The sequence below is a fragment of the Arthrobacter sp. TMT4-20 genome (assembly GCF_054510775.1).
In genome coordinates, this window is sequence record NZ_JBTNDW010000012.1 from 55,313 (window position 1) to 102,295 (window position 46,983).

The 46,983-nt window shown below is 64.3% G+C and carries 50 protein-coding genes and 1 pseudogene; 33 read left to right on the top strand and 18 right to left on the bottom strand.

Annotation, left to right across the window (positions count from 1 at the left end; genetic code table 11):
• Nucleotides 1–4: 4 nt before the first annotated feature.
• Nucleotides 5–271: a hypothetical protein gene (locus tag ACX80Z_RS12455; protein WP_133185464.1), complete on the top strand. Its 267-nt coding sequence runs from the start codon at nt 5–7 to the stop codon at nt 269–271.
• A 10-nt stretch (nt 272–281) separates the two neighbouring features.
• Nucleotides 282–515: a DUF6480 family protein gene (locus ACX80Z_RS12460; protein ID WP_019481390.1), complete on the top strand. Its 234-nt coding sequence runs from the start codon at nt 282–284 to the stop codon at nt 513–515.
• A gap of 83 nt (nt 516–598) precedes the next feature.
• Here ACX80Z_RS12460 and ACX80Z_RS12465 read toward each other — a convergent pair whose 3' ends face one another.
• From ACX80Z_RS12465 to ACX80Z_RS12480, 4 genes are all read right to left on the bottom strand, one after another.
• Complete coding sequence (locus ACX80Z_RS12465; RefSeq protein ID WP_019484246.1) at nt 599–904, bottom strand: PRC-barrel domain-containing protein; 306 nt, start codon at nt 902–904, stop codon at nt 599–601.
• A 148-nt stretch (nt 905–1,052) separates the two neighbouring features.
• Nucleotides 1,053–2,117 (bottom strand): ABC transporter substrate-binding protein, encoded by a 1,065-nt coding sequence (locus ACX80Z_RS12470; RefSeq protein ID WP_459316084.1) that lies wholly within the window; start codon nt 2,115–2,117, stop codon nt 1,053–1,055.
• A 133-nt stretch (nt 2,118–2,250) separates the two neighbouring features.
• The gene (locus ACX80Z_RS12475) at nt 2,251–2,478 is read right to left on the bottom strand and encodes a PLDc N-terminal domain-containing protein (protein WP_024476591.1); all 228 of its coding nucleotides are present in this window, start codon (nt 2,476–2,478) and stop codon (nt 2,251–2,253) included.
• Nucleotides 2,479–2,566: 88 nt separating this feature from the next.
• Nucleotides 2,567–3,523, bottom strand: coding sequence for an ATP-grasp domain-containing protein (locus ACX80Z_RS12480; protein WP_459316085.1), 957 nt, complete (start codon nt 3,521–3,523; stop codon nt 2,567–2,569).
• A 1-nt stretch (nt 3,524) separates the two neighbouring features.
• Between ACX80Z_RS12480 and ACX80Z_RS12485 the strand changes: the two genes are divergently transcribed.
• The gene (locus ACX80Z_RS12485) at nt 3,525–3,692 is read left to right on the top strand and encodes a hypothetical protein (protein WP_459316086.1); all 168 of its coding nucleotides are present in this window, start codon (nt 3,525–3,527) and stop codon (nt 3,690–3,692) included.
• 134 nt (nt 3,693–3,826) lie between these two features.
• On the opposite strand, the gene adhP is transcribed toward ACX80Z_RS12485, so the two are convergent.
• Nucleotides 3,827–4,837: an alcohol dehydrogenase AdhP gene (adhP, locus tag ACX80Z_RS12490; RefSeq protein ID WP_459304042.1), complete on the bottom strand. Its 1,011-nt coding sequence runs from the start codon at nt 4,835–4,837 to the stop codon at nt 3,827–3,829.
• A gap of 543 nt (nt 4,838–5,380) precedes the next feature.
• Between adhP and ACX80Z_RS12495 the strand changes: the two genes are divergently transcribed.
• Complete coding sequence (locus ACX80Z_RS12495; RefSeq protein ID WP_459316087.1) at nt 5,381–5,782, top strand: hypothetical protein; 402 nt, start codon at nt 5,381–5,383, stop codon at nt 5,780–5,782.
• A 131-nt stretch (nt 5,783–5,913) separates the two neighbouring features.
• Here the strand turns inward: ACX80Z_RS12495 and ACX80Z_RS12500 are convergent, their stop codons facing one another.
• The gene (locus ACX80Z_RS12500; RefSeq protein ID WP_459316088.1) at nt 5,914–7,233 is read right to left on the bottom strand and encodes a M20 family metallopeptidase; all 1,320 of its coding nucleotides are present in this window, start codon (nt 7,231–7,233) and stop codon (nt 5,914–5,916) included.
• A gap of 197 nt (nt 7,234–7,430) precedes the next feature.
• Here ACX80Z_RS12500 and ACX80Z_RS12505 point away from each other — a divergent pair, with 197 nt between their 5' ends.
• Together ACX80Z_RS12505 and ACX80Z_RS12510 are read left to right on the top strand one after the other, a co-directional pair.
• On the top strand, nt 7,431–7,655 hold the full coding sequence (locus tag ACX80Z_RS12505; protein ID WP_019484238.1) for a hypothetical protein: 225 nt from the start codon (nt 7,431–7,433) through the stop codon (nt 7,653–7,655).
• 178 nt (nt 7,656–7,833) lie between these two features.
• The gene (locus ACX80Z_RS12510; protein WP_019484237.1) at nt 7,834–9,207 is read left to right on the top strand and encodes an MFS transporter; all 1,374 of its coding nucleotides are present in this window, start codon (nt 7,834–7,836) and stop codon (nt 9,205–9,207) included.
• Between the two features lie 127 nt (nt 9,208–9,334).
• Here the strand turns inward: ACX80Z_RS12510 and ACX80Z_RS12515 are convergent, their stop codons facing one another.
• Nucleotides 9,335–10,531: a TerC family protein gene (locus ACX80Z_RS12515; RefSeq protein WP_019484236.1), complete on the bottom strand. Its 1,197-nt coding sequence runs from the start codon at nt 10,529–10,531 to the stop codon at nt 9,335–9,337.
• A gap of 108 nt (nt 10,532–10,639) precedes the next feature.
• Between ACX80Z_RS12515 and ACX80Z_RS12520 the strand changes: the two genes are divergently transcribed.
• On the top strand, nt 10,640–11,758 hold the full coding sequence (locus ACX80Z_RS12520) for a zinc-binding dehydrogenase (RefSeq protein WP_459316112.1): 1,119 nt from the start codon (nt 10,640–10,642) through the stop codon (nt 11,756–11,758).
• Between the two features lie 36 nt (nt 11,759–11,794).
• Here ACX80Z_RS12520 and ACX80Z_RS12525 read toward each other — a convergent pair whose 3' ends face one another.
• Entirely contained in the window at nt 11,795–13,540 is a 1,746-nt protein-coding gene (locus ACX80Z_RS12525) for a choice-of-anchor I family protein (protein WP_459316089.1), read from the bottom strand.
• 291 nt (nt 13,541–13,831) lie between these two features.
• Here ACX80Z_RS12525 and ACX80Z_RS12530 point away from each other — a divergent pair, with 291 nt between their 5' ends.
• The gene (locus tag ACX80Z_RS12530; protein WP_024476599.1) at nt 13,832–14,518 is read left to right on the top strand and encodes an SDR family oxidoreductase; all 687 of its coding nucleotides are present in this window, start codon (nt 13,832–13,834) and stop codon (nt 14,516–14,518) included.
• A 43-nt stretch (nt 14,519–14,561) separates the two neighbouring features.
• Here the strand turns inward: ACX80Z_RS12530 and ACX80Z_RS12535 are convergent, their stop codons facing one another.
• Together ACX80Z_RS12535 and ACX80Z_RS12540 are read right to left on the bottom strand one after the other, a co-directional pair.
• Nucleotides 14,562–15,287 carry a YqjF family protein gene (locus ACX80Z_RS12535; protein WP_459316090.1) on the bottom strand — a complete coding sequence of 242 codons (726 nt, stop codon included), beginning with the start codon at nt 15,285–15,287 and terminating at the stop codon, nt 14,562–14,564.
• Nucleotides 15,280–15,939, bottom strand: coding sequence for a Pr6Pr family membrane protein (locus tag ACX80Z_RS12540; protein ID WP_459316091.1), 660 nt, complete (start codon nt 15,937–15,939; stop codon nt 15,280–15,282). Before ACX80Z_RS12540 ends, ACX80Z_RS12535 begins: the two co-directional genes overlap by 8 nt.
• Before the next feature lie 60 nt (nt 15,940–15,999).
• Between ACX80Z_RS12540 and ACX80Z_RS12545 the strand changes: the two genes are divergently transcribed.
• Nucleotides 16,000–16,599: a class I SAM-dependent methyltransferase gene (locus ACX80Z_RS12545; protein ID WP_459316092.1), complete on the top strand. Its 600-nt coding sequence runs from the start codon at nt 16,000–16,002 to the stop codon at nt 16,597–16,599.
• An 81-nt stretch (nt 16,600–16,680) separates the two neighbouring features.
• Here the strand turns inward: ACX80Z_RS12545 and ACX80Z_RS12550 are convergent, their stop codons facing one another.
• The 3 genes from ACX80Z_RS12550 to ACX80Z_RS12560 all read right to left on the bottom strand — a co-directional run bounded on the left by ACX80Z_RS12550 (nt 16,681) and on the right by ACX80Z_RS12560 (nt 18,451).
• The gene (locus tag ACX80Z_RS12550) at nt 16,681–17,316 is read right to left on the bottom strand and encodes a uracil-DNA glycosylase family protein (protein WP_237715347.1); all 636 of its coding nucleotides are present in this window, start codon (nt 17,314–17,316) and stop codon (nt 16,681–16,683) included.
• A gap of 237 nt (nt 17,317–17,553) precedes the next feature.
• Nucleotides 17,554–17,925 carry a hypothetical protein gene (locus ACX80Z_RS12555; protein ID WP_024476602.1) on the bottom strand — a complete coding sequence of 124 codons (372 nt, stop codon included), beginning with the start codon at nt 17,923–17,925 and terminating at the stop codon, nt 17,554–17,556.
• A gap of 100 nt (nt 17,926–18,025) precedes the next feature.
• Nucleotides 18,026–18,451, bottom strand: coding sequence for an Hsp20/alpha crystallin family protein (locus tag ACX80Z_RS12560; RefSeq protein ID WP_019484227.1), 426 nt, complete (start codon nt 18,449–18,451; stop codon nt 18,026–18,028).
• A gap of 145 nt (nt 18,452–18,596) precedes the next feature.
• On the opposite strand from ACX80Z_RS12560, the gene ACX80Z_RS12565 reads away from it, so the two are divergent.
• Nucleotides 18,597–18,881, top strand: a complete 285-nt coding sequence (locus tag ACX80Z_RS12565; RefSeq protein WP_024476603.1) for a MerR family transcriptional regulator — start codon at nt 18,597–18,599, stop codon at nt 18,879–18,881.
• A 51-nt stretch (nt 18,882–18,932) separates the two neighbouring features.
• Here the strand turns inward: ACX80Z_RS12565 and ACX80Z_RS12570 are convergent, their stop codons facing one another.
• On the bottom strand, nt 18,933–20,165 hold the full coding sequence (locus tag ACX80Z_RS12570; protein WP_459304019.1) for an NAD(P)/FAD-dependent oxidoreductase: 1,233 nt from the start codon (nt 20,163–20,165) through the stop codon (nt 18,933–18,935).
• Nucleotides 20,166–20,168: 3 nt separating this feature from the next.
• A complete protein-coding gene (locus tag ACX80Z_RS12575) occupies nt 20,169–20,378 on the bottom strand; it encodes a hypervirulence associated TUDOR domain-containing protein (protein WP_024476605.1) in 210 nt (69 codons plus the stop codon).
• Between the two features lie 146 nt (nt 20,379–20,524).
• Here ACX80Z_RS12575 and ACX80Z_RS12580 point away from each other — a divergent pair, with 146 nt between their 5' ends.
• The gene (locus tag ACX80Z_RS12580) at nt 20,525–22,648 is read left to right on the top strand and encodes an acyltransferase family protein (protein WP_459316093.1); all 2,124 of its coding nucleotides are present in this window, start codon (nt 20,525–20,527) and stop codon (nt 22,646–22,648) included.
• Nucleotides 22,649–22,771: 123 nt separating this feature from the next.
• Here the strand turns inward: ACX80Z_RS12580 and ACX80Z_RS12585 are convergent, their stop codons facing one another.
• Nucleotides 22,772–23,314, bottom strand: coding sequence for a hypothetical protein (locus ACX80Z_RS12585; protein ID WP_019484222.1), 543 nt, complete (start codon nt 23,312–23,314; stop codon nt 22,772–22,774).
• A gap of 159 nt (nt 23,315–23,473) precedes the next feature.
• Between ACX80Z_RS12585 and ybaK the strand changes: the two genes are divergently transcribed.
• The 20 genes and pseudogenes from ybaK to ACX80Z_RS12685 all read left to right on the top strand — a co-directional run bounded on the left by ybaK (nt 23,474) and on the right by ACX80Z_RS12685 (nt 43,502).
• The gene (gene ybaK / locus ACX80Z_RS12590) at nt 23,474–23,959 is read left to right on the top strand and encodes a Cys-tRNA(Pro) deacylase (protein ID WP_459316094.1); all 486 of its coding nucleotides are present in this window, start codon (nt 23,474–23,476) and stop codon (nt 23,957–23,959) included.
• Between the two features lie 3 nt (nt 23,960–23,962).
• Nucleotides 23,963–24,526 (top strand): annotated as a pseudogene (locus ACX80Z_RS12595) (M14 family metallopeptidase); the annotation flags it as partial.
• A 167-nt stretch (nt 24,527–24,693) separates the two neighbouring features.
• Entirely contained in the window at nt 24,694–25,104 is a 411-nt protein-coding gene (locus tag ACX80Z_RS12600; RefSeq protein ID WP_116778462.1) for a winged helix-turn-helix transcriptional regulator, read from the top strand.
• A 5-nt stretch (nt 25,105–25,109) separates the two neighbouring features.
• Nucleotides 25,110–26,168: an LLM class flavin-dependent oxidoreductase gene (locus ACX80Z_RS12605; RefSeq protein WP_459304025.1), complete on the top strand. Its 1,059-nt coding sequence runs from the start codon at nt 25,110–25,112 to the stop codon at nt 26,166–26,168.
• Nucleotides 26,165–26,713 carry an NAD(P)H-dependent oxidoreductase gene (locus tag ACX80Z_RS12610; RefSeq protein ID WP_019484216.1) on the top strand — a complete coding sequence of 183 codons (549 nt, stop codon included), beginning with the start codon at nt 26,165–26,167 and terminating at the stop codon, nt 26,711–26,713. The genes ACX80Z_RS12605 and ACX80Z_RS12610 overlap by 4 nt, the downstream gene beginning before the upstream one ends.
• 158 nt (nt 26,714–26,871) lie before the next feature.
• Nucleotides 26,872–27,543 (top strand): GntR family transcriptional regulator, encoded by a 672-nt coding sequence (locus tag ACX80Z_RS12615; protein WP_024476612.1) that lies wholly within the window; start codon nt 26,872–26,874, stop codon nt 27,541–27,543.
• A 158-nt stretch (nt 27,544–27,701) separates the two neighbouring features.
• Nucleotides 27,702–28,439, top strand: coding sequence for an SDR family NAD(P)-dependent oxidoreductase (locus tag ACX80Z_RS12620; RefSeq protein ID WP_459316095.1), 738 nt, complete (start codon nt 27,702–27,704; stop codon nt 28,437–28,439).
• The gene (locus ACX80Z_RS12625) at nt 28,432–29,127 is read left to right on the top strand and encodes a carboxymuconolactone decarboxylase family protein (protein WP_459316096.1); all 696 of its coding nucleotides are present in this window, start codon (nt 28,432–28,434) and stop codon (nt 29,125–29,127) included. The genes ACX80Z_RS12620 and ACX80Z_RS12625 overlap by 8 nt, the downstream gene beginning before the upstream one ends.
• The gene (locus ACX80Z_RS12630) at nt 29,124–30,143 is read left to right on the top strand and encodes a TAXI family TRAP transporter solute-binding subunit (protein ID WP_019484212.1); all 1,020 of its coding nucleotides are present in this window, start codon (nt 29,124–29,126) and stop codon (nt 30,141–30,143) included. The genes ACX80Z_RS12625 and ACX80Z_RS12630 overlap by 4 nt, the downstream gene beginning before the upstream one ends.
• Nucleotides 30,144–30,149: 6 nt before the next feature.
• The gene (locus tag ACX80Z_RS12635) at nt 30,150–30,671 is read left to right on the top strand and encodes a hypothetical protein (protein ID WP_459316097.1); all 522 of its coding nucleotides are present in this window, start codon (nt 30,150–30,152) and stop codon (nt 30,669–30,671) included.
• Entirely contained in the window at nt 30,668–32,935 is a 2,268-nt protein-coding gene (locus tag ACX80Z_RS12640) for a TRAP transporter permease (RefSeq protein WP_459316098.1), read from the top strand. The genes ACX80Z_RS12635 and ACX80Z_RS12640 overlap by 4 nt, the downstream gene beginning before the upstream one ends.
• Nucleotides 32,932–34,170, top strand: coding sequence for an MFS transporter (locus ACX80Z_RS12645; RefSeq protein WP_459316099.1), 1,239 nt, complete (start codon nt 32,932–32,934; stop codon nt 34,168–34,170). The genes ACX80Z_RS12640 and ACX80Z_RS12645 overlap by 4 nt, the downstream gene beginning before the upstream one ends.
• A complete protein-coding gene (gene lhgO, locus ACX80Z_RS12650) occupies nt 34,167–35,405 on the top strand; it encodes an L-2-hydroxyglutarate oxidase (RefSeq protein WP_459316100.1) in 1,239 nt (412 codons plus the stop codon). The genes ACX80Z_RS12645 and lhgO overlap by 4 nt, the downstream gene beginning before the upstream one ends.
• On the top strand, nt 35,402–36,334 hold the full coding sequence (locus ACX80Z_RS12655; RefSeq protein WP_459316101.1) for a dihydrodipicolinate synthase family protein: 933 nt from the start codon (nt 35,402–35,404) through the stop codon (nt 36,332–36,334). Before lhgO ends, ACX80Z_RS12655 begins: the two co-directional genes overlap by 4 nt.
• Nucleotides 36,334–37,107, top strand: a complete 774-nt coding sequence (locus ACX80Z_RS12660) for an SDR family oxidoreductase (RefSeq protein WP_459316102.1) — start codon at nt 36,334–36,336, stop codon at nt 37,105–37,107. Before ACX80Z_RS12655 ends, ACX80Z_RS12660 begins: the two co-directional genes overlap by 1 nt.
• A 66-nt stretch (nt 37,108–37,173) precedes the next feature.
• The gene (locus tag ACX80Z_RS12665; protein ID WP_459316103.1) at nt 37,174–38,079 is read left to right on the top strand and encodes a fumarylacetoacetate hydrolase family protein; all 906 of its coding nucleotides are present in this window, start codon (nt 37,174–37,176) and stop codon (nt 38,077–38,079) included.
• On the top strand, nt 38,072–39,265 hold the full coding sequence (locus tag ACX80Z_RS12670; protein ID WP_459316104.1) for a CaiB/BaiF CoA transferase family protein: 1,194 nt from the start codon (nt 38,072–38,074) through the stop codon (nt 39,263–39,265). Before ACX80Z_RS12665 ends, ACX80Z_RS12670 begins: the two co-directional genes overlap by 8 nt.
• A gap of 44 nt (nt 39,266–39,309) precedes the next feature.
• Entirely contained in the window at nt 39,310–40,470 is a 1,161-nt protein-coding gene (locus tag ACX80Z_RS12675) for an acyl-CoA dehydrogenase family protein (RefSeq protein ID WP_459316113.1), read from the top strand.
• A gap of 425 nt (nt 40,471–40,895) precedes the next feature.
• Nucleotides 40,896–42,605 carry an IlvD/Edd family dehydratase gene (locus tag ACX80Z_RS12680; protein ID WP_459316105.1) on the top strand — a complete coding sequence of 570 codons (1,710 nt, stop codon included), beginning with the start codon at nt 40,896–40,898 and terminating at the stop codon, nt 42,603–42,605.
• Nucleotides 42,606–42,737: 132 nt separating this feature from the next.
• Nucleotides 42,738–43,502 (top strand): metallophosphoesterase family protein, encoded by a 765-nt coding sequence (locus tag ACX80Z_RS12685; RefSeq protein WP_459316106.1) that lies wholly within the window; start codon nt 42,738–42,740, stop codon nt 43,500–43,502.
• Between the two features lie 49 nt (nt 43,503–43,551).
• On the opposite strand, the gene ACX80Z_RS12690 is transcribed toward ACX80Z_RS12685, so the two are convergent.
• On the bottom strand, nt 43,552–44,223 hold the full coding sequence (locus ACX80Z_RS12690; RefSeq protein WP_459316107.1) for a nuclease-related domain-containing protein: 672 nt from the start codon (nt 44,221–44,223) through the stop codon (nt 43,552–43,554).
• A gap of 686 nt (nt 44,224–44,909) precedes the next feature.
• On the opposite strand from ACX80Z_RS12690, the gene ACX80Z_RS12695 reads away from it, so the two are divergent.
• Nucleotides 44,910–45,203, top strand: coding sequence for a hypothetical protein (locus ACX80Z_RS12695; RefSeq protein WP_459316108.1), 294 nt, complete (start codon nt 44,910–44,912; stop codon nt 45,201–45,203).
• Nucleotides 45,204–45,408: 205 nt separating this feature from the next.
• Here ACX80Z_RS12695 and ACX80Z_RS12700 read toward each other — a convergent pair whose 3' ends face one another.
• Nucleotides 45,409–45,990: a hypothetical protein gene (locus ACX80Z_RS12700; protein ID WP_459316109.1), complete on the bottom strand. Its 582-nt coding sequence runs from the start codon at nt 45,988–45,990 to the stop codon at nt 45,409–45,411.
• A gap of 261 nt (nt 45,991–46,251) precedes the next feature.
• Here ACX80Z_RS12700 and ACX80Z_RS12705 point away from each other — a divergent pair.
• Nucleotides 46,252–46,983: transposase (locus ACX80Z_RS12705; protein WP_459316110.1), on the top strand; the 732-nt coding region annotated here is incomplete at its 3' end.

A 46,983-nucleotide genomic window follows, 5' to 3' on the forward strand; every position in this document is an offset into this window, starting at 1 on the left:
CACAATGGCAACTATGGACAGAAAGTTCTCTGTAACCGAAGAATCGTCAAGCAAGCATCCACATGACTGGGGCCGGGCCATGGCAGTGGCCATCAGCAGGCTGGTTGAGATGGCGCACGAGGCGGGTGACGTGGTCGAACACGAGAACCTTTATGGGGAAGACCTCCACCTGTTTGTGCGCGAGACCGAAGAGGGAGCCGACATCACCATGTCCTGGACACCCCGTGACACGAAAGACCCATCACCCAAGAGGTCTGATTGGGAAATCTAGGAGGCACCGAATGACAGGACAGAACCCCGATCCACAGGGCGAGAAGATCACCGGGCTGGAGCCGGGCGGCGGAGTCCCCCCAGGCGAAACCCCACCGGGTGAGTCCTCGACCGTGGGACCGCAGGGCCACGACGAGGGCACTTCGAAGGCAAACCACCCGCTGCCGTGGCTCATTGGCATCGGAGTGGTTTTCGTAGCCTGCATCGTTCTGTTTATTGTCGGCCGTCTGGTCGACGTCTTCTAGCGATCACTGTTAACGCCGAACGCGCCCGCAGCTGCGGGCGCGTTCGGCGTTAAAGGGTCCCTGCTCTGGGGTCCGCGGGCGGACTAGTTGTTGTAGTAGTCCCGCAGGGTGGCCGTCTGCTCGTCGGTCAGCTCCGAGTCGGCAGTCAGGTCAGGCGCATCGGTGATTTTGTCTTTGGTGTAGGCGACGTGCAGGTCGCCGCCGTCGAGCCGGGCGCCGTCGAACGGGATGAAATGCTCGCGGGTGTTGAACAGGCCCAGGCCTACGGTGACAAAGGCCGGCTCGCCGGTCCGGGCATCGAGGTGTACCTGGGACACCTCGCCCAGCTTCTCGCCGTCGGCATCCCAGGCGGTGGCTTCCTGCAGGTCGTGAATGTCTGGCTGTGCCATGGTGCATCTCCATCCTTGGTGAAACTAAGTGTGCTGATCCCATTTCAACCCACCCCGGCCCATAGAGCAACCGGTGATGCGGCAAAGGCGCCCCGCTACGTGAACTCCTCACGCGGCGAAACGCCTCTGCCAAACTTCTGGAGCCGGTTTAGCCCTCGGCCTGCTGCGCCGCCTCGTCCAGCATGGGGAGGAAAGTATCCAGCGCCCAGGGGAGGCTCAACGGGGTGGCAGCCGAGATCGACAGCGTGAGGGTGTTGTCCGGGTCGGCAACCAGAGCGCCCGACTCGACGGCGGGGATCTGGCTCAGCAGCGGATCTTCGGCAATCGCCTCGACTGTGGCTTCGTCGGGAACCCAGGTGACGAAGATGTCCGATTCGAGCTCGTTTGCGCGTTCGGCGGACCAGGGGATAAAGAATTCCTCTGAACCCTCGGTGCTCTCTGTGACGACGTCGGCCTGAACCATGCCGATCGACTCAAGGAACCGCGGTCGGTTGTCGTTTGCGGTGTAGATGCTGACGCCTTCAGCACTGGCTGGGTCGAGGTTTCCGTAGATGAAAGTTTTGTCCACAATTGCCGGATAGTCGGCAGCAGCGGTGGCCACTGTCTCTTCGGTTTCGGTGATGAGCTCTTCGGCTTCGTCAGCCAGACCGAGTGCGTCACCGATGATGCGAGTCGATTCCTGCCACGGGGTGCCATAGGCGACCTCGGGGTAGGCAACCACTGGAGCGATCTCGCTCAGGGTGTCGTAATCTTCCTGGGTCAGCCCCGAGTAGGCGGCCAGAATGACATCGGGGTTTGTGGCTGCGACCTCATCGAACGCGTAGCCATCAGCTTCCGAGTACTGCACCGGTGCGTTCTCCGTGCCGATCGCCGCACCGAGCTCTTCCAGCTTGGCGTCCTTCCACGGGGTGGAGGCGTTGTCGTTTCCGCCATACTCGTCGCTCTGCATGCCGACGGGGACGACGCCGAGGGCCAGCACGACGTCCGCGTTGACCCAGTCAACCGTGGCCACCCGTTCGGGCAGCTCTTCGATGACCGTCTCGCCGAACGCGTGCTCGATGGTGACGGGGAACTGGTCGGCAGCACCGGCCGCGACGGGAGCATCGGAGCCCGAGCCGCCATCGGCGGGACCTGTACTGCAAGCGGATAGGGCAAGGATGGTGGCGGCGGCCGTAGCGGCGGCTGCGAAACCGCGCATGCGGGTGGGGGCCATGGGGGCTCCTCGACTTTCGGGAAACTGTGATTCGCGGCCGTTCGGACGCAACGAAGTAAGGGTAGCCTATCCTTGGACCTATTACGAAATGTTTATGTTGCGTAATAGGTCGAGGGCTCCGCCCGCCCCGGTCTCAGCCAGGAATAACAGGATCGCTGGTGCCGGCCTCAGTAGCGCGGTAGATGAACCAGGCGACTGCCCCGAAGAGCGGGACGACGACGGCGAGTGCAATCCAGAGGGCCTTCGCCGTCGAGCTCAAACCAGCACTACGCGCCACCGAGATGATTGCCGCAATAGCGAGAATCATCACGCCAACCCACACCAAACCAACCCACACCATCAACGTTGATACACCGGTCATCGTCTAATCTCCCTTTGGAACTCACCGACGCCGAGCGTCAGTGGAGCCGTCGTCCTTCTTGGTGTCCCCCACCCTATCGAAGCCTCCCCTACGCAGGCACGGCAATTCCGGCCAGGTATTCGACCAGGGCGTCCGGCGCAGAGCGGGGCGCCTGAGCCTCGACAACCGCGTTGTAGTTCGTGTTGGTGTTCACGTCGTAGGTCAGGATGCGGCCGTCAGCGGTCTCAATGAACTCGATTCCGCACACCTCGATGTTGTTCCTCCGGGTGAACTCGAGGTACTTCCCGATGATCGGGTGGTCGAAGCCCTCGCGGAGGCTGAACAGTTGCTGGCCTTCCTCAGGTGCGATGGTCGCGCCGGGCGGCATAATGGGCTTGCCGGTGACGGGGTCAATGGCGCAGGCGTCGGCCGGGCAGAGCTGGAAGCCACCTCGCGCGGTGTCTGCCTGGATGGCGTAGATGAATTCGCCGCCCACAATCTCAACCCGGGTAATGATGGGTTCGGCTGCCTGGATAAACTCCTGGATCAGTGTGATGCCGTCCTGTGGTTCTTCGAATTCGGGCGACTCCACGTATTCGGCCAGTTCCTCGTGGCTTTCGAACTTGCGGACACCCAGGCCTTTGCCACCCTGGTTGTGCTTGGTGATGAAGGGGGCGGGGAAGCCCGCCGCCGCGTCGAGGATCCGGTGCTTGCCGATGGCCGCCACCGTGCGTGGCGTGTCGATGCCAGCAGCCTTCAGGGCGGTCAACTGGTCGACCTTGCTCATCTCTAGCTCGAGGATTCGCCGACCGTTGACCGTGCGGCGCCCGTGGGCCTCCAGCCAGGAGAGCACCGCGCGGGCGTAGTCCTTGGACAGGTGGTGGTCACGGGTGTGCGAGGAGGCACTGATCCGCGACCAGAAGATACCCTCTGGTGGCTCCTGGTCGAGGTCGAGGACGCCGTCGGTGAGGAGCCACTCCTCCACCTCGACGCCTTTGGCCTCGAAGGCCTTGGCGAACGGCGGAAACCACTCAGGGTTCTCATGCAGGGCGAAGATCTTGGTCACGATGTACCTCCAGCTTGGGTTCGTTGGGGACAACGGCTCACCAGGTGGGCGTATTCCTGAGCCGGCGGGGCTGGGACGCCGAGCCTGGCCGCTGACCAGCTTCGCTGCGGCCCGCACCCGGGACGATTCGCTGCCGGCCGCGCGTCAGCGGGCAGCCAAAACCTCGTGAGTCCGGGCAGTTCCTTGCTCTACTCGTTCTTCGCTGGAAATCAGCGCCCGCGGCGGCGATACCAGGAAACATCTGGTGAGACACCGCCGCCGCCGGTTGCTGTTGTCGGACCTAATCAGCGCTTAGATCAGAACTCAGTACTTGATGACGACGCGGCCGTCGATCTTGGCGTGCTTCATTTCGTCGAGGATAACGTTCACATCGGCGAGCTCCCGGGTGGAGACCGTGGGGTGGATCTTGCCCTCGGCGTAGAACTCCAGCGCCTCCTGCAGGTCCTGTCGTGTGCCCACGATGGAGCCGCGAACGGTCAGGCCCTTGAGCACAATCTCGAAGATCGGCGCCGGAAAGTCACCCGGCGGCAGTCCGTTGAACACAATCGTTCCGCCGCGGCGGGCCATCCCGATCGCCTGTCCGAAGGCTGACGGGTGCACCGCCGTGACCAGGACTCCATGGCAGCCTCCGGTTTCGCGCTGAATGACTTCGACGGGGTCTTCGTGCAGGGCATTGACGGTCAATTCCGCACCGTGCTTCTTGGCCAGAGCGAGCTTGTCATCGGCGATGTCCACCGCGGCAACGCGCAGGCCCATGGCCACCGCGTACTGGACGGCGATGTGGCCGAGGCCGCCGATGCCCGAAATGGTGACCCACTGGCCGGGGCGCGCCTCGGTCATTTTGAGGCCCTTGTAAACGGTCACTCCGGCGCAGAGCATTGGTGCGACTTCCACCGGATCCGAGCCGGCCGGAATGCGGGCGGCGAAGCGCGTGTCCACCAGCATGTACTCGCCAAAGGAGCCGTCGACGCTGTAGCCGGCGTTCTGCTGCGCCTCGCACAGGGTTTCCCAGCCGGTGCGGCAGTACTGGCAATCGCCGCAGGCGGACCAGAGCCAGGCATTGCCGACCAGGTCTCCCACAGCCAGGTCGGTGACACCCTCACCCAGGGCTACGACTTCGCCGACGCCTTCGTGGCCGGGAATGAACGGCGGGTTAGGCTTCACGGGCCAGTCACCTTCCGCGGCGTGGAGGTCAGTGTGGCATACGCCGGTGGTGAGTACTTTGACCAGTGCCTGGCCGCGCTCCGGGACGGGAATGGGGAGGGTCTGGATCTGAAGATCCTTGCCGAATTCAGTTACTACAGCTGCTTGCATCGTCGTCATTGTCGATTTTCCTTCGTCGCGGTGAGGGGAACGGATTTGTCAGGGTGCGGATGACCCGTCAGCGTGCCAGTCAGTATCTTGTCGGGAACTGCCGGTCTGGACGTCGTGGTCTGACAGGTGAAACACGAGCATCGTTCACTTGTGGTGAGCTGAGGCGATGGCCGTCGTCCTCACCCTAGAGATGGGAGGGTTGCGACAGAGTTGCAGACCTGTGAGTGAACCCGCGGACGCTGGTGTAGTCAGGGGTTGTTGCTGCACGTCGTATTTTCCGGGCAGACCTCTCTGCCGCGTCAGCTCCCCCTGCCGGGTAAATCACCCCATCGCAGGATAAAGCCTCGATCACAACGAAACCCACGATGCAGTGAGTGCTTCTGTAGATGGAAACAAGAAGGCGCACCCCGGTCTCAAGATATTGAACCCTCACACCATTGGTAGTCCACCAACTGGGACTATTGGCCCTAGCGCACGATGGGTCGGTCCCGGTTTCATGGGTACTACGTGAAGATGCAGCATTAAGGTAGGACACCTGAATCGATGAAGACTCATACAATGTTGCCGGTGAGTGGTATCCCGGGCGCGGCCGAGGCGCCCGCCGGTGCATGGCATGAGACCCCGCGCGAACGCTCCATGGCCGCACACCCTTCCGCCGCTCACCTCAAACTCAAAATACTCGTGATCACGGACGCCCACCTTGATAGCGTACGTATCCGCGTGCACGGCTGCGTTTCGCCGGTCAACATGCATGGTCTCGACCTGCTGGTCAGACGGGCCAGCGCCCTCTCACCGACCGCGAACGTCGTTCTTGATCTGAGCGAAGCACAGGCGTGGGAGTCCCTGCGAACAGAGCTTCAAGGCCCCTCGATCCTCGCCCGGTTGGAGCCGACTCTGGCTGCTCCAGCCAGACTCCGGCTGCGCGTCATCCTCCCACCGGGTTAGCACCCGCCCGGCAGGCGTATTCCGTTTTCGGAAGGGTCCAGCCCGAGGTGCGGGTCGAGGGAACCCAGCAGGACAGACAGCGGCACGCCCAGGTTCCAAAACGCGGGTCGCTCGCTTCGTGAATCTGCCCGTCAATCGAAGTAGGACGGGACGTCGATGGGCCCGCCCTGCTCCTCGAACTCCAGGCGCACCTGCCGCTGGAGCACTGGGTCCATCAGGTAATCCAGGGCTGTCAGCGCAAGACCAGCAGCGCCGTCGTACGCTCCCTGCACTGCCGCCTCGGACGCAGCAGCGGCAGCGAAGTCGGTGGTGTGCAGGGCGGTGCTCTGGTCGGCGATTTTGATGAGCGGGTGGATGCCCGGGATGCGGTAGCTGACGTTGCCGAAGTCGGTGGACGCCGCGAGGGTGTCGGAGACGACGCCAGCGGGGAGCGGGTTGCGTCCGCGCCGCTGCTGGGATTCCACCCAGCGCCCGGTGAGCGCATCGTTGCTCCGGATCGGGAGCGACGGCGGGTGCTGGTCCCAATCAAGTTCCACTGTGGTGCCGGTCATGAGCGCCGCGCCGCGGGCGATGTCCTCCAGACGTTTGCTGAGGTCCTTGAGCGTGTCCGGGTACCTGGAGCGGGCGTAGAGCTTCATGACCGCCCGATCCGGGATGATGTTGGGGCTGCGTCCACCCTCGGTGATGTTGCTGTGGACCCGGTCAGACGGCGGCAGCTGCTGACGGAGCAAGCCAATCCCCTGGTAGGTGAGGCTGGCGGCGTCGAGCGCGTTGCGTCCCATGAACGGCTGCGCGGAGGCGTGGGCGGCGATGCCGGTGAACGTGATGGTGAGCAGCCGGCGCCCCAGCCAGACCTGGTCTGCGAGGTCGTAACCGTAGGGGTGCACCATGATGGCGGCGTCAACGCCGTCGAACGCCCCATTGCGGGCCAGGAGCTCCTTGCCGGAGTGCCCTTCCTCGGCGGGGGTGCCGAGGAAGACGACCGTGCCGTTGAGCCGGTCCTTGATTCCGGCGAGCGCAAGGAAGGCGCCCACTCCGGTCGCGGCGATGACGTTGTGGCCGCAGGCGTGGCCGATTCCCGGGAGTGCGTCATACTCACTGAGCACCGCAATGGTTGGCCCATCACCGGCGCGGCGGATTTCGGCCCTGACGGCGGTGTCCACGCCGTGGGCCCCCAGTTCGGCGTCGACCCCGTGTTCGGTGAGAATGTCGGCGATCAACCGGGCACTGGCATGTTCCTCGAAGGCGGTTTCCGGGTGAGCGTGGAGGGTGTGCACTATCCGCCGCAGGTCGTCGTGGAGGGCTTCGACATTACTGTCGACGGCGGCGCGGAGGTCCTCCGCTGCGCCGTCGAACTGTGACTCAGGCGGCACTGCGGTCAGCAGCCGGCGCTGGGTCTCGGAGTCGAGTTGATTGAGGTACGCCGGGTCAGGCGAAGCTGGTTCGGTCATCCTGGTAGCTTAGGCAACTCTTTGCCGGCGTGGCAGCCCGGCAACGCGATTCCGGGTCATGAGGCGCGGCCTGGCGGGGCAGTACGGGTCAGGACGCAACAAATTCACCGGGCCGAAACACCCCCGCAACACCTTGGGCGAACAATAAAACCATCGGTCGGACCTGCCTGCCCCGGCCACAGAACCAAGGAGTCATTATGTCCCTGCTTACCGCCACCGCCATCACCCGAATCCATGACCTCGGTATGCTGCGCCGAGGGGACGAAATCGAGGCGCATCGCAACCGTGAGGTCCACTACAGCGGCTATGTGGAAGACACCGCGCCGGGCCTGGGCATCGTCTGGATCCGCGACGTGTCCGACGGCCGCCGCGCCATCCTGCATGCGGACGAATACGCCATCTGGCAGATCAGCGCAGACTAGCGAGTCTTTCCTGATCATTACGTCTCCAGATCCGGTCCGACGTCAGCAATCCTGCCGGCGGGAGTCAGGGGTGCGTTAGCCATCGACTAACGGCGTCGCTAGGGTTGATGGCTGACCTAGCCCTGCCGGCCGCCCACCAGGCCGCTGAGCACGGCCCGCACCAGGGACGGAGCCACCAGTGACTGTCGAGAACCAACCACCCCATAGCGGGTTCGACGCTCCGGAGACTGATACTCCGGAAGGCAAGAAGACAATCCGCCGGGCCATTGGCGCATCGGCAGTAGGCAACGCCACCGAGTGGTACGACTACGGGGTGTACGCGGTGGTCCTGACCTACATCACCGCGAACTTTTTCCCCGGCGGCGCCGAATGGGCGCTCGCCACCTTCGCCATTTCCTTCCTGGCCCGTCCGTTCGGCGGCTTAATCTGGGGGCCTCTGGGCGACCGGCTGGGACGCAAGGCCGTCCTGTCCCTCACCATCATCCTGATGGCGGGCGCGACCTTCTCCATTGGCCTGCTGCCCACGTTCGATCAGATCGGTTACTGGGCGCCGGCCCTCCTGGTGGCGCTGCGGATCCTGCAGGGCTTCTCGACCGGCGGTGAATACGGCGGAGCTGCGACCTTCATGGCAGAGTATTCGCCAGACAAGAAACGTGGCTTCCTGGGCAGTTTCCTCGAGTTCGGCACCATCTTCGGGTTTGCACTCGGCACCGCAATCACCCTGTTCCTGCAGATCCTCCTCGGCGCTGAAGCGATGACCGACTGGGGCTGGCGGATCCCCTTCCTCATCGCGGGGCCGATGGGCCTGGTCGGGTGGTACCTGCGGTCCAAACTTGAAGACACACCGGTTTTCCGTGAACTTGAAAACAACTCGGGCACCGAAGACAGCGGACCCACCACGTTGAAGCACCTGGCCAGCAAGTACTGGCGTCCAGTGCTCACGATGGCTGGCCTGGTGATCGCGCTCAACGTCGCCAACTACACCTTGCTCAGCTACATGCCCACCTACCTGCAGACGCAGATTGGCCTGTCCGACGACGGCTCCCTCACCCTGATCCTGATCGGCCAGGTGGTGATGATGATCCTGATCCCATTTGCCGGCGCACTCTCGGACCGGGTGGGTCGAAAACCGCTGTGGTGGGCCTCCCTGGTGGGACTCTTCGTCGCAGCCCTGCCGATGTACATGCTGATCGGCACCGGGTTCACCGGGGCATTGATCGGATTCGCCGTCCTGGGCATCCTCTACGTCCTGCAACTCGCAACCATCTCGGCGACCTTCCCGGCAATGTTCCCCGCCCATGTGCGGTTCGCCGGGTTTGCGGTGACGTACAACCTCGCGACGGCGCTGTTCGGCGGGACTGCGCCGCTGGCCAACGAAGCGCTGATCGGGGCGACCGGCAACCTACTGGTTCCGGCCTTCTACCTGATGGGCGCGTGCCTGATCGGCATGATTGCCATGCCGTTTGTCAGGGAGACAGCCGGCGAATCCATCAGGGGCACCGATATGCCGGGTGACCCCACGGCTGCCGAACTGGCCACCACCCGCAGCTGACCCGACCGGGTAACCACTGAGGGCGCCCGGGCCAAGTATCAACTAGCCCCGTCCGACGTACGGAGGGCGGCACCGCGATCATCGCGATGCCGCCCTCCGTGCGTAGGGTCCGGGTGGTGTTGCCGGTCTAGCGAGTGGGTTCGCGGTCGACCGCTTCCCCGTGGGCCAAGTGGGCCCGGCGAATGAGGTCCATGAATTCGGTCTCATTCCGGATGAGGCGTTTGTACTTCTCGGGGAGCTGGCGGAGCATTTCTTCCTCTTCGACCATGCGGTTGAATATCTTCTCACGCTCGTTGATGTCGGTCTCGTACTCCAGGTCCATGTACTCGGTAGCATGGCGCTTGGCCCCGGAGACAGCATTCTTCGCCTTGCCCTTGGGGCTGAAGACCGAAGCCAGCACGGTGACGATGAGCACTCCGAGAATGACTGACAGGGACAACCCGGTTGAGATCTCGACCACCGGGACGGGCTCGCCCTCGTTGATGAAGCCCAGGTTATTCTCGTGCAGCGCATGGAGGATCAGCTTCACACCAATGAAGCCGAGGATGATCGCGAGGCCGTAGGACAGGTAGATGAGACGGTCCAGCAGGCCATCGATCAGGAAGTACAGCTGACGCAGTCCCATCAGCGAGAACGCCGTGGCGGTGAAGACAATGAACACGTTCTGGGTCAGGCCGAAAATCGCGGGGATGGAGTCCAGCGCGAACAGGATGTCAGTGCCACCAATGGCTATCATCACCAGCAGCATCGGCGTGAGAACGCGTTTGCCATTCTCGATAGTGAACAGTTTGTCGCCGTCGTAGTGATCGGTGGCCGGCAGGAAACGCTTGGCCAGACGCACCACGATCATGTCGCCGTGATCTTCGCCGGACGTCGGCTTGAGCAGGTTGCCGGCGGTGAGGATCAACACCAGTCCGAAGATGTAGAAGATCCAGGCGAACTGGTTGATCAGTGCGGCGCCCAGGAAGATGAACCCAGTGCGGGCGATCAACGCGAAAATGATGCCAAAGAGCAATACCTTCTGCTGGTCGGCGCGTGGCACCTTGAAGCTGGCCATGATGATGAGGAACACAAACAGGTTATCGACCGACAGTGCTTTTTCAGTGACATAGCCGGCGAAATACTCGGTCCCCATGGTGGCGCCCCCGAAGACCAGTACGGCGAGCCCGAAGAGGATTGCGAGCCCCACATAGATCGAGGACCACACCGCAGCCTCCTTCAAGGTCGGGGTGTGCGCCTTACGGACGTGGAAGAAGAAGTCGAAGAGCAGTAGCCCCACAATTCCGGCGATCGTTAATGCCCAAACAATTGGGGATACTTCCATGCGGTTTGTTCTCCTCAGACGGGTGGCGTAGCACTCACGGTAGTTTGCGTAGGGAGTGGACGGCAAGACGGTCCCAGGCCATACATTGAACTCATGAGTCCCTCCACGATGCGTAGCGCGGTGCTTCACAAGACCGGCGCGGCCCGCCCCTACGCCGACAGTGCTCCACTCCGGCTTGAAGAACTCGCCGTTCCCTCGCCCCGGCCGGGCGAGCTCCGCGTAAGGATCGAGCGGGCAAGCCTCTGCCATTCGGACCTCTCGGTGATCGACGGTTCACGGGTGCGTCCACTGCCGATGGCGCTGGGGCATGAGGCGACCGGCGTCGTCGACCTGGTCGGCCCGGATGTCACCGACATCACAGCGGGTGACCGGGTGGTTCTGGTGTTTGTACCCAGCTGCGGGTCCTGCCGCGCGTGCGACGCCGGCCGCCCCGCCCTCTGCCACCGTGCGGCTGAGGTCAACGGCAGTGGGGATCTACTGCACGGCCCGGCCCTGTTGCGCACCGCCGATGGCGACAGGATCAACCACCACCTGGGCGTCTCTGCGTTTTCCGGGTATGCGGTGGTGGCCCGCGAGTCGGTAGTGGTGATTGACGACGACGTCCCCTTCGACGTCGCTGCCATGTTCGGTTGCGCGGCGCTCACCGGGATCGGGGCGGTATTGAACACGGCGCAGGTCAGTGAGGGGCAGTCGGTCATTGTGTTCGGGCTCGGCGCTGTGGGGTTGATGGCGGTGATGGCAGCCGCTCAGGTCACGGGTACCACGGTGATTGCCATCGACCCGCTGCCAGCGAAACGTGACCTTGCACTGCAATGCGGTGCGACGTCGGTTGGCGCCCCCGACGCAGCGGAATCCTTGGTGCAGGCACTGGGCAGTGACGGGGTAGATGTGGCGATTGAAGCGGTCGGCAGTGCACGCGTGATGGAGGCGTGCCTGGGGTTGCTGACCCGCGGCGGTGCGCTGGTTTCGGTGGGGCTGCCGCACCCTGATCAGACCCTCACCACGCAGGCGCTGCAGTTTGCCGGTGCGGGTAAACGCCTGCTCGGCTCCTACATGGGGGACTCGGTGCCCGCCCGTGACATCCCCGCATATCTCGCGCTCTGGCGTGAGGGGAAGCTGCCCGTTGAGCTGCTCCACACCGACACACGGGACCTCGGCGACCTCAACGAAAGCCTCGACGCCCTGGCCGAGGGCCGCGTCGTGCGGCGGATCTTCACGCTCCGCTAGCGGCGGTTTGGGCAGTTTTTCGCCGGACCGGTGCGGCTAACGCCGGTGCTTCAAAACCCGATCAACGCTGAACATCGTGGTGGTGCCGCTGACTTCGTTGCCGACAGCGAGCAGCGGCTTCCCGGTGGATGAATCCTTCGCCGAGATGAAGACCAGGCCCTCGGGGCCCAGATCCCCGGCCGCGCCCAGCGTGGACGGATCATCTTCGACTGACGCTGAGAAGTCGCGGTTGTTCACGTAGGTGACGAACGTCGAGTGCTCGGGCGAGGTGATGTCGTAGACCATGACGCCGCCCACCCGTTCGAGCCCCACGAAGGCATAAGTCCGCCCATCCACCTCGCCTAGGGTGACGCCCTCGGGCTCGGGGCCCTTGTCATCACTGCGACCCTCGAAATTGCTTTCACTGTGGTTCGAGTTGAAGAATTCGGGGACGGCTTCGGCGGTGATCCGTTCGAAATCGGCCGCCGTGTCGAAGACCTTGCTCCCCTTGTCGGTCCAGATGGACATCGACCGGGTGCCGTAAGTGAATAGTTCTTCGTAGCAGGCTCCGTCAGCCGAGAGTCCGTCGGCAAGCGTGATTTTCAGGCGTCCAAGATTCTCGTCCTGATGCAGCTGCTCGACGGTCATTTTGCTGCCGTCAGCGTTGCGCTTCATCGTGTCGAAATCCTCACAGATCGGCGGAAGCCCGTCGCCCAGATCCTTGACTCTCGCCTCCTCGGAGTAGCCTTCCCAGTCGCGGGCGTCACCCTCATTGGCGGAGACGAGGTACGTTTTGCCCTTCGCTGTGTAGGAGGCGATGGCGTCCGGTTGGTGGAAGCCCTTCACCGGCCAGTTCGCAATATTGATGGCGTCGTCCCGGTCCGAGACATCCATCGGCGTCGTGAGGCGGTCGACTGTCCCAAGCGGAATTATCCTGGTGACCTTTGCCGACTTCAGGTTAACCTCGGCAACCGCGTTGGCCTCCTGCAGCGAGACGTACGCGGTCCTGCCGTCCTTCGCTACGGTCACGTACTCGGGTTCGAGATTCTCGGAGACCGGGTACTTCGGTTGCACTCCGGTGGCGTCTTCACGCCCGCCGTTGATCCTGACGCCGTCGGGCAGGTTCTTCTCGAAGGACCGGAAGCCGGCGGTCTTGACATCCTGCTGTCGGGGAACCTCGATCCGGTTGTGTTTCAGCTTTACTATCGAAACCGACCCCTCGGGATCCACCGAGTAGTCCTCGGCCGGCTCGGCCTCATTGGCGACGACGGCCTGATCGCCCCGGGGAGTAAAGGTCACCATGTCGGGGAGGGCGCCAACGCGGACGGCGCCGAGGGTTTCGCCGTCGCCGTTCGCATCGAAGAAGACCAGCCAACCCTGATCGGTTTTGGTGGGTGCTTCCACGGCCAGCGCTCCGAGGCCATCCGCTCTGACGGCCACCGAATTCACGACTGCGCCGGCAGGGATCCGCGACCCGTCGCCCGACCTGACGCCTTCAGTCACGAGGTTGAACAACTTGGTTGGCTGGTTCGGGTCCTTGACGTCGAGCACCTCGACCAGCGCCTCGGCGGCGTTCACCACGAGGAGACGCTGGGCGCCCGGGTAGTGGGTGACGATTTCGGCTGCGCTGGCGTCGAAAATCCCGGTCTCGTAGGTGCCGATCGGGTTCAGCGAGAGTGCAGCGCGATCGGCTGAGTACCTGACCGGGTCCGCTACCACGTTGGCGGTAGCCGGAGCGGCGATGCCGAGGGTGCAGGCGATGGCTGTTGCGGCGATCAAAGTCCGCGGGCTGTGCTTTTTCACTTTGGACGTCTCTCGATAGATGCGGCGGGGCAGAGTCGGGACCGCTGGGCCACCTCAGGGGTCCGGTGCGATGGCCCGATGGCTGAACGCAAATTACTCTAGGTGCCCCGACTCCCCCGGTTCGGAAACCGCAGGTTAACGGCTGAGGAACGTTTGGTTGGAGTGGATTTGTTGCGGCAGGAGGCACCTCTTTGAGTGACCATGGCGCAGATACGGCCCTCAGGGTCGGGGCGGCGCGAAAAAGCGCACTCGCCAGCGCGGACGGGGGCACCCACCAGTAGGATGTGCACCATGACTGAACTGCCTGTTGCCCTGATCACCGGCGCCTCGCGCGGCATCGGCCTTGCCATCGCCCGCGAGCTCGCCCCCACCCACCACCTGCTCCTGGGTGGCCGTGACGCCGAGGCGTTGAAGGACCTCGCCAGCGAGTTCCCCTCCGCCGGGCCCTTCGCGGCCGAACTGACCGAGCTCACGCCCGACGTCGTGCACGGCATCTCCCGCCTCGACGTGCTGGTGCACTCGGCGGGAGTGCTACAGATGGGCCAGGTGGCAGACCTTACCCCCGAACAATGGCGGAAAAGTTTCGAGGTCAACGTGTTCGCCGTAGCGAACCTGACCCGGCTGCTGCTGCCAGCGCTGCGAGCCGCCAAGGGCCAGGTCATTGCCATCAACTCGGGCTCAGGGTACGCCTCCGGCGACGGGTCTGCGCTTTACAGCGGCACGAAGTTCGCACTGCGGGCCTTCACCGATGCCCTGCGGCAGGAGGAACGCGCAAACGGCGTCCGGGTCAGCTCCATCCACCCAGGCCGGGTGGCCACCGACATGCAGCAGGAGTTGCACGACTTTGAGGGCAAGCCCTACCGGCCCGAGGAATGGATCCAGCCTGACCAGGTCGCCAAAGCGGTCCGCCTGGCAGTGGACGCTTCACGTGATTCGGTCATCGAGTCGCTGAACATCCGGCCATCCGGAATGGTCTGACCCGACACCTTCCAACGGTGCCTTCCTCGGGTTTGAGGCGGGGTCAGCCTCGCCGGATCACCCGCGGCTTCCCGAACTGCGTCTGGACACCCGGCGAGTACAGCACCGATTCGGGTGGCCCCATCACTTCGATTCCGGCGGCGCTGACCAACCCATCGTCGAGGTACTCGACTGTTGCGGGATGCAGCGGCCAGGGCGCGTGGGTGTTCGGGATGAACAGCGTGCGCCCGGCAAGTTCGGAGTGCAGGCCGAAGCGCGCGGTGAGGTTGATGGTCAACGGGTCGGTCGCGATCACCGAGCGGTTGGGCCGGACAGCGAACGACGACGTCGCCCCGCCCCTGAACCGCTGCACCGTATACCCTGCGAGACCCGGGTCGGGCACCGGCGCGCACCGGGACCACACGTAGGGGATTCCTGCCGCCCGCGCCACGAGGACCACGGCCAACCGTGACGCATCAAGGGTCAGGAACACCACCCCGCGGGTTCCCTCCGAGTCCCGCGAATACAGCCGGACGTTGATCTCGCTGAAGGACCCGAAATATGGGATGGGCATCCCCGAACCGATCCCGGCCCCGACCATCCGGAACCCGATCAACCCCACCCAGGCGTCGCCGTCGTACACATCCGGTTCAGTACCGGGCGGCATGAATTGTGCGGCCGTCGCCACCGGGATCCGCCAGTGCAGGAAGACCGCATCCATCCATGCCTGGTCCATGATCGGCAGGCTGAGGAGGGGCGGCGCTGCCGGCCAGACGACTGAGTCAGACATCGGCGGTCACCTGTGTTCTCGTTGGTTTCATTCGATTATCGATTTGCAGAACTGAAAAGCCAAAGCCCACGAACATGGCACCAATGAACACGCAGTTGATCAGGACCTCGAGCGGATCGATAAGCCTCAGATCCACAAACGGGTAGGGGTACCAGGTAACCGCTGCGCCACGAATCAGCGTGTACACCAGCCATGTTGCCGGGAAGATCAGGGACAGCCACACCGTGTGGATGGTGAAACGCGGCCGGGGGCCAAACAGCAGCCACCCGAGCACCGTGAGAATCGGCACCACATAGTGCAGGAGCGTGTCCGACAGCCTGCCCAGACCCACCAGAGCCTGCACCTCGGGGAGGCTCCGCAGCAGTGTGAAGGCGATGAGCCCGGTCACCGAGATATTGACGACGGCGTTCAACCGCAGCACCCGCCACAGGGTGGACTGCCTGCCCTCCGGGTTGCGGGCGAGGTCCAGGTTGATCATCAGAACCAGGATGTTGCTGAGGATGGTGAAGTAGCTGAAGAAGTTCCACCACGACATCGCGGGACCCAGCAGGGAGTATTTTTCCCCATTGATCAGTGCGATGACCTGGGCTCCGAGGCCCACAATCCCAATCAGGGCGACCACTCCGTGCCAGCCTCTTGCAGCAATCCTCATAGTTTCCTCCTGCAGTGAATAACAATGCCCTCCTGATCGTATGCCTAGTAGGCTGTGCCCGTGAATGACGAGACCCTTTGGGCTACAGAAAACCGTGAACACCCGGGGCACTCCGCCCGCTACATCAAACGGTTCGAGGCGATGCGTGAAGAGGGCCGTGACCTGCACGGTGAGGCGCGGCTGCTGGACGCGATGGCCGGACGAAGGAGCCAGATCCTCGACGCCGGCTGCGGCACCGGCCGGGTCGGCGGGGAACTGGCACGGCTGGGTCACCATGTCATGGGTGTCGACGCGGACGCCGAGCTCATCGCCGCAGCACAGCACGACCATCCAACATCGCGGTGGCAGACCGGGGACCTGAGCACCCTGGAGCTGGCGCGAACCTTCGAACTGATCGTGTGTACCGGAAACGTGTTGCCGTTCCTGGCACCCGGAACAGCGCCCGAGGTGCTCCGGCGGCTGCACGCGCATCTGATGCCGGACGGCCGACTGGTGGTGGGCTTCGGCAGCGACCGCGGGTACGCCGTCGACACCTTCTTCGCCGACGCCGACGCAGCCGGCCTCGAACGACAATCCCTGTTCTCCACCTGGGATCTCAGGCCGTGGGAGCCGACGTCGTCGTTCCTGGTCGCCGTCCTAGCCCGCAAACACGCCGTCTAAACGACAAACGGCACCCGGCGAGAGCCACGAAAGCTGCTCCCCGGGTGCCGTCAGGCGGTAATCGATCAACCCAGTACCTGATCAGGCGCGGCTGATCCCAGCGCGTGCCATCGCGTCGGTGTAGGCGGCCTGCATTTCCTGCCGCCACACTTCCTGCTTCGCCGGGGATCCCGCAAACGCGCGGTCGCCGGTGGAGCGCACCTTGTACACCTTGAAACCGCGGCGCTGAATGGCCCGGTTCTCCAGCTGGGTGAGGCGGCGTGCCACCTTGTGCGCATCGGTGCCGTGAGCCACGAGGGCCGAGGCGCGAGAGACGCGCTGCAGGAAGGCCAACAATGGCTTGACGCCTTCATCGATCTGCTCTGGGGTGAGGGCCTTTTCCTTTACCTCTGTGACGTACCAGGGGTAAACGTTCCAGGGCATCACGAACTTGGGCTGCAGCCCAACGCTTTCGTAAATTTCAGCAGTGCGGATAGCACTCTGATCGTCGTTCTCCGCCGACACGAATCCTGAGGCGAGGCTTGCACCCGGGTTGGAGAACAGGCTCACAATCCGACACTCGTCGAGGTCATGTGCGGGGTCAATGTAGGGAAGTGAACGGTCCGGCTTCTGCTCGGCCAGAGTGTCACACATCCGGTTGATTTCTTCGATATTCGGGTCGTAACGTCGTTCCCACTGCTGTGCTCGGTAAGCCGGGTCCGCCATGCGTCGTGCCAATTTTGCCTCCTCGCGGACAATGCCTGAAGTGGCAATAATGTTGTCCGCAGTCTTCCAGCTTACGCGCCCAAGCTGAACGCGGGGTCACCCGGTCCTTGCTGGAGTGCATGGACTGCGTGCAGGATTCCCCAACTTCCGGGGCCGACGACGGCGTGTCCCGCCGAACACGCCGCGTTTCTGGCCGTTACCCCGGCGAAGGTGGGAGACCTGCACGCCCGACGGCGACCGATGACCAGCCTAGGCATCGTCGCCGTAGATGAAACTTTTCGCGAAGGACACCGCCTTCTTGAACGCATCGTTGCGCAGGGAAACGTCGTCGACCGCATCACTGGATTCCAGGTATGCGGTGTGGCCTGGCCTGAGCACCCAGATGTCTCCCTGAGGGGGGAGATAGAACACGCCGAAAGACCGCTGCGACTGGTCATCACCCCAGATCGGGACGGCTGCGACAGCTGCGCCGGTATCCACATTGATCCATTGGGCGCGCGGCTGCGGCTCACCACCCACTGCTGGGTCAAGGAACGGGGCGGCACCCTTTCCCCAGCGTTCCTCGAAACGCTCATAGAACGCGGGAACCAGCTGAGCGTCGTACCGCCGCCATCCGGACATCATGTACCCCTTAACTTCCTCAACCGTCGTCTACTGCGGAAGTGGGGCGGCCCCCGTTGCCCCCCGACAAGGGCCGCCCCTGCTCGTTGCGGGCCGTTCGTCAGGCGTTGATCTCCTGCCGGGACTGCCCATTGCTTTCAATTTCGATCCGCCGTGGCTTGGCCTTCTCAGCGATTGGGATGCGCAGGGTCAGCACGCCGCCGTCGTAATTTGCTTTCACTTTTTCGGTGTCCAGGGTGTCGCCGAGGATCAGTTGCCTGCTGAAGACGCCGCGGGGGCGCTCGGCGGCGATCAGCTCGGTTCCGTCTGGGGCGGAGGAGCTCCGTTCGGCACGGACGGTGAGCACGTTGCGCTCCACATCGAGGTCAATCGAGTTCGAGTCGACGCCTGGAAGATCGAAGGCCACCACAAAACTTTCGTTTTCCTGCCACGCGTCCATCGGCATCGCTGCCGGGCGGGCGGTCGTCCCGAGGACCTGCTGGGCCAGACGATCCAGCTCCCTGAATGGGTCGGTACGCATCAACATGGTTCCTTACTCCTTCAGCATCTTGAGTTGATGAATAGCCTGCCAATCATCTGTAGTGATTGACATAGATTTTTTATAGCACTGGTGAGAGACTGATGCAAGAGGGATTGTTCGATAAGTTCGGACCACGGCTGGAGGGTTGGAGATGACTGAGAAACAAGACCCCAGCGCCGGCCTGTACGCCATCTCGGTGGCGGCTGAGCTGGTCGGAATGGGACAGCAGAATCTGCGGCTCTATGAGCGGAAGGGCCTGCTCGACCCGGCCCGAACCCCCGGCGGGACCCGGAAGTACAGCGATCTTGATCTGGCGACGCTGCGCCGCATCGAGCAACTACTCGGCGAGGGGCTGAATCTTGCCGGCATCAGGATGGTCCTGGTGCTGGAAGCCGCGAACGGCAGGCTGCGCGACGAGCTCGACGCGGCCGAGTAGCCCGGCCGGCAGGCCAGGCGAGTAGCCGACTGAGTAACCCGCCCGGGCGGCCTAGGCCCGACCCTTCAGGATCAGGTTCCAATACACCCGAGGCAGGATGCGCCGCTCCAGTACAAAGGTGGCACGGTGCTCCCGCATGATGCCTTTCCACGGGATGGACGGCTTCGCCCGGTACTGGTCATCAAATTCCGAGAACACCACCGTGGACCGCGACACCGTGAACGGGCAGGCCGAATAGTTGTTGTATTTCGCGTTGACGCTTTTGCCCTTCAGGACCGCCATCAGGTTTTTGGCAACCACCTGGGTCTGCTGGCGAAGGGCGGCGCCGGATTTGGAATTCAGGGTCGCCGCCGCGTCACCGAGGGACCAGACGGCCGGATACCTGATGGACCGCAGCGTCTCGGGGTCCACCTCGACAAATCCCGCAGGGTCCCCGGGCTTCGACAGATCGGTGGCCTTGAGCCAATCCGGCGCGGACTGCGGCGGGACGGCGTGGAGCACATCGTAGGTCAGGGTCTCGCTGCCACCGACACCGCTGCCAGCACCAAGGTCCTGCACCGTGACGGTGCGTTCGACGGCGTCGACGGCGGTGATCTCACTGTTGTGGCGCACCTCGATACCGTACTCGGCGATCTTGCGGTTGAGTTCCTCATTGGCCACCGCCTCGGCGAACACCGTCGGGGTGGGAACAATCAGCATCACCCGGATGTCCTCGAGAACGCCCTGCTGGGCCCAATAGTCACAGGCGAGGTACATCGGCTTCTGCGCCGCTCCCCCGCAGGTGAGCGGCCCCGGTGGCAGGTTGAACACCACCGTCCCGCGCCGCAAGTTCCGCAGCAGCTCCCAGGCCTTGGGTGCCAGCTCGATCTCATAATTGGACGCCCCGTACTTCGATGCCATTGCGTCCGCCAGGCCCGGTACCGCGTCCCAGTCCTTCTGGATGCCGGGGCAAACTACCAGCTGGTCGTAGCGAATCTGGTCACCTGATGCCAGGTGGATGGTGTTCTGGCCTGCGTCGATGTCGACGACGGCGTCCCTGACCCAGGTCACGCCGCGGGGAATCACCGAGGCCTGAGGCCGGATGGCCTCCGACGCCTCGGCTGTTCCGCCGGCAATGTGGGAAAACAACGGCTGGTACAGGTGCCGGGAGCTGGGCTCCACCACTGCAATGCCTTTGGCGCCATACCTTCGGAGCCGTGCTGCGAGCGATATTCCTGCATTTCCGCCGCCAATAATGACTATTTGATGGCGGGTCGGCTGCGGATCGCTTGCGGCAGCGGCCACGGCCTAGGCTGACTTCTCGGTGAGGGCGCTGGCCTTATGGGCAGCCTTGGCGCCGGTCTTGTCCGACTCGACAACGTACTGTGGCTCGTCGTCGCTGGCACGGTGGGTGTTGCCATCCAGTTGGAAATCACTGGTTTTCTTCTCCACAATTTTTCCGTGGGTAGTGCCCTGCGGGGTGTTCCACTCCACGCTTGTGCCCTTGGTCAGTGCCACAGTGACTCCTTCAATCGACAGTGTGCTTACCAGCCTACGGCCTATTCCGTGTAGGACTGCGGGATTGACCTATGAAAAGATGGAAGCCACCAGACGCACGCTGTCGTGCAGGCGGGGTATCACCCTGCACGACGACGGAGGACTTCATGAAAGACGGCGAAACTACAGCAGTGCACGGTCGCCATCTCCCTGATCACCCGACAGCCCCCGCCCCGGAACCCGGGGCGACGACGACGTCGTCGGCCTCGACGTCGACTTTGGCCGCGCCGGGGGCGACACGTAAGGGGTTCCGGCCCGAGGTCCAGGGTCTTCGGGCGCTCGCGGTCCTGATGGTGGTCACCTATCACATCTGGTTTGACCGGGTCTCCGGTGGCGTGGACATCTTCCTGCTCATTTCAGCGTTCCTGATGACCCTGACGTTCGTGCGGAAAGCCGACCGGGGAGCCCCCTTCGCCCTCCTGGCGCACTGGGTGCACCTGTTCAAACGCCTGCTGCCCGCCGTCGTCGTGGTCTTGATCGGAACCATCACCGCGTCGCTGCTGTTTCTGCCGAAGGCCCGCTGGAGTATGGTGCTCGAGCAGTCGTGGGCGTCGCTGTTCTACTTCCAGAATTGGCTGCTGGCGTCCGAATCCGTTGACTACTACGCCGACACCAGTGTGGCCAGTCCGCTTCAACACTTCTGGTCCCTCTCCATCCAGGGCCAGGTCTTCATCCTGTGGCCGCTGCTCTTCCTGGCAGCGAGCCTGGTGGCGAAAAGCATTCACCTCCGGTTCCAGACGGTCGCCGCGGTGATCTTCGGTGCGCTGTTCGTTGCGTCGCTCGCCTTTTCCATCTATCAAACCGATGCCAACCAGTCCTACGCGTATTTCGATACCCGAGCCCGGCTGTGGGAGTTCGCGCTGGGAACACTGCTGGCTTTGGCGCTGCCGTATGTGAAACTGCCGAAGGCCGCAGCGGTAGCGGCGGGCTGGATCGGGTTGGCGGGGATGCTGAGCGTCGGCTACCTGGTGGACGTCGAGGGCGAGTTTCCTGGTTTCGTTGCCCTCTGGCCGCTCGTCGCTGCGGCGCTGATCATCACCGCTGGCCAAACCGGAAGTCGCTTCGGCGCTGACCGGCTCCTCTCCTGGGGGCCGCTGGTAAAAATGGGTGACCTGTCCTACGCGCTCTATCTATGGCACTGGCCCGTGCTGGTCATTTACCTCGTGTATCGGGGACAGGACGCCGTCGGCCCCGTTGCGGGCCTGGCCATCATCGGCTTGTCGCTGATCCTCGCGTACTTCACCACCCGGTTTGTCGAACGCCCACTGCGGAGCCTTCCCCGGGTAGAGGCTAGCCGGGTGCGCAGCCTCGCAGTCATCGCCGTCTGCGTCACCCTCGTCTCCGTATCGGTGGCCAGCGTGCAGTGGACCATGCGGGCACAGGCTCAAGCCCTGGCCAGCCAATCCGACACGCAGAACCCCGGCGCCTATTCGCTGCTGCCCGGCTTCGTCGACCGCTCCACGGGTGACTCACCGCCGCTACCGGATCTGGGCAGCCTCGACGCCGAGTGGGGCGTGCTCGGCGAGAAGTGCGCAGGAGAGCACATTCCGGTAGAAAACGACCGAGCTGTCCGCGGTTGTTCCTTCACCCCCGCGGAGGGAACACCGGCGAATGAGATCCTGGTCATCGGCGACTCGCACACCGAGCAATGGCTGGAACCCATCGAACTTATGGCCCAGCGAAACAACTACCAGGTGACGGCCCTGCTGCTGGGTGGGTGCAGCTACGGCACGGAAAGCGACAACCGTTCCGAGGCCTGCAACACGTTCAACGACGCCGCGACGGACTACGCGCTAAGGATGAAGCCCGACGTCGTGTTCACCATGGCGACCATCTCCCACAAGGCAACCACTGCCGAACGTGAGGTCTCCGGTATCGCTGAGGCCAGCAAAATTCTCGGGGAAGCAGGCATCCCCGTGATCGGGATGCGGGATAACCCCAGATTCGAAATCAATATGATCAACTGCGTCGAGGAATACGGGCCGGATGCTGCCGAGTGCACCTTCCCGGTTAGCGAGAAACTTGCCGCGACCGCGCCGGTGCCCTCGGCGCAGGAAACGGGCGGCGCGCTCCGCTTCATGGACCTCACCGACCTGATCTGCCCCGCAGGGATCTGCAGCCCAGTGGTGGGCAACGTCTATGTCTACCTGGACGACAACCACCTCACCATTTCCTACACCGGAACAACCCTGCCGCAATTCGAGGAGCGATTCCACGCCGCCTTGGGCTGACGCCGGCCGGGACCAAGATGCCTACAACCGGGCATAAAGAGAGGGACAGGGCCGGTGGCCCTGTCCCTCTCTTTACCGGATGGTTTATCTGGTCCGGATCACGCTGTTTGTCCAGCGACCTGCCTAGCGGCGCTTGGTGAGTCCGCTCAACAGGTTCGCGGGTCGCTGCTGCTCGCCCTGCTGCGCACCGAGGACGATGACCACTCCGCTGACCACGGGCAGTGCCCACTGGACGATCTTGAGCTGCTTCTGTGCTGCGGCCAGTTCTGGTGAGCTGGAGGCGCCTGGTTCGGTTGCCCCTTTCGCACCCTCATCGGCCAGTTCCCCGACCTTCTTGCCCAGGATCCCGGCGTACAGTGACAGGCCCATTCCGGCGACCGTCACGACTGACTTGACGACGGTGTTGGCCAGCGCGCCGTCCTGTCCTGCGACCCGGCCCTTGTTGCCGAGGATGAGGCCGACGCCGCCAATGGCGTGGGCGCCGAAGGCTGCGGTCTGGATGGGGGTCCATTTGGCCCAGCCCACCGTCGCCAGACGGGTGCGTTCCTTCGGATCCTTGGCCTCCGCGGCCGCGCCGTTGAGGCCGACGGCACCCATCAGGGATCCGCCAAACCAGGCAGCGGCACTCAAATCGTGAACGGATCGTGCCAGTAGATTTCCAGCCATAGTGATCACTCCTCCAATAGATTTCCGTTGAATAACGGCAAAACTTGTTCCCTAAGCATACTTACTATCGGGTGGTTACGCACACCGGGGTCAGCCCGCGGCTATCTGCGGGGCGCCTTGAAGCCTCCCGCTGGCACCGGCATCGCATAGGCTTCCCGCATGAGCCGCACACCAGCAGCGACTCCTGCCACCGTCGCCTTGAGCGCCGCCGGGGTCCACTTCTCAGTGCTGAACTACGCCCACAACCCTCGGTCGGGCAGCTACGGGGCGGAGGCAGCGGAAGCCCTCGGCGTCGACCCGGCACGCGTTTTCAAGACCCTCATGGTGGATGTGGACGGAACGCTCACGGTCGCCGTCGTCCCCGTTTCCAGCTCGCTCAACCTGAAGGCACTCGCGGCCGCTTCCGGACGGAAGAAGGCGGTACTCGCCGACCCTGCGCTGGCCCAGCGGCGGACGGGTTACGTCCTGGGCGGCATCTCCCCGGTGGGACAACGGCAAACCAGCCCGGCAGTGGTCGATGAATCCGCCCTGAGCTTCGCCACCATCCTGGTGTCCGGCGGGCGGCGCGGGTTGGAGATTGAGCTGGCGCCGGCGGACCTGATCAGGGTGACCAGCGCGACAGTGGCATCCATTGCGCAACGATAAAGAGACCGGAACCTCACCCGGTTCAATGCACTGGGCGTAGACCTGAACCACGACCACATCACCAAAATTCAGCCCGAAACACAAGCCCTCCACAACAACGTGCTGGCGAAGTACGACGTCGATTACATGATTGACCTCCACCACCAGGGCGCGAACAGCGAGCGGGATGGGCGCCTGGTCTCAGGCTCCATTTTGCACCCGACCACACCGAACGTGGACCTCGACGTCCTTGAGGGATCCAAACGGCTGGGAGCAGTTGTATTCGATGCCGTGGACTCCACCGGGTGGGGGCATCTTGGCAAGTACGCTGGTGGCTCTGCAGAAACCATCAGCCGGAATGGAATCGCTGTCGAGTACGGCATCTCTACGTTGCTTTTCGAGATGCGTGGCATGTCTGACCATTTCAACGAGGGAGCAATCCTCGGACAGAAGAGCAATGGGTACCTAATCAAGCAGACGATTACCACTCTGGATGCAACGGTTAGCGCGTTGTCGGACGGATCAATCGAAGACGCCGATACCTCGTTCTGGGACACGCTGGCCGTGCAGAACACCCGCACGGAATAAGGTCACTGGACAGAGGGCTGCTCCCGCCGGTCTTCCGGTTCGGGGCAGCCCTTTGTGCTGCCCGGACGCTGCCGCGCTGAGGTGGTATCCCCGGGAATAGAACCGGAGTCACTCCAGTTGACGTAGTTACTACTGCAACGGCAGTGGGTCAGTGAAGGGAGTGCGCCGTGAGCGATCACGAAAGTCCGGCACCCGCGCATCAAGCCGAGGCCGACGGCGGGGCATGCCCCTCCTTCGTGGCCGCCATGGACGTCATCGGACGGCGCTGGAGCGGCATCATCATCGAGGCGATCGGTAAGGGCAACACCGGCTTCGCCGACGTCAGCCGATTTGTCCCCCACATCGGCGACACCATGCTCGCCAAGCGGCTCCGCGAACTTGAAACCGACGGGCTCATTCAGCGCGAAGTCATGGCTGGGCGTCCCATTCGCGTGCGCTACTCACTTACCGTCGCCGGGCTGGCCCTGCTGCCCATTCTGCGGGACATCACCGCGTGGGGACATGCCTATTCGGTGACCGAGCAAACCGCAGCTGCCGAACAGGCGCCCACAGACCACCACCTCAACAAGGGACGATAAAAACTATGGCTTTCGAACTTGGCATCCTCACCTTTGGCGAGCTGACCACCGATCTGACGACCGGACGCATGCCCTCCCCCGAGGAGCGGATGAAGCAGACCATCGAGCAGGCCCGCGTCGCCGACGAGGTGGGCCTCGACGTCTTCGGCGTCGGCGAACACCACCGCACCGACTTCGTCGCCTCAGCCCCGCACATGGTCCTCGCGGCCGCAGCCATGGCAACCAGGAACATTCAGCTCACCAGCGGCGTTACCGTGCTCAGCTCCGAGGACCCGGTCCGGGTGTTCCAGAACTTCGCCACCCTTGACCTCATCTCCGGCGGCCGGGCCGAGATCATCGCTGGCCGCGGGTCCTATACCGAGTCCTTCCCCCTGTTCGGGTACGACCTCGGCGACTATGCCGACCTCTTCCGGGAAAAGCTCGACTTATTGCTGGCCATCCGTGCCGAAAATCCGGTGTCCTGGCAGGGCCGCCTGCGCGCACCGCTGGTCAACGCCGACATCGCGCCCCGCCCGATCAGCGACCTACCCATCTGGGTGGGCGTCGGCGGCACCCCCGCCTCGGCGGTCCGCACGGGACAGCTCGGCCTGCCCCTGGCGTTGGCCCTCCTGCTGGGGCCCATCACCCAGTTCGAGCGCCCCGTGGATCTCTACCGTCAGGCATCGGTTGCCGCCGGCCATGACCCCTCCAGCCAGCGGATCAGCATCAACGCCCACGGCATGGTCGGCAAGACCAGCCAGAGCGCCCGCGACGACTTCTTTCCGTACTTCTCCCGCGGTCTGGGCGAGAACAACCACCAGCGTGGAGCCAGTTTCAATCTGCCGCGGAACGCCTTCGAGGCCCAGGCCTCCCCCGCGGGCGGCCTCCTGGTGGGCAGCCCCCAGGAAATCATCGACAAGCTGCTCACCTATCACGACCTGTACGGCGTCTCCCGCGCCGTCTTCCAGATGGGCTTCGGCGGAGTGCCGCAGCAGACTCACCTGGAAGCCATCGAACGCTTGGGCACCGAGGTGGCGCCCGTCATCCGCGCCGAGATTGCCTCCCGCGAATCGGTGAACGCATGAGCCGGCCCCTGCGCGTCGTCGTCGTCAATGGCAGCCCCACCCAACGCTCAAAGACAATGGGCCTGGTCAAGCTCATTACCGAGTCACTGTCGCAGAAGCTTGCGATCGAGGTCCACCAGACCAACGTCTACCACCTGGGCCCTTCCTTCACCGGCGCCATTTCGCGGGCGGATCTGGACCCGGCGGTCGAGGCCGAGTACGCCGCCGTCGAGTCGGCTGACCTGCTCATCGCCGCGACCCCCGTCTACCGCGGCTCCTATGCGGGGATGTTCAAGCACTTCTTCGACCTGGTGGGGCAGTACTCGCTGACAAACACGCCGGTCATCCTCGTCGCCACCGGTGGCAGCGACCGGCATGCACTCGTCATCGAGCACGCCCTCCGGCCACTGTTCGGGTTCTTCCAGGCCGCGACCATTCCCGTGGGCTTCTACGCGAACTCCGGAGACTTCGACGGCGACCTGGTGCTCAACGCTGAGGTGTACAGCCGGATCGAGGTCGGGCTGGGCGATGTCATCGATAGCCTGCACCAAACCGTCAACCGGTGAGCAAAGTAGACATTCGATAAGGAAATTTCCACCACCGGCGCCCACCTTGACCCACTCGGTCCGGTTTGCTCACCGGACAGAGGGGGTCGCTGACCGCCGTATCGGTATTCGGCTAGAGTTATACAGGTGAGGAATGGCCTACGGAACCCCGGTGTAGCGTGATTGACGACGCCGAGACGGACTCCCGGCGCCCCACCACCGCCCCCGCCTTTGTCCTTGCACAACTGCGGCGTGCCATCATCGCTGGTGAACTACTGCCCGGGCAGGCGCTCCGGCAGGACGCCCTCGCCGAACGCTTCGGGGTCAGCCGCGTCCCCCTCCGTGAAGCCTTCAAGGTACTGGAAGGCGAAGGGCAGGTGGTGTACGCACCACACCGCGGCTACAAGGTGGCCACCCTTTCACTCACCGACCTTCTCGAGGTGTACCGCATCCGCGAGATCCTCGAGGCTGAAGCCGTTCGAGTCGCGATCAGGCGGTCCGACGACGGCGTCGTCACCCTGCTGAGAGCGGCAGCCCAGGAAGTAGAGACGGCGAGCGCGGCCGGAGACCTGCTGACCATGACCGAGGCGAACCGGCGGTTCCACTTCCTGATGGTGACCTCAGCCCGGATGCCGCGCCTCGAAAAACTGATCCAGGTGTTGTGGGACGCCACAGAGACCTACCGGTTCGTGTACTACGGCGACGAGGCCAACCGCCACCGGGTCGAGAATGAACACCAATGCATCATCGAAGCTTTCGCCGATCGCGATGCCGACCGGGTCATCACCCTGCTCAACGAACACCGCAGCCATGCTGTCGACGCCCTGAGGACTTTCCTGAACGGGAAGTGACCCTCGTCACGAAATATTTGTGATCCCTGTTACATTCTGACCGGAAATTGGATACAGTATCCAAATGATCTGGTCACCGCCGCGCTCCTTGACGCTGCTCGCACCCTTGTTGCCCGGGGTACCGAAGTGCCAGCAGCCACGTTTCGGGAATCACTTCCATGAGTGACTGGCTCGGTCTGGGTGGCCAACGGGTCTTGGTCGCTGGTGCTGGCGGTATTGGCAGCGCCTTGGCTGGAGCTTTTGCCGACGAGGGAGCCCGCGTGGTGGTTGCCGACGTGAATCCGGCCGGCCTCGCCGCCCTGGATCCTCGGGTGCACCCCCTCGAAGTGGATCTCTCCACCACCGCCGGGTGCGACGACGCCGTCGCCCGCGCAGCCGCCGAACTCGGCGGACTCGACGTCCTGGTCCACGCGGTGGGCGTCAACAACCGGGTCCCACTGCTCGAAACCACCGACGATGACTGGGATCGCATGATCTCCATCAACCTCACCAGCGCCTTCCGCCTCGGCCGGGCCGCCGGCAAGCTCATGGTCGCAGCCGGCTACGGGCGCCAGGTCTACTGTTCCTCGGTGTCGAGCCTGCTCGCCCACCCGGACCACGGCCCCTACGCCGCCAGCAAGGGCGGCCTGAACCAGCTCCTCCGCGTGATGGCCCGCGAATGGGCCGCCGACGGCGTCACAGTCAACGCCATCGCCCCCGGCTACGTGGAAACCGAACTCACCCGCGGTCATCTGGACAAACCGGGCGTCCGCGAACACTACACCTCACTCGTTCCCGCCGGCCGGCTGGGCACCACCGGCGATCTCACCGGCCCCGCCCTCTTCCTCGCCTCCCGCCAGGCCGCCTTTGTCACCGGCCATGTGCTCTACGTTGACGGCGGGCGGACCCTTGTCTGAGCAAGAGTGGGTTGAGCAGGAGTCAGTCGCGCGCCAGCCGGCCGAGAAGGCCGACGGCGGCCGCTTCCCGTTGCTCGCGCCGGGGGTGCTCGACGACGATCAGCTCGCCCTTTACAACACGATCGCTGGTCCACCCCGTGCGGGTGGCCCCTTCCTGGTGGTCGACGACGACGGCCACCTGGCCGGGCCGTTCAATGCACTGCTGTACGCCCCGCAGATCGGTCAGGCTGTGCAGGCGCTGGGCGCAGCGCTCCGGTTTGGCGGTAAACTGCCCGCCCGCACCCGTGAACTGGTGATCTGCGCCGTCGCCGCCGAACGCTGCTCAGCCTACGAATGGTATGCGCACAGCAGGGTAGCCCTCACCGTCGGCATCACCGCGACGGAACTGGAAAACCTCCGTGGGGGTTTCGTCCCGGCTGAGCTACCCGACGACGAACTCTCGGCCCTGACGTTCACCGCCGCCCTCCTCAACGGGCGGGCCGTCTCCGATGTCGACCATGCAGCCGCGCTTGAGCACCACGGCCACGAAGGCATCACCGAGCTGTCCATCCTGGTGGGCTACTACCGGGCCCTGTCCGGGCTGCTCGCCGCCGGCGACGTCGGCGCACCAGCGGCCAGGGCGCCAACCGCCCCCCATTCTCAACCTCCATCACACATCACCACCACCACTAAGGGAGAACGTCCATGACCACCTCACCACTGCACCGTCGCAGGGTCCGGCTTGCCGCCGCTGCACTCACCGTCCCCGCACTGTTCCTGTCCGCCTGCGGCAGCCCCGATACCAGCGGCGGAGACAGCGGCGGCGGAGACGCCAGCGCCGCAGCCGACGGCGGCACCCTGTCCATCGCCACCGGCGGTACCGGCGGCGTGTATTACCCCCTCGGCGGCGGCTTCGCCACGATGATCCGCGACAACGTCGAGGGCTACGACGCCACGGTCCAGGAGACCAACGCCTCCGTGGACAACATGCTCCTGATCGAGAACGGTTCAGCCCAGCTGGCCTTCGCCGTCGGCGACGTGGTCTCCGACGCCGTAGAGGGCGTCAACGACTTCGAGGGCAACCCCATCGAAATCTGCTCACTGGGCAACACCTACAACAACTTCATGCAGGCCGTCACCGTTGATGGCACCGGCATTGAGGGTGTCGCTGACATGGAAGGCAAGGTCGTCTCGGTCGGCGCTCCCGGCTCGGCCACCGAGGTCGCTGCCCTGCGTATCCTTGAGGCCGCCGGCATCGACCCCGAGTCAGGGGTGGAACGCCGTCAGCTCGGCGCCGCTGAAACCGTCGCAGCCCTGCGTGACGGCACCATCGACGCTGGTTTCTGGTCCGGCGGCCTGCCCACCGGTGCGCTGATCGACCTCGCCAGCGACGGGGACATGAACCTCCTCAACATCGGGGAGTACGCCGAACAGCTCTCCACCGAATACGGCGACTACTACGTCGAGGAAGACATCCCCGCCGACACCTACGAGGGCCAGACTGAGGCAGTCTCAGCGATCGCCTCACCGAACATCCTCGTAGCCAGCCCGGAAATGGACGAGCAGCTGCAGCAGGACATCACCGCGGCGATCTTCGACAACGTTGAAGCCCTCACCCAGGTGCACCCCGCCGCCGTCGAACTGGATGCCGCCACCGCAGGGGACATCGCCTACGTCGAAACCTGCCCCGGCGCCCAGGCGTACTTTGACGAAAACGCAGGCTAACCACTGATGCGCAAGCCCGCCGTCGTCGTCGCCGTCCTGGTGTGCCTTGGCACGCTGGGCGGTGGGGCGTTCGCGGTTGCTGCCCAGAGTGTCCCCGAACGGGACGCTCCCGGGCGCAGCATCGTGATCACCAACGACGACGGCGGGCTGGCCTCGGTTCCCCTTCCCGGGGATACTTTCGCGGTCAGCTACCGCAATTCGATTTACGGAACCATCGCCGAGGAACGCTACACGGTCCTCCCCGACGGCAGTTTCCGGCTCCACCAGATCGCCGCCGACCAGCTCGCGGTGCTCGAAGAGTATTACGGTGTCCCCGGCGCCCCCACCCCCGCGGGCCCCAACGACCGGCGGAACTTTGTGGTCGAGCCCGACCCAGCACACCCCGCCGTGTTCACGGACCTTTCTATTGCCGCCACCGATCTCGGTGAACGCACCCTCCACCTGCCCGGAACAGCGCCCGTTTCGCTGTGGGACATGGTCGACGACGATCAGCCCTTCATCCTGCTAGACATCAAGGAGACCCCATGACCGAGCGAATTGACGGCGACGGCGACGGCGCCGTCAAGGCCGGCAAGCTGCACCGCCCCACCCCCGACGAGGCGATCGATCCGAGCCGCCGCGACGAAGCGCGAATACCCGACGACGCCGAGATCAACCCGATCGATCGCAGCGACGAGATCGATGAAGACGCGCTGATCGCCGAGTTCGAGGCGGAGAAACCCGCCCGGCAGCTGGCGGGTCTTCCTGCCCTGGTGGTCAAGGTCGTCGCCGGCGGCATGTCGGTCTTCGCCCTGTACTGGGTGTTCAACCCGATGGCGACGCAGTTCTATCTGCCAGCGTTCCTGATGGTCGGGTTGTCCCTGACCTTCCTGGTGTACCGCGGGTGGGGCCGGTCGGATAAGGCCAAGGAAACCGGAAAATCCGATAATCCACACATCCTGGACTGGGTATTTGCTGCCATCGCCGTGGTGCCCTTCGCCTACATCATTTCCGACTGGGACTCCTTCTTCCGCCGCGCCATCAATCCCACCTACCTCGACCTGGCCATGGGCATCATCGCCATCCTCGTGGTCCTGGAAGCCGCCCGGCGGACCGTCGGTATCCTGGTGCCGCTGGTGGTCGTGGGATTCTTCGCCTACGCCTACTGGGGCCCGTACATTCCGGCGCCGTTCAACACGTCGTCGTTCGACTGGATCCGGCTGGTGGGCCACAACGTGATGGGCACTCAGGGAATCTTCGGGGTGCCCACCGACGTCGCTGCCACGTACATCATCCTGTTCACCATCTACGGTGCCGTGCTCGGCGCCTCGGGTGCCACCAAGTTCTTCATCGACCTCTCCTTCTCGGCGTTCGGCCAGTCGAAGTCCGGCCCCGGCCGGACCGTCACCCTGGCGGGCTTCCTGCTGGGTACCGTGTCAGGTTCCGGCGTGGCCACCACCGTCACCCTCGGTGGCATCTCCTGGCCGCTGCTGCGCAAGGCCGGTTACCCGAAGGAACACGGTGGTGGCATCCTGGCCGCCGCGGGTATCGGCGCGATCATGTCGCCTCCAACCCTCGGCGCTGCGGCGTTCATCATCGCCGCCCTGCTGGGCGTGTCCTACCTTGAGGTCCTGATCTGGGCCACCATCCCCACCCTGCTCTACTACTTCGGCATCATCCTCGCCATTGAGATGGACGCCCGCCGGTTCAAGACCAAGGCAGTGGAGATGGACATCAAGCCCGTCGGTAAACTGCTGCTGCGCTTCGGCTACCACTTCAGCTCCCTGATCGCCATCGTCGCCTTCATGGCCATGGGCATGACCCCGTTCCGGGCCGTGGTCTTCGCCACGGTGCTCGCCTTTGTGCTGAGCTTCTTCGACCGCGAGTCCTGGATGACCCCCCGGCGGATCTGGGATGCCCTGGCCACCGGAGCCACCGGCGCCCTCTCCGTCATCCCCGTGATGGCGGCGGCGGGCCTGATCGTGGGCATCATGACCCTGACCGGTCTGGGCCTGAAGCTCGCCAGCATCATCGTCGACTTCGCTGGCGGCAGCCTCCTGCTCACCGCGATCTTCTCGGCTACCGCGGTCATCCTGCTGGGCCTGGCGGTGCCGGTCACGGCGAGCTTCATCATCTCCTGGGTGATCATCGGCCCCGCCCTGCAGGACGTGGGCGTGCCGGGCTTCGCCGCGGCGATGTTCATCTTCTACTACTCGGTCCTCAGCGAGGTATCGCCCCCGACGGCGCTCTCGCCGTTCGCCGCGTCGGCCATCACCGGCGGCAAACCGATCAAGACCATGTGGCTCACCTGGCGGTACACCCTGTCCGCCTTCCTGGTGCCGTTCATCTTCGTCCTCTCCGGCTCGGGTGTTGGGCTGCTGCTCCAGGGCGGCGTCGCTACCGTGGCACTGGCCTTCTCCGTGTCGATCCTCGCGGTCGCAGCGCTGGCCGTCTCCACCGGTGGCTGGCTCATCGGCCCGGCCCGCTGGCCGGAACGGGTCATCCTGGCCATCGGGTCCCTCCCGCTGCTCACCCTCGATCCGCTGAACATTGGGATCGGCATCGCGATCATCGCCGTCGGTGTGGTGGTGCACCTGATCAGCCGGAAACGGCACCCGTATGATCCGGACGCCGAGCCGGCGGAAGCAGACTCAGCCGATTCGGTTGGTTCGGTTGATTCGGCAACGAGGACGACGGCGTCGGCCACCTCCTCGGGGGCCGGTGCGCACCGTGCGTCGTCCACCGCGGCAGTCACCTCGTCGCCGAAGAGTGTTGCGTCGTCGAAACCCACCACGGGTCCCGCCGCTTCATGACCAAAGCACCGTCGACGCACGCAGCGGTCACCATGCTGCAGGCCGTCTCCGTCACCACCACAGGGGTGCTTCCTGCCTTCCTGCTGGGTGCGTTGGCGGTGCAGATCCGTGGGGACCTGGACATTGGTCCAGCGGAAATGGGGATGGCTGCGGCCACTCTCTTCACCGTGTCCGGTGTACTGGCCCGCCCGTTGGGCGGGCTGGTGCAGCGCATCGGTGCCGCGAAAGGCATGGTCGCTTCGGCGACGCTCGCCGCCGTCGCCCTGGCCGGGGCCGGTCTGGCGCCGACGTTCGCGCTGCTGATCGTGGCCCTGTTTGTCGGTGGGCTGGCCAACGCGATGGCCCAACCGTCGGCGAACCTGGGCATTTCCCGGGCGGTCAATCCGAACCGGCTGGGCCTGGCGTTCGGCGTCAAGCAGTCCTCCATCCCGGCTGCCTCGATGATTGCCGGGATCGCCGTCCCGGTGATTGCCCTCGCCGTCGGCTGGCGGTATGCGTTTCTGCTCGGCTCGCTGATGGCCATCGCGATTGCCGTGTGGGCGTTCTTCAGCGCACCCGGCACCCGCCCGACCCAGCCCGGAGAAACCCCCAAGGCCGACCGCGGCACCCCCAGGGGCGGGTTGGTGATGCTGAGCGTGGGCGCCGGGCTCGCCGCCGCGGCGGCCACCTCGCTGGGCGTGTTCCTGGTGGACTCGGCGGTGCAATCCGGAATGGCGCCCGGAACCGCCGGGCTGCTGTTCGCCGGCGCGGCGCTGCTGGGCCTGGTGATCCGCATCCTGCTGGGCCTCGCCATGGACAGGTACCCGAACCACAGCCCGCTCGTACTGATCACCAATCTCCTCGCGACCGGGGTGATTGGGTATTTGCTGCTCGCCCTGGGCACCAGTTCGCTGCTTTTCGTGCTCGGTGCGCTGTTGGCCTACGGCGCCGGTTGGACCTGGCCGGGCCTGGTGCACTTCGCTGTGGTCCGTGACAACCGCGCCAACGCGGCCACCGCCACCGGCGTCATCCAGACCGGGCTGTCTCTGGGTGCCGCGGCCGGGCCGCTGCTGTTCGGGCTGCTGACCGCCGCCACCTCGTATGACACCGCCTGGCTGGCCGCCGCCGTCGTCGCCGCCCTGGCAGCCGTGACGTTCACGGTGGCTCGCCGCATGATCCGCCGGTCGCGGGCACTCACCGCCGCCGCGCCGCCGGCCACAGACCACACCTTGACCCCAATGGAGGAGAAGAGATGACACCCACGCGTTTCGCAGTGGTGGGAGGTGGCATCGTTGGTGCCGCCGTCGCCCGCCGGTTGCTGCAGGTCCAGCCCGACGCCCACGTCACCGTGCTGGAGAAGGAACCCATCCTTGCCGGACACCAGACCGGCCGGAACTCCGGCGTCGTCCACGCCGGGCTGTACTACACGCCCGGATCGTTGAAGGCGCGGCTCTGCCGGCAGGGCGTGGACATGCTCAAGGAGTACTGCGAGGAGAAGGGCCTGCCCTACGACGAGTGCGGCAAGGTCCTCGTGGCCCGCAACCCCGTCGAGGAAGGCCGGCTCGGGGACATCATGGACCGCGCGGTCGCCAACGGTGTGCCGGGCGTGCGCCTCATCAACAAGGACGAGCTGCTGGACCTCGAACCCCACGTCAAGGGCACCTCTGGCCTGCACTCCCCGCACACCGCGATCGTCGACTACGGCGCGATCACCCGCTCCCTCGCCAAGGACGTCGAGGCCGCCGGCGGCACCGTCCACACCAACTTCGAGGTCACCGCCCTGACCGAACGGGCCGGGCAGACGGTGGTCACCGGCAAGCACCACGGCGCCGAAACGTCCGACGCCTACGACACGGTGATCGTCTGCGCCGGACTGCAGGCCGACCGGGTGGCGAAGCTCGCTGGCGACGACGACGACCCCAAGATTGTGCCCTTCCGCGGCGAGTACTATCTGCTGCGCCCGGAACGCCGGCATCTGGTCCGCGGGCTGGTGTACCCGGTACCGGACCCCCGGTATCCCTTCCTTGGCGTGCATCTGACCCCGACCACCGACGGCGAGGTGATGGTGGGCCCCAACGCGGTGCTGGCCCTCGCCCGTGAAGGCTACAAGTGGTCCACCATTTCGCCCCGCGACCTCAAGGACGCGGTGATGTACTCGGGATTCCGGGCCTTCGCGAAGCAGCACTGGCGCACCGGTGCCGCCGAAATGCTCGGGTCGCTGAGCAAGCGCCGGTTCGTCGCCGAAGCGCGCAAGTACGTTCCCGAGATCACCGCCGACGACGTCGTCCCCGGCCCCCGCGGCATCCGCGCCCAGGCGCTGACCCGCGACGGTTCCCTGGTGGACGATTTCCGGATCACCCGGCAGGGCTCGGTGCTGTCTGTAAGGAACGCGCCATCGCCCGCCGCCACCTCCTCGCTCGCCATCGCCGAGCACATTGTCTCGCTGGCACTCGACCGCGACTCCGACCGAAAGGACACCTCATCCCTGTGACTACGAACCCTCTGACAACTTCCCCTGTTTCCCCGCTCGCCAAAGGCCTCTGGGGCGTGCTCGCCACACCCTTCTCCGGCCACGACTTCGCCGTCGACACCGAGTCCCTCCGCAGCGAGGTCCGGCTCTACACCGGGCTGAACGCCACCGGCATGGTGGTGCTCGGCGTGTTTGGTGAGGGCGTGTCCCTGGACACCGCCGAGCAGACCATGATCGTGACGACCGTCGCCGAGGAAGCCGGTGACACTCCGTTGGTGGTCGGCCTGTCGGCGCGGTCGACGGCGGTCGCAGTCGAGCAGGCGCGCACTGCGGTCGCCGCCGCGGGCAGCAACCTCGGTGCGCTGATGGTGCAGGCCAATAGCGCCAACCCCGAGCTGCTCGCCGCGCATCTGACGGCGATCAACGAGGTCATCCCCGCCGGGACCGGCGCCGGGATTGTGCTGCAGGACTATCCGGTGGCTTCGGGTGTGAAGATCAGCGCCGCACAGATTCTGAAAGTGCTGGAGCTCTGCCCGTTCATCAGCGCCGTGAAGTCCGAGGCGCCACCCACCGCCGTCCCCATCGCCGCGCTGACCGCCGCCACCACGGTGCCGGTCTTCGGCGGGCTGGGCGGGGTCGGGCTGCTCGATGAGCTGGCCGCCGGTGCGGCCGGCGCGATGACCGGGTTCTCCCACCCGGAGGGCCTGCAGGCGGCGTTGACCGCGTTCGCCGACGGTGGTTTCCCAGCGGCCCGTGCCGCGTTTGCCCCGTGGCTGCCGCTGGCCAACTTCGAGGGCCAACCCGGCATTGGGCTGGCCCTCCGCAAGGAGATCCTGCGCCGCCGCGGCATCATCGCCGACGCCGCGGTACGCCCGCCGTCCCCCACGTTGCCGCCGGCACTCGCCGACATGATCGACGCCCACCTTGATGCTGTGAAGGAGATTGCCTGATGGATACCGGACTCAAGGGGAAGAACGTGCTGGTACCGGGCGCGAGCTCGGGCATTGGCCTGGCCATTGCCCAGGCACTCGCCGACGAGGGCGCCAACGTGGTGCTCGCCGCCCGCCGCGAGGACGTGGTGCAGGCCGAAGCCGCCAAGCTGCCCTCCGCCGTCGGGATAGCGATGGACCTGACCGACGACGGCGCCCCCGCCGCCCTGGTCGAAGCCGCCGAGCAGGCCTTCGGACCGATCGATGTGCTGATCCTCAACAGCGGCGGCCCGCCCCCTGGAGGTGCGGCGGATGTCAGCGACGAGCAGGCCCTGGCCGCGGTACACCAGTTGCTGCTGCAGCACATGAGGCTGACCAACCTGGTGCTGCCCGGCATGCGCGAACGCGGCTGGGGCCGGATTGTCGCCGTCGGCTCCAGCGGAGTGCAGCAGCCGCTGCCCAACCTGGCGCTCTCCAACATCGGCCGGGCCGGGCTGGCCGGCTACCTCAAGACCCTCGCCGCCGAGGTCGCGGCCGACGGCGTCACCGTGAACATGGTGCTGCCCGGCCGGATCGACACGGACCGGGTGGCGTCCCTCGACGCTGCGGCGGCCAAGCGGACCGGCAGCACCCCGGACGAGGCTCGCGCCGCGTCGGAAAAGACCATTCCCGCCGGCCGGTACGGTGCGCCCGAAGAGTTCGGCGCCGTCGTCGCCTTCCTTGCCAGCGTCCCCGCCGCGTACGTGACGGGCGAACAGGTCCGTTGCGACGGCGGCCTGGTCCGCGGCTACTAGCCCGTGCCCTTTCCCGACTCTCTCGTTCCCTATCCTTTAACCATTGAACAGAAAGAAGCGCTGACCATGCATTTGGCCTCAGTACGCGAAGGCGGCGACGAACTTGCCGCGGTGATCCACCCTGAGCGCGGCGTCGCGCTGGTCCGTGACCTCATCCCGGGCTTCACCGGCGACCTGTTGGAGCTGCTGGCCACCGATTCGCTCGGCAAGCTGGAGTCGTTCGCCGAGTCGGCGGACACCGCTGTGTTCCGGGACCGTGACACGGTGACCTTCGGCGCCCCGTACCGGCATCCGCGGATGCTGTGGGGCATTGGCCTGAACTATGTGGAGCACGCCTCGGATCTGTCCGAGGGGGTCCCGGAGGAGCCGGCGTCGTTCATTAAGGGCGATCACACCATCATCGGTCCGGGCGACAACATCACCATCCCGCGCCAGAGTGTGCGCACCACGGCCGAGGCGGAACTGGGGCTCGTGATCGGCAGCTACTGCCGCGACGTGGAGCCGGAGGACGCGCTGTCCTATGTGGCCGGCGTCGTCACCCTGCTGGACCAGACCGCCGAGGACATCCTGGAGAAGAACCCCCGGTTCCTCACCCGGTCCAAGAACTTTCCCGGCTTCTTCTCCTTCGGGCCGGAGATCGTGCCGCTGTCGGAGGTGGCCGACGACGCCGGGTCGCTTGCCGCCGTCGAGGTGTCCACCGTGATCAACGGTGAGGTGCACCGCAGCAATGTGGTGGGCAACATGAGGTACTCCCCCGAGTACCTGGTCAGTTTCCACAGCAAGGTGATGCCGCTTTACCCGGGGGACATCATCTCCACCGGCACACCGGGCGCCGTGCACATCAGGGCGGGTGACGTGGCGGAATGCCGCATCCCCGGCGTCGGGGTGCTCAGCAACCCGGTGGTCGACCAGACAACCAGTGTTGGTCAAGAAGACAGTGCTCATCAGGAAGGCAGTGGCGTCAGTGAGTGACACCCCCGACGACGGATTACCGGCCGGCCCCCTGGACGGCATCAAGGTGGCCGACTTTTCCAGGGTGCTCGCGGGACCGTTTGCCTCGATGATGCTGGCCGATTTCGGGGCCGATGTGATCAAGGTGGAAAGCCCGTCCGGCGATGACACCCGCAGCTGGACGCCGCCGGTGGACGAGTACGGCGTGGGCACCTATTTTTCCAGCGTGAACCGCAACAAGCGTTCGGTGGTGTGCGACCTGACCACGCCCGAGGGGCAGGCGGCGGCGCTGGAGATCGCGTTGACGGCCGACGTCGTGATCGAGAACTTCCGTCCCGGCATCATGGAGCGGTTCGGGCTGGATTACGAGTCCCTCATGGACCGGCGGCCGGACCTGATCTACTGCTCCATCACCGGGTTCGGCAGCACCGCCGGTGCGCACCTGCCGGGCTATGACCTGCTGGTGCAGGCCGTCGGCGGACTGATGAGCGTCACCGGCGGGCTCGATTCCGAGCCCAGCAAGGTGGGCGTGGCCCTGGTGGATGTGGTGACCGGGCAGAACGCCGTCGTCGGGATCCTCGCCGCGCTGCGGTCGCTGGAGCAGACCGGGGTGGGACAGCGGGTGGATGTGAACCTGTTGTCGTCGCTGCTGTCGGGGCTGGTGAACCAGGCGTCGAGCACGCTGGCCACCGGTGAATCCCCGCAGCGGATGGGCAACGCGCACCCGAGCATCGCGCCGTACGAGACGCTCCGGACTGCCGATGGCCCGCTGGCCGTGGCCGTCGGGACCGACAAGCAGTTCGCCGGGCTGGTCCGGGTGCTCGGTGTGCCCGAGCTTTCCAGCGATGAACGGTTTGCGGGAAATTCGAACCGGGTGGCCAACCGGGTGGTGTTGAAGTCCCTGCTGGAAGAGCAGCTGGGCTCCAGGTCCGCCGCCGAGTGGTCGGAGCTGCTCAGCGTCGCCGGTGTGCCCGCGGGGAAGGTGAACTCGATTGTTGAGGCGCTGGAACTGGCGGACACGCTGGGACTCGCCCCCGTCGTCGAGATCGCCAATGCTGACGGGTCGCGGACCAGCCAGCAGGTCGCCAACCCCATCCACCTCTCCGGGACCCCCGCCCGGTACCGGCGCCCGCCGCCCCTACTCGGCGAGCACAATGGTGCCGCCTTTGACCTCCCCGCCGTTCCAGCGTTGCAACACCTACAGTGAAAGCAGGATCCTCAGTGACTTCCTCAACCGTTGAAAGCAGCACCATGACTGACATGTCAGACCTGATCGGTATTGAATCGCTCCTCTCCCCCGAGGAAATCAGTCTCCGCGAGACCGTCCGGTCGTTTGTGGACAGCGAGATCAAGCCGAACATCGCCCAGTGGTACGACGACGCCGTCTTCCCGATGGAAATCGTGCCGCAGATGGCCGAGCTGGGCCTGCTCGGCATGCACATCAAGGGCTACGGCTGCCCGGGTAAGTCCTCGGTGGAGTATGGGTTGGCCGCGATGGAGTTGGAGGCCGGCGATTCGGGTCTGCGGACCTTCGTGTCGGTGCAGGGTTCGCTGGCGATGAGCGCCATCTACAAGCACGGCTCGGAGGAGCAGAAGACCGAGTGGCTGCCGCAGATGGCTGCCGGGACCGCGATCGGTGCGTTCGGGTTGACCGAGCCGACTGCCGGGTCCGACCCCGGCGCCATGCAGACCTTCGCGAAGCGTGACGGGTCGGACTGGATCCTCAACGGCGCCAAGCGCTGGATCGGCCTGGCTTCGGTGGCGAAGCTCGCGATCATCTGGGCGATGACCGACGACGGCGTCCGCGGCTTCGTGGTGCCCACCGACAGCCTGGGCTTCGTGGCAACCCCGATCAAGCAGAAGCTCTCCATGCGGGCATCCATCCAGTGCGACATCACCCTGACAGACATCCGGTTGCCGGAGAGCGCGATGCTCCCGAACGCCAAGGGACTGCGTGGCCCGTTCGAGTGCCTGAATGAGGCGCGCTACGGCATCATCTGGGGCGCTATGGGTGCTGCCCGGGACAGCTACCTCACCGCTCTGGCCTACTCGCAGGAGCGTCTGCAGTTCGGGAAGCCACTGTCCGGTTACCAGCTGACGCAGGAGAAGCTGGTGAACATGGCGCTGGAGATCAACAAGGGCACGCTGCTCGCCCTGCAGCTGGGCCGGTTGAAGGACGCCGGAACCCTGCAGCCGTACCAGATCTCGGTCGGCAAGCTGAACAACTGCCGTGAGGCGATTGCGATCTGCCGCGAGGCGCGGGCGATGCTCGGCGGCAACGGTGTCACGCTCGATTACTCGCCCCTGAGGCACGCGAACAACCTGGAGAGCGTCAGGACCTATGAGGGCACCGACGAGGTGCACACCCTGATCCTGGGCAACCACATCACCGGCGTTCCCGCGTTCCGGTGAGCGACGGACGTCGGACAGATGTAGCCGAGTTATCCGGAGCATCGGTCCGCGTTGTCGCCTTGGCTGCCATCCAAGCCAAAGCTTGGTGTAACGGACACGATCGATCAGGTGGCCACCATACCGCCAGTACTCCCTCCAACCCGGTGAAGAATTCTGGTCAATCTCTGGAGACGGCGGGGGGATTTCGATCCCCAAGGCACCCAAAAGTAGGTGTGTCACTAGCTCACGGAGAAGTTGGCATGCCGTGCTTCGTACAAGTTGGGTTGCAAAGTCAGTCCTCATTTGAACTATGTGTACGGACGCACCACTTACCCTCACCGATGAGGATCACGCGCTAGGATCCCGGATCGCGGACTGAATAAGAAGAAGCCCGAATGACCCCTGCACCGTCCGGACGGGGATAGCCTTCACATAGGGAGATTTGAATGACCCAGAGGAAGATGGACCTCGCCACCGGCATCCGCAAGGGCTTGACCCACTACGGGGACGCCGAGTTCTCGTTGTTCCTGCGGAAGGCGTTCATCAAGGGCGCCGGATATTCCGACGACGCCCTCGACCGGCCGGTGATTGGGATCATCAACACGGGCAGCGGGTTCAACCCGTGCCACGGCAACATGCCGGCGCTGCTGGAGGCGGTGAAGCGTGGGGTGATGCTCGCTGGCGGGTTGCCGGTGGACTTCCCCACCATCTCCATCCACGAGAGCTTTTCGCAGCCCACCAGTATGTTCCTGCGGAACCTGATGTCGATGGACACGGAGGAAATGATCCGCGCCCAGCCGATGGACGCCGTTGTGCTGATCGGCGGGTGCGACAAGACGGTACCCGCTCAGCTGATGGGTGCCGCATCGGCGGGGGTTCCGGCGATATCGCTGGTAACCGGCTCAATGCTGACCGGCGGCTACCGGGGCGAGCGGGTGGGTGCGTGCACCGACTGCAGGGCGTTCTGGGGCAAGTTCAGGGGCGGGGAGATTTCCAAACCGGAGATCGACGACGTGAACTCGCGGCTGGTCGGCAGCGTCGGCACCTGCTCGGTGATGGGAACAGCCAGCACCATGGCCTGCCTGACCGAGGCGATGGGCATTGCGATGCCGGGTTCGGCGTCGGCTCCCGCGGTCACGGCCGACCGGGTGCGGATCGCCGAGGCGACCGGGACCCAGGCTGTTGCCCTGGCGGCGGCTGGCACGAAGATGGACACCATCCTGACGCAGGAGTCATTCGAGAACGGGTTGCGCGTGCTGCTCGCCATCGGCGGCTCCACCAACGCGATCATCCACCTGACCGCTGTGGCTGGCCGGTTGGGGATTCGGCTGTCGCTGGAGCAGCTGGACAGGATGAGCACTGAGACTCCGGTGTTGGTGGATCTGAAGCCGTCCGGGAAGTACTACATGGAGGACTTCCACCGTGCCGGCGGCGTGCCGGCAGTACTGCGTGAGCTCGGTTCTCTCATTCACCGTGATGTGCCGACCGTAACCGGTCGGACGCTGGGTGAAGAGATTGACGACGCCGGTCCCGGCTTCCCGCAGGACATCATCCGGCCGCTGTCCAACCCCGTGTATCCGGAGGGAAGCCTCGCATTCCTTCGCGGAAATCTGGCACCGGGTGGGGCGATCATCAAGCAGGCTGCCGTATCCCCTGCGTTGCTGGAGCACACGGGGCCTGCAGTGGTGTTTGAGAACACGGCGGACCTGGCGGCGCGGATCGATGATCCCGACCTGGACGTCACCGCCGATTCAGTGCTCGTGTTGAAGAGCATCGGTCCCGTGGGTGCGCCCGGCATGCCCGAGGCGGGGTACCTACCCATACCGAAGAAGCTTGCCTCCCAGGGTGTCCGTGACATGGTGCGGATCTCTGACGGTCGGATGTCCGGCACTGCGGCCGGCGCTGTGGTGCTGCATGTAACTCCCGAGTCAGCCGTAGGCGGTCCGCTGCGGCTGGTGCAGACCGGAGACACGATCACGTTGAGTGTGAGTCGGCGGCTGATCCAGTTGGAGGTGTCCGACGCTGAACTTAGCCGGCGTGAAGAAGCAATGGGTCCAGCAGCTCCGGTTGTCCCCGAACGCGGCTACCGGAAGCTGTTCGTTACCGAGGTCACTCAGGCCGACGAGGGCTGCGACTTCCGGTTCCTGCAAGGCTAAACATCTGGGCCGACCAGCTGCCTAGCCCTCGAGCGAGCGGGACGGCGAAGATGCTCCACGATCCCTGTGATGCTTTAAAGCGTCCGTCGGAACAGGCTGGGCCGTTGGCTGAGTGTCATGCAGACTTAGTGGATGGTGGCGAAGATCGCGGTTCTCTCGGACATTCACGGAATGCTTCCCGCGCTTGATCGGGTTCTTGCAGAGCCCGCAGTGCAGACAGCCGATCTGATCGTCGTGACGGGTGATCACACTTGGGGTCCACAACCGGCGGAAGTACTCGACCGCCTGACGGAACTCGGAGGGCGGGTGGTTCTTGTTCGCGGCAACGCTGACCGTGAGCTGATGCAAATGGCTCAAGGCATGGACGTGGGTCTCGATGACGATCCGTTGTCAGTCTGGGGCAGCCGCCAGCTGTCGCCCGAGCACATTAAGTTGCTCGAAGAAATGCCCGAGAGGGTGACCCTCGATGCGGCCGGTTTTGGATCAGTCCTGTTTTGCCATGCGACACCACGCGATGACGAGGAAGTCGTCCTTGTGGACAGCCGATTAGAGCGCTGGGAGCAGGTGCTTCAGGACGTTCCTATGGACGTCGAAACCATTGTTTTGGGACACACTCATATGCCGTTTACGCGGCTCGCAGGTAACCGGCTGATGATCAATCCGGGCAGTGTCGGCCTTCCATACGGACGACCGGGCGCCCATTGGGCGCTCCTTCACGACGGAGCAGTGACGCTTACTCGGACACTGATCGACGTTGAGGAACTCATTGAAGAAGTCACCGAAGGGTCGACGTTCCCTGAGGTCACCGGTTGGCTCGACGAGATGATCCGGCAGGCCGCGTCGGATTCCGAAGCTCTCAAAGCCTTTGCGCCCAGAGACGGACGTGCGTCCCAGTAGACCGTCCATTAGCGTGCTTCCGATCAACTTCGAACATTGACGCTGGACGTCACGCAGACTTGAACCGCAGGGCTACCAATTCACGCGTCCTCACCACATCAACCTTGCCAGCCGTCCGCTCGATGAGCGCTGCGGCTAACCGTTTCGGCCAAAGCACCTCAACGCCACGAGTCGAGAACGCACCACCGATGAGGGGCCAGTCTGCTTCGACAAAGCACAGCGCCCCGGTGACCGGAACATCGCCGACAACCTCCCGCACAACGTCTACTTGTTTGAGCATCCCATCGACCAGCTTGGTGCAATCACGCCGACCAACCAGGAGCTTCTCGACGCGTGGGCGGACGAGGCCACCCTCGATCTTCAATTCAGGCCTTCCCTTGTACCGCTTGGCATCAATCACCCAGATTCCGCCGGAAGTGATGGCGATGTGGTCGATGTTGGCCTTCGAACCGGGGATGCGCCGGTCGTGCAGGACAGCTAGGCCATCGGCTGCCAGGGCATTTAGCCGAGCGCCAAGGCGTTCCTCACCGATCGCGCCGCGATCCCAGGACTTGGTGTGCGTCCGCTCGTCAGAGAGAGCGACGGCGAGACCGCCGAGGCGACCCCACTTCTCGCGGAGCTTTTCTTCGTCCTTCGCCTTACGGCGGTCATATTCGCGTCGGGCGGACGCCCCGGCTACTCCAGACTCAGTAGTTAGCGATTCACCACAAGGAGGTTGCAAGTCAGGGGACGTGGTTTCCGTAGTAGTCGCGGCGGCACATGCCAAGCAGCGGACGGTCTTCGTCTCGCTCTGATAGATCGCTTCCGTCCCCGCCGGAAGAGACGCACCGCACAGCCGACATGATCCGGCATACCGAAGCCTCATTTGCTTCATGAGAATGCATTATGGATTCTGAGCGCGGACCAAGCCTGCCTATAGATCTCGGCGGTTAAGCCGCGGATACGCTTTGCCATGGCTCAATCCTCACCCATGTCAGGACTATTCGGAGTATGCCGCGCAGCGCCGTTGTCCTCGTGATCATTCAAAGCCCTGAGCCGATTTCAACTGAAATCGAGCCAGCTACGCTGTAGCGAAGTCGTACCGCCCGTAACCGGTCCCCTTCACCGCGACACTTTTTCGCCGCTCCCCCGGCGACAAAAATTCCATACAGAACCTCGGTTCTAGGATTCGCGTTTACCCCGCCCGTTAAATTGTCTCGCTTAGGTAGCACAAACGCTACGGTAGGACCCATGGCCGGACACATCATCGGATACGCACGCGTCTCCACCAACGAACAAGACCTCACCGCCCAACGCAACGGGTATAACTGTTAGCCAGGAATGGCGGTTAATCGCAGCTTCAGTTGGCGGTCCTGTCGTCCTATTCAGCGATCCCTGACTGGGACTGATTTAGTGCATGCTGGTGGGATGCAACCGGACCGGCATAAGTGGAGAAATACACTCGCGGAGGTCATCGCGCTGATCAACGACTTGGATCCGTACGGCCTCGAGCCTGGCACTGCAGCCGGCGCACCGCAGGACGAGTACGAAGCTGAGGCGAGCCCCATAACTAGCTTGCTGCTCAACAACAGATCAGTCAGCAGGAATCAAGTGGATGCAATCTGGCAGGACTGGTTCCAGGAATCACTCAGCCAAGTCATCGGTGATGCGGAAGCGGAACGCTTCTGCGTCAGCCTCAACTCGCTGAACGACTCGCCCTAGCGTTCATTGCCGCACATGGGTTTGCAAGCTCCGTTGTCGCAGTGAGGGATCCGCCTGCGGGACGATCGGCTGATCGACCTTATGGAACGCTGGATGCGACAAAGGGATGGGGATACGGGGACGGTCTGGCGTATGCAGACCCGGGCACGATCCCGCCAGCCCAAACCAGACAAATAGAAGCTCAGGGGATGCAATCGGGGACGGTTTAGGAGCACCCTTCTTCTTCGCCAACCAGGATCATTCTCATGTCGGTGTCGGCCGTGAACTCACGGGTACCGTCGGAATAGGTAATCCGCATGGCCTCCGCTTCTCCATCGACTCCTGGGTTCGGGAGGGACAACGCAACGACCACATTCGCCTGCTCACCAGGGCCTAAGGTGGAATTCTCGAGTATTCCGCGCCGCTCCCAGGCGGCTTCCTCTTGAGGAGTATCAGCCACAGTGCTCGTGCCCCCAAGAACGTCGTCATCGCCCTCAGGGTTTATCACCATGAGGTAGCTCTCTTCGAGAGTGAGATCGGTGGCTTCGACTAGTTCCAAGCTGGTGAACGTTAGCTCCCGATCGCCTTCGTTCAGAACGATATCCCCAAGGGCCGTAAAGCCTTCCATCTGTGCAGGAGCGCACAGCTCATCTTGGTCCTCTCCCGCGTCGAGCGGCCCATTTGTCCCTACCGAACATCCGGTACAGAGGGCAACAGTGGCAATGACGACGGTGAGTTTGAAATATCTCCTATGAGATCCACCTTGCATCGTCAGGTCGGCGAGAGTAGGACGAAAGTTTTTATTCATTGAATACCCTTCAGGTCGAGCTATTCCATCGGGGCAATAGTTAGTGGGCCGACCTAAGCCGACCCACAATATGTCTCACACCCCCATCTCGCATGAGACGTAAGTGAAGTAAATCACCCAATCATTCAGAGAACAACGTAATAGGGGAAACTTCCACACAGAGTGTCGCGCCGAGCGGCCCTGAACGAGCTTATGTTAACGCCAGCCGAAAGTAGGGCCAGGAACGCCAACTGAAAATAGGGCCACCGACCATGATGGAAGGTGATCAATTTGGATGATTGGGCGAAGATACGCCACCTGTTTTCGACGGGTCAGCACTCGAAGCGTGAGATTGGCAGGATCGTGGGGGTTTCCCGCGGAACGGTGGATCGGGCGTTGGCATCGGATCGGGTGCCGAAGTATCAGCGGGCGTCTGGGGCGTCGAGTTTCGACGCTTTCGCTCCGAGGGTGCGCGAGTTGTTGGTGAAAACCCCGACAATGCCAGCGGCGACACTGGCGGAGCGGGTGGGCTGGTCTGGATCGGCGTCACTGTTCCGGGCCAAGGTCGCCGCAATCCGGCCCGAGTACGCGCCGCCGGACCCGGCGGATCGTCTGGTCCATGAGCCGGGGTTCCAGGTCCAGTGTGATTTGTGGTTCCCGCATGAGCCGTTGCCCGTGGGCGAGGGCCAGCACGACACTCCGCCGGTGCTGGTGATGACGTCGGCGTTCTCGGGATTCATCCAGGCCCGGATGCTGCCCTCCCGGACGACCCCTGACTTACTTGGCGGAATGTGGGCCCTGATCCAGGACGCGCAGGCGGTCCCGGCGCGCCTGTTATGGGACAACGAATCCGGTATCGGCCGTCGCCAGCCAACGGAGCCAGTGGCCGCGTTCGCCGGGTCTCTGGGGTTGGAAGTTCGGTTACTTCCACCGAGGGACCCGGAGTCCAAGGGCATGGTGGAGCGGATGAACAGGTTCTTCCGGCAACGCTTCATGCCGGGCCGGAACTTCGCC

What these genes read in the sequence shown, in the direction of transcription:
- ACX80Z_RS12455 (WP_133185464.1), top strand. Translation starts at nt 5, where the DNA reads ATGGCAACTATGGACAGAAAGTTCTCTGTAACCGAAGAATCGTCAAGC.
- ACX80Z_RS12460 (WP_019481390.1), top strand. Translation starts at nt 282, where the DNA reads ATGACAGGACAGAACCCCGATCCACAGGGCGAGAAGATCACCGGGCTG.
- ACX80Z_RS12465 (WP_019484246.1), bottom strand. Translation starts at nt 904, where the DNA reads ATGGCACAGCCAGACATTCACGACCTGCAGGAAGCCACCGCCTGGGAT.
- ACX80Z_RS12470 (WP_459316084.1), bottom strand. Translation starts at nt 2,117, where the DNA reads ATGGCCCCCACCCGCATGCGCGGTTTCGCAGCCGCCGCTACGGCCGCC.
- ACX80Z_RS12475 (WP_024476591.1), bottom strand. Translation starts at nt 2,478, where the DNA reads ATGACCGGTGTATCAACGTTGATGGTGTGGGTTGGTTTGGTGTGGGTT.
- ACX80Z_RS12485 (WP_459316086.1), top strand. Translation starts at nt 3,525, where the DNA reads ATGTACCTCCAGCTTGGGTTCGTTGGGGACAACGGCTCACCAGGTGGG.
- adhP (WP_459304042.1), bottom strand. Translation starts at nt 4,837, where the DNA reads ATGCAAGCAGCTGTAGTAACTGAATTCGGCAAGGATCTTCAGATCCAG.
- ACX80Z_RS12495 (WP_459316087.1), top strand. Translation starts at nt 5,381, where the DNA reads ATGAAGACTCATACAATGTTGCCGGTGAGTGGTATCCCGGGCGCGGCC.
- ACX80Z_RS12500 (WP_459316088.1), bottom strand. Translation starts at nt 7,233, where the DNA reads ATGACCGAACCAGCTTCGCCTGACCCGGCGTACCTCAATCAACTCGAC.
- ACX80Z_RS12505 (WP_019484238.1), top strand. Translation starts at nt 7,431, where the DNA reads ATGTCCCTGCTTACCGCCACCGCCATCACCCGAATCCATGACCTCGGT.
- ACX80Z_RS12515 (WP_019484236.1), bottom strand. Translation starts at nt 10,531, where the DNA reads ATGGAAGTATCCCCAATTGTTTGGGCATTAACGATCGCCGGAATTGTG.
- ACX80Z_RS12520 (WP_459316112.1), top strand. Translation starts at nt 10,640, where the DNA reads ATGCGTAGCGCGGTGCTTCACAAGACCGGCGCGGCCCGCCCCTACGCC.
- ACX80Z_RS12530 (WP_024476599.1), top strand. Translation starts at nt 13,832, where the DNA reads ATGACTGAACTGCCTGTTGCCCTGATCACCGGCGCCTCGCGCGGCATC.
- ACX80Z_RS12535 (WP_459316090.1), bottom strand. Translation starts at nt 15,287, where the DNA reads ATGTCTGACTCAGTCGTCTGGCCGGCAGCGCCGCCCCTCCTCAGCCTG.
- ACX80Z_RS12540 (WP_459316091.1), bottom strand. Translation starts at nt 15,939, where the DNA reads ATGAGGATTGCTGCAAGAGGCTGGCACGGAGTGGTCGCCCTGATTGGG.
- ACX80Z_RS12555 (WP_024476602.1), bottom strand. Translation starts at nt 17,925, where the DNA reads ATGTCCGGATGGCGGCGGTACGACGCTCAGCTGGTTCCCGCGTTCTAT.
- ACX80Z_RS12560 (WP_019484227.1), bottom strand. Translation starts at nt 18,451, where the DNA reads ATGTTGATGCGTACCGACCCATTCAGGGAGCTGGATCGTCTGGCCCAG.
- ACX80Z_RS12565 (WP_024476603.1), top strand. Translation starts at nt 18,597, where the DNA reads ATGACTGAGAAACAAGACCCCAGCGCCGGCCTGTACGCCATCTCGGTG.
- ACX80Z_RS12580 (WP_459316093.1), top strand. Translation starts at nt 20,525, where the DNA reads ATGAAAGACGGCGAAACTACAGCAGTGCACGGTCGCCATCTCCCTGAT.
- ACX80Z_RS12585 (WP_019484222.1), bottom strand. Translation starts at nt 23,314, where the DNA reads ATGGCTGGAAATCTACTGGCACGATCCGTTCACGATTTGAGTGCCGCT.
- ybaK (WP_459316094.1), top strand. Translation starts at nt 23,474, where the DNA reads ATGAGCCGCACACCAGCAGCGACTCCTGCCACCGTCGCCTTGAGCGCC.
- ACX80Z_RS12605 (WP_459304025.1), top strand. Translation starts at nt 25,110, where the DNA reads ATGGCTTTCGAACTTGGCATCCTCACCTTTGGCGAGCTGACCACCGAT.
- ACX80Z_RS12610 (WP_019484216.1), top strand. Translation starts at nt 26,165, where the DNA reads ATGAGCCGGCCCCTGCGCGTCGTCGTCGTCAATGGCAGCCCCACCCAA.
- ACX80Z_RS12620 (WP_459316095.1), top strand. Translation starts at nt 27,702, where the DNA reads ATGAGTGACTGGCTCGGTCTGGGTGGCCAACGGGTCTTGGTCGCTGGT.
- ACX80Z_RS12630 (WP_019484212.1), top strand. Translation starts at nt 29,124, where the DNA reads ATGACCACCTCACCACTGCACCGTCGCAGGGTCCGGCTTGCCGCCGCT.
- ACX80Z_RS12635 (WP_459316097.1), top strand. Translation starts at nt 30,150, where the DNA reads ATGCGCAAGCCCGCCGTCGTCGTCGCCGTCCTGGTGTGCCTTGGCACG.
- ACX80Z_RS12640 (WP_459316098.1), top strand. Translation starts at nt 30,668, where the DNA reads ATGACCGAGCGAATTGACGGCGACGGCGACGGCGCCGTCAAGGCCGGC.
- ACX80Z_RS12645 (WP_459316099.1), top strand. Translation starts at nt 32,932, where the DNA reads ATGACCAAAGCACCGTCGACGCACGCAGCGGTCACCATGCTGCAGGCC.
- lhgO (WP_459316100.1), top strand. Translation starts at nt 34,167, where the DNA reads ATGACACCCACGCGTTTCGCAGTGGTGGGAGGTGGCATCGTTGGTGCC.
- ACX80Z_RS12660 (WP_459316102.1), top strand. Translation starts at nt 36,334, where the DNA reads ATGGATACCGGACTCAAGGGGAAGAACGTGCTGGTACCGGGCGCGAGC.
- ACX80Z_RS12665 (WP_459316103.1), top strand. Translation starts at nt 37,174, where the DNA reads ATGCATTTGGCCTCAGTACGCGAAGGCGGCGACGAACTTGCCGCGGTG.
- ACX80Z_RS12675 (WP_459316113.1), top strand. Translation starts at nt 39,310, where the DNA reads ATGACTGACATGTCAGACCTGATCGGTATTGAATCGCTCCTCTCCCCC.
- ACX80Z_RS12680 (WP_459316105.1), top strand. Translation starts at nt 40,896, where the DNA reads ATGACCCAGAGGAAGATGGACCTCGCCACCGGCATCCGCAAGGGCTTG.
- ACX80Z_RS12685 (WP_459316106.1), top strand. Translation starts at nt 42,738, where the DNA reads ATGGTGGCGAAGATCGCGGTTCTCTCGGACATTCACGGAATGCTTCCC.
- ACX80Z_RS12695 (WP_459316108.1), top strand. Translation starts at nt 44,910, where the DNA reads ATGCAACCGGACCGGCATAAGTGGAGAAATACACTCGCGGAGGTCATC.
- ACX80Z_RS12700 (WP_459316109.1), bottom strand. Translation starts at nt 45,990, where the DNA reads ATGAATAAAAACTTTCGTCCTACTCTCGCCGACCTGACGATGCAAGGT.